44 protein-coding genes, 1 tRNA gene, 1 pseudogene and 1 riboswitch are annotated in these 41,854 nt (G+C 71.0%); of the genes and pseudogenes, 19 read left to right on the forward strand and 27 right to left on the reverse strand.

Translation table 11 applies throughout. From position 1 onward, the window contains the following. Positions 1–22: 22 nt before the first annotated feature. Entirely contained in the window at positions 23–1,390 is a 1,368-nt protein-coding gene (locus KBY32_RS22830; protein WP_374224981.1) for a DUF445 domain-containing protein, read from the reverse strand. Positions 1,391–1,620: 230 nt separating this feature from the next. Here KBY32_RS22830 and KBY32_RS22835 point away from each other — a divergent pair, with 230 nt between their 5' ends. Beyond that, positions 1,621–2,958 (forward strand): SGNH/GDSL hydrolase family protein, encoded by a 1,338-nt coding sequence (locus tag KBY32_RS22835; protein ID WP_210981403.1) that lies wholly within the window; start codon positions 1,621–1,623, stop codon positions 2,956–2,958. A gap of 89 nt (positions 2,959–3,047) precedes the next feature. On the opposite strand, the gene KBY32_RS22840 is transcribed toward KBY32_RS22835, so the two are convergent. From KBY32_RS22840 to KBY32_RS22855, 4 genes are read right to left on the reverse strand one after another with little or no spacing between them, the layout of a single operon-like run. Then, positions 3,048–3,743: a DUF1707 domain-containing protein gene (locus KBY32_RS22840; RefSeq protein ID WP_055623379.1), complete on the reverse strand. Its 696-nt coding sequence runs from the start codon at positions 3,741–3,743 to the stop codon at positions 3,048–3,050. 33 nt (positions 3,744–3,776) lie between these two features. Beyond that, complete coding sequence (locus KBY32_RS22845) at positions 3,777–4,784, reverse strand: ATP-binding cassette domain-containing protein (protein ID WP_210981404.1); 1,008 nt, start codon at positions 4,782–4,784, stop codon at positions 3,777–3,779. A 9-nt stretch (positions 4,785–4,793) separates the two neighbouring features. Then, complete coding sequence (locus KBY32_RS22850) at positions 4,794–5,615, reverse strand: ABC transporter permease (protein ID WP_210981405.1); 822 nt, start codon at positions 5,613–5,615, stop codon at positions 4,794–4,796. Continuing rightward, on the reverse strand, positions 5,608–6,408 hold the full coding sequence (locus tag KBY32_RS22855; RefSeq protein ID WP_308293777.1) for an ABC-2 family transporter protein: 801 nt from the start codon (positions 6,406–6,408) through the stop codon (positions 5,608–5,610). The genes KBY32_RS22850 and KBY32_RS22855 overlap by 8 nt, the downstream gene beginning before the upstream one ends. 232 nt (positions 6,409–6,640) lie before the next feature. On the opposite strand from KBY32_RS22855, the gene KBY32_RS22860 reads away from it, so the two are divergent. Then, on the forward strand, positions 6,641–8,998 hold the full coding sequence (locus tag KBY32_RS22860; protein WP_210981406.1) for a transglycosylase domain-containing protein: 2,358 nt from the start codon (positions 6,641–6,643) through the stop codon (positions 8,996–8,998). 14 nt (positions 8,999–9,012) lie between these two features. Here KBY32_RS22860 and KBY32_RS22865 read toward each other — a convergent pair whose 3' ends face one another. From KBY32_RS22865 to KBY32_RS22875, 3 genes are all read right to left on the reverse strand, one after another. Continuing rightward, complete coding sequence (locus KBY32_RS22865) at positions 9,013–9,333, reverse strand: multidrug efflux SMR transporter (RefSeq protein WP_079033763.1); 321 nt, start codon at positions 9,331–9,333, stop codon at positions 9,013–9,015. Positions 9,334–9,370: 37 nt separating this feature from the next. Next, positions 9,371–9,440: riboswitch (guanidine-III (ykkC-III) riboswitch) on the reverse strand. Positions 9,441–9,494: 54 nt separating this feature from the next. Continuing rightward, positions 9,495–9,851, reverse strand: coding sequence for a co-chaperone GroES (locus tag KBY32_RS22870; protein ID WP_029381647.1), 357 nt, complete (start codon positions 9,849–9,851; stop codon positions 9,495–9,497). 51 nt (positions 9,852–9,902) lie between these two features. Continuing rightward, positions 9,903–10,232, reverse strand: a complete 330-nt coding sequence (locus KBY32_RS22875) for a DUF3618 domain-containing protein (RefSeq protein WP_055623375.1) — start codon at positions 10,230–10,232, stop codon at positions 9,903–9,905. Positions 10,233–10,326: 94 nt separating this feature from the next. On the opposite strand from KBY32_RS22875, the gene bcp reads away from it, so the two are divergent. From bcp to KBY32_RS22895, 4 genes and pseudogenes are all read left to right on the forward strand, one after another. Beyond that, positions 10,327–10,794: a thioredoxin-dependent thiol peroxidase gene (bcp, locus tag KBY32_RS22880; RefSeq protein ID WP_210981407.1), complete on the forward strand. Its 468-nt coding sequence runs from the start codon at positions 10,327–10,329 to the stop codon at positions 10,792–10,794. 155 nt (positions 10,795–10,949) lie between these two features. Continuing rightward, a pseudogene (locus tag KBY32_RS22885) lies at positions 10,950–11,450 on the forward strand (HNH endonuclease); the annotation flags it as partial. Continuing rightward, positions 11,447–12,154 carry an HNH endonuclease gene (locus tag KBY32_RS22890; protein ID WP_210981409.1) on the forward strand — a complete coding sequence of 236 codons (708 nt, stop codon included), beginning with the start codon at positions 11,447–11,449 and terminating at the stop codon, positions 12,152–12,154. The pseudogene KBY32_RS22885 and the gene KBY32_RS22890, both read left to right, overlap by 4 nt. Further along, a tRNA-Leu gene (locus tag KBY32_RS22895) sits at positions 12,120–12,202 on the forward strand. Before KBY32_RS22890 ends, KBY32_RS22895 begins: the two co-directional genes overlap by 35 nt. A 50-nt stretch (positions 12,203–12,252) precedes the next feature. Here KBY32_RS22895 and rdgB read toward each other — a convergent pair. From rdgB to KBY32_RS22915, 4 genes are all read right to left on the reverse strand, one after another. Further along, complete coding sequence (gene rdgB / locus KBY32_RS22900; protein ID WP_055623372.1) at positions 12,253–12,855, reverse strand: RdgB/HAM1 family non-canonical purine NTP pyrophosphatase; 603 nt, start codon at positions 12,853–12,855, stop codon at positions 12,253–12,255. A 34-nt stretch (positions 12,856–12,889) separates the two neighbouring features. Further along, on the reverse strand, positions 12,890–13,294 hold the full coding sequence (locus tag KBY32_RS22905) for a hypothetical protein (RefSeq protein ID WP_055623371.1): 405 nt from the start codon (positions 13,292–13,294) through the stop codon (positions 12,890–12,892). Positions 13,295–13,439: 145 nt separating this feature from the next. Next, the gene (rph, locus tag KBY32_RS22910; RefSeq protein ID WP_108707091.1) at positions 13,440–14,186 is read right to left on the reverse strand and encodes a ribonuclease PH; all 747 of its coding nucleotides are present in this window, start codon (positions 14,184–14,186) and stop codon (positions 13,440–13,442) included. Positions 14,187–14,272: 86 nt separating this feature from the next. After that, positions 14,273–14,506, reverse strand: coding sequence for a glucose PTS transporter subunit EIIB (locus KBY32_RS22915; protein ID WP_030610403.1), 234 nt, complete (start codon positions 14,504–14,506; stop codon positions 14,273–14,275). 177 nt (positions 14,507–14,683) lie between these two features. Here KBY32_RS22915 and KBY32_RS22920 point away from each other — a divergent pair, with 177 nt between their 5' ends. Beyond that, positions 14,684–15,973 carry a PTS transporter subunit EIIC gene (locus tag KBY32_RS22920; protein ID WP_210981410.1) on the forward strand — a complete coding sequence of 430 codons (1,290 nt, stop codon included), beginning with the start codon at positions 14,684–14,686 and terminating at the stop codon, positions 15,971–15,973. A gap of 163 nt (positions 15,974–16,136) precedes the next feature. After that, the gene (locus KBY32_RS22925) at positions 16,137–17,390 is read left to right on the forward strand and encodes a PTS transporter subunit EIIC (protein WP_210981411.1); all 1,254 of its coding nucleotides are present in this window, start codon (positions 16,137–16,139) and stop codon (positions 17,388–17,390) included. A 62-nt stretch (positions 17,391–17,452) separates the two neighbouring features. Here KBY32_RS22925 and KBY32_RS22930 read toward each other — a convergent pair whose 3' ends face one another. Beyond that, positions 17,453–18,205 carry an MBL fold metallo-hydrolase gene (locus KBY32_RS22930; RefSeq protein ID WP_210981412.1) on the reverse strand — a complete coding sequence of 251 codons (753 nt, stop codon included), beginning with the start codon at positions 18,203–18,205 and terminating at the stop codon, positions 17,453–17,455. Between the two features lie 307 nt (positions 18,206–18,512). On the opposite strand from KBY32_RS22930, the gene KBY32_RS22935 reads away from it, so the two are divergent. After that, positions 18,513–18,947: a type II toxin-antitoxin system PemK/MazF family toxin gene (locus tag KBY32_RS22935; protein ID WP_210981413.1), complete on the forward strand. Its 435-nt coding sequence runs from the start codon at positions 18,513–18,515 to the stop codon at positions 18,945–18,947. Positions 18,948–18,959: 12 nt separating this feature from the next. Here the strand turns inward: KBY32_RS22935 and KBY32_RS22940 are convergent, their stop codons facing one another. From KBY32_RS22940 to clpS, 7 genes are all read right to left on the reverse strand, one after another. After that, positions 18,960–19,910, reverse strand: coding sequence for a PLP-dependent cysteine synthase family protein (locus tag KBY32_RS22940; protein ID WP_115508480.1), 951 nt, complete (start codon positions 19,908–19,910; stop codon positions 18,960–18,962). Positions 19,911–19,915: 5 nt separating this feature from the next. Next, on the reverse strand, positions 19,916–20,194 hold the full coding sequence (locus tag KBY32_RS22945) for a MoaD/ThiS family protein (RefSeq protein ID WP_055623364.1): 279 nt from the start codon (positions 20,192–20,194) through the stop codon (positions 19,916–19,918). A 115-nt stretch (positions 20,195–20,309) separates the two neighbouring features. Then, a complete protein-coding gene (locus KBY32_RS35995) occupies positions 20,310–20,405 on the reverse strand; it encodes a putative leader peptide (RefSeq protein ID WP_309544746.1) in 96 nt (31 codons plus the stop codon). A 134-nt stretch (positions 20,406–20,539) separates the two neighbouring features. Further along, a complete protein-coding gene (locus KBY32_RS22950) occupies positions 20,540–20,962 on the reverse strand; it encodes a Mov34/MPN/PAD-1 family protein (RefSeq protein WP_055623363.1) in 423 nt (140 codons plus the stop codon). Between the two features lie 159 nt (positions 20,963–21,121). Continuing rightward, a complete protein-coding gene (locus tag KBY32_RS22955; protein ID WP_055623362.1) occupies positions 21,122–22,561 on the reverse strand; it encodes an amino acid permease in 1,440 nt (479 codons plus the stop codon). 364 nt (positions 22,562–22,925) lie between these two features. After that, positions 22,926–23,534 (reverse strand): DUF2017 domain-containing protein, encoded by a 609-nt coding sequence (locus KBY32_RS22960; RefSeq protein WP_210981414.1) that lies wholly within the window; start codon positions 23,532–23,534, stop codon positions 22,926–22,928. A gap of 12 nt (positions 23,535–23,546) precedes the next feature. Next, positions 23,547–23,864 carry an ATP-dependent Clp protease adapter ClpS gene (gene clpS, locus KBY32_RS22965; RefSeq protein ID WP_055623360.1) on the reverse strand — a complete coding sequence of 106 codons (318 nt, stop codon included), beginning with the start codon at positions 23,862–23,864 and terminating at the stop codon, positions 23,547–23,549. 91 nt (positions 23,865–23,955) lie between these two features. On the opposite strand from clpS, the gene KBY32_RS22970 reads away from it, so the two are divergent. Continuing rightward, positions 23,956–25,314, forward strand: a complete 1,359-nt coding sequence (locus tag KBY32_RS22970; RefSeq protein ID WP_210981415.1) for a nicotinate phosphoribosyltransferase — start codon at positions 23,956–23,958, stop codon at positions 25,312–25,314. 141 nt (positions 25,315–25,455) lie between these two features. After that, complete coding sequence (locus KBY32_RS22975) at positions 25,456–26,046, forward strand: isochorismatase family protein (protein ID WP_108707101.1); 591 nt, start codon at positions 25,456–25,458, stop codon at positions 26,044–26,046. Positions 26,047–26,059: 13 nt separating this feature from the next. Here KBY32_RS22975 and KBY32_RS22980 read toward each other — a convergent pair whose 3' ends face one another. Together KBY32_RS22980 and KBY32_RS22985 are read right to left on the reverse strand one after the other, a co-directional pair. Beyond that, positions 26,060–26,419: a hypothetical protein gene (locus KBY32_RS22980; protein ID WP_055623358.1), complete on the reverse strand. Its 360-nt coding sequence runs from the start codon at positions 26,417–26,419 to the stop codon at positions 26,060–26,062. Positions 26,420–26,540: 121 nt separating this feature from the next. Next, on the reverse strand, positions 26,541–28,886 hold the full coding sequence (locus KBY32_RS22985) for an immune inhibitor A domain-containing protein (RefSeq protein ID WP_210981416.1): 2,346 nt from the start codon (positions 28,884–28,886) through the stop codon (positions 26,541–26,543). A gap of 389 nt (positions 28,887–29,275) precedes the next feature. Here KBY32_RS22985 and KBY32_RS22990 point away from each other — a divergent pair, with 389 nt between their 5' ends. Then, a complete protein-coding gene (locus tag KBY32_RS22990; protein ID WP_107096811.1) occupies positions 29,276–29,533 on the forward strand; it encodes a hypothetical protein in 258 nt (85 codons plus the stop codon). A gap of 7 nt (positions 29,534–29,540) precedes the next feature. On the opposite strand, the gene KBY32_RS22995 is transcribed toward KBY32_RS22990, so the two are convergent. Together KBY32_RS22995 and KBY32_RS23000 are read right to left on the reverse strand one after the other, a co-directional pair. Further along, positions 29,541–30,260, reverse strand: coding sequence for an RDD family protein (locus KBY32_RS22995; RefSeq protein WP_210981417.1), 720 nt, complete (start codon positions 30,258–30,260; stop codon positions 29,541–29,543). Between the two features lie 89 nt (positions 30,261–30,349). Further along, the gene (locus tag KBY32_RS23000; RefSeq protein ID WP_210981418.1) at positions 30,350–31,822 is read right to left on the reverse strand and encodes an RDD family protein; all 1,473 of its coding nucleotides are present in this window, start codon (positions 31,820–31,822) and stop codon (positions 30,350–30,352) included. A 271-nt stretch (positions 31,823–32,093) separates the two neighbouring features. Here KBY32_RS23000 and KBY32_RS23005 point away from each other — a divergent pair, with 271 nt between their 5' ends. Next, complete coding sequence (locus tag KBY32_RS23005; protein ID WP_055624579.1) at positions 32,094–32,507, forward strand: SsgA family sporulation/cell division regulator; 414 nt, start codon at positions 32,094–32,096, stop codon at positions 32,505–32,507. Positions 32,508–32,520: 13 nt separating this feature from the next. Here KBY32_RS23005 and KBY32_RS23010 read toward each other — a convergent pair whose 3' ends face one another. Then, a complete protein-coding gene (locus tag KBY32_RS23010; RefSeq protein ID WP_247689831.1) occupies positions 32,521–33,921 on the reverse strand; it encodes an FAD-binding oxidoreductase in 1,401 nt (466 codons plus the stop codon). Positions 33,922–34,030: 109 nt separating this feature from the next. Between KBY32_RS23010 and KBY32_RS23015 the strand changes: the two genes are divergently transcribed. After that, on the forward strand, positions 34,031–35,467 hold the full coding sequence (locus KBY32_RS23015; RefSeq protein WP_210981420.1) for a tetratricopeptide repeat protein: 1,437 nt from the start codon (positions 34,031–34,033) through the stop codon (positions 35,465–35,467). A 26-nt stretch (positions 35,468–35,493) separates the two neighbouring features. Here the strand turns inward: KBY32_RS23015 and hppD are convergent, their stop codons facing one another. Continuing rightward, complete coding sequence (gene hppD / locus KBY32_RS23020) at positions 35,494–36,639, reverse strand: 4-hydroxyphenylpyruvate dioxygenase (protein ID WP_210981421.1); 1,146 nt, start codon at positions 36,637–36,639, stop codon at positions 35,494–35,496. 125 nt (positions 36,640–36,764) lie between these two features. Here hppD and KBY32_RS23025 point away from each other — a divergent pair, with 125 nt between their 5' ends. Genes KBY32_RS23025 through KBY32_RS23045 form a run of 5 tightly spaced genes read left to right on the forward strand, consistent with a single transcriptional unit; the run spans position 36,765 to position 40,967 of the window. Beyond that, complete coding sequence (locus tag KBY32_RS23025; protein WP_055624583.1) at positions 36,765–37,244, forward strand: Lrp/AsnC family transcriptional regulator; 480 nt, start codon at positions 36,765–36,767, stop codon at positions 37,242–37,244. A 28-nt stretch (positions 37,245–37,272) separates the two neighbouring features. Continuing rightward, the gene (locus KBY32_RS23030) at positions 37,273–37,920 is read left to right on the forward strand and encodes an ABC transporter permease (protein WP_055624584.1); all 648 of its coding nucleotides are present in this window, start codon (positions 37,273–37,275) and stop codon (positions 37,918–37,920) included. Further along, positions 37,913–39,151 (forward strand): betaine/proline/choline family ABC transporter ATP-binding protein, encoded by a 1,239-nt coding sequence (locus KBY32_RS23035; RefSeq protein ID WP_210981422.1) that lies wholly within the window; start codon positions 37,913–37,915, stop codon positions 39,149–39,151. The genes KBY32_RS23030 and KBY32_RS23035 overlap by 8 nt, the downstream gene beginning before the upstream one ends. After that, entirely contained in the window at positions 39,148–39,975 is an 828-nt protein-coding gene (locus tag KBY32_RS23040) for an ABC transporter permease (protein WP_055624586.1), read from the forward strand. Before KBY32_RS23035 ends, KBY32_RS23040 begins: the two co-directional genes overlap by 4 nt. A 32-nt stretch (positions 39,976–40,007) precedes the next feature. Further along, positions 40,008–40,967: a glycine betaine ABC transporter substrate-binding protein gene (locus KBY32_RS23045; protein ID WP_210981423.1), complete on the forward strand. Its 960-nt coding sequence runs from the start codon at positions 40,008–40,010 to the stop codon at positions 40,965–40,967. A 64-nt stretch (positions 40,968–41,031) separates the two neighbouring features. On the opposite strand, the gene KBY32_RS23050 is transcribed toward KBY32_RS23045, so the two are convergent. Next, a complete protein-coding gene (locus KBY32_RS23050) occupies positions 41,032–41,823 on the reverse strand; it encodes a S16 family serine protease (RefSeq protein WP_210981424.1) in 792 nt (263 codons plus the stop codon). Between the last annotated feature and the right edge of the window lie 31 nt (positions 41,824–41,854).

The following is a 41,854-nucleotide window of genomic DNA, read 5'->3' on the forward strand; positions in this document are numbered from 1 at the left end:
GCTACGCGCCCAGCCCCGGCGGTTACGCTCCCAGCCCCCGCGCCACCGTGTAGATCACCAGTCCGGCCAGCGAGCCGACCACGGTGCCGTTGATCCGGATGAACTGCAGATCGCGGCCGATGTGCGCCTCGATCTTGCGGGTGGTGTGCTCGGCGTCCCAGCCCGCCACGGTGTCCGTGATCAGGGAGGTGATCTCCGCCCGGTACGTCGTCACGACGTGCACGGCGGCGTCCTCCACCCAGCGGTCCACCTTGTTCTGCATGGACGGCTCGGCGGCCATCCGGGCGCCCAGGGACAGCAGGGAGGACCGCACGCGCAGCCGCAGCTCGCTGCGCTCGTCCTCGGCGGCGGACACGATCATGGCGCGTACGGCGGTCCAGGCGGAGGCGATCAGGTCCTGCACCTCGCCGCGGGCCAGCACCTCGCCCTTGAGCCGTTCGACCCGGGCCCGGGTCTCGGTGTCGGACTGCAGGTCGGAGGCGAAGTCGATGAGGAACCGGTCGAGTGCGCCACGCGCCGGGTGCGAGGGCATGTCGCGCATCTCGACGCAGAAGCGGACCAGTTCCTTGTAGACGCGCTCACCGACCTTGCGGTCGACGAACCTCGGCGTCCAGCCGGGCGCGCCGCCCTGCACGGCCCCCATGACGTCGTCGCCGTGCAGCACGAGCCAGTCGTGGGCCTTGGCCACGATCAGGTCGACGGCCCGCCGGTGGCCGCCCTCGGCGACGATTCCCTCCAGCATCTTGCCGACGCCGGGCGCGATCTCGCGGGCGTCGGCGCGGCGCGTGATGGCCTCGCCGACGACGGCCTGCACATCGGAGTCCCGCATGACCGTCAGGGCGCCGCGCAGCGCGGTCGCCAGCTCGGCGGTGACCCGGTCGGCGTGGTCCGGTTCGGCGAGCCAGGCGCCGAGCCTGCTGCCGATGCCGACGGCGCGCAGCCGCTGCCGTACGACGTCCTCGGAGAGGAAGTTCTCCCCCACGAACTCGCCCAGCGACACGCCGAGCTGGTCCTTCTTGTTCGGGATGATCGCGGTGTGCGGGATGGGCAGGCCCAGCGGATGCCGGAAGAGGGCGGTGACGGCGAACCAGTCCGCGAGCGCGCCGACCATGCCGGCCTCCGCGGCGGCGGCGAGGTAGTCGGCCCAGGCGCCGGCGCCGTGGTGGGAGGCGACCTCGGCGAGGACGTACACCAGCGCCACGAACAGCAGCAGGCCGGTCGCGGTGAGCTTCATCCGCCGTACGCCGCGCCGCTTCTCCTCGTCGGCGGCGGTGAACGTGCTCATGGTGCGGGCGGCCCCCGCGGGCACGTCCCGGTTACCGGGCGGCTGCGGCCGGGCATGCTCCCCTACGCCACGCGTCGCCGATTCCTCCGGATTCGTACGTTCCATTCCGCTCCGCCCGTCCGTGATCCCCCGCACACATTGTCCCTTCCCGACCTACTCCTGGAACGAATCAGGAGTTCCCGGCGTCTGTGCCTTGGGGGGAGAGCGATGACGACTCCGGAGGACTCCGGGCGGCCCAATGGGGGGTCTGTGCAACTCCCTTCCGCCTTATGACGCATCATGAGGTGATCACATCGGAGCCTCGGGCTCCCATCCGTCCGAGGAGAACGCACCGCATGACCAGGCGTAACGGTTATGCCTTGCTCGCCGCGATCGTCGCACTGATCGTCACCCTGTCCGTCGCCCTGTACGTCGGCGTCACCGCCGACCAGGGCGGCACCACCGGCAAGACCGCCCCGGCACAGCGCGGCGCCGGGCGTGGCCCCGCAGCCCCCGCCTCCACCGGCCTGTGGGTGGGCGCCTGGTCGGCGTCCCCGGTCGGCGCCGAGCCGGGCACGGAGGTCGAGGGCCTGGTGGGCCGTTCCCTGCGCAACGTCGTGCACGTCGACGTCGGAGGTACGAGTGCCCGCATCACGCTGTCCAATCTCTACGGCCAGTCCGCGCTGACGATCACGCACGCCTCGATGGCCGTCGCCGCCGGCACCGGCACCGCGGCCGCCGTCGCGGACACCATGCGCCGGCTGACCTTCGGCGGCAGCACCACCGTCGTCGTACCGCCCGGGCAGCAGGTGCTCAGCGACGCCGTGCGCATCGCGATCCCCGCCGACTCCGACGTGCTGGTGACCACGTACTCGCCGACCCCGTCCGGCCCGGTGACCTGGCATCCGCACGCACGCCAGACCAGCTACGTCGCCGAGGGCGACCTCGCCGAGGACACCACCGGCGCCGCGTACACCGGCCAGGTCACCTCCTGGCGGTACCTGACCGCGCTGGACGTCCTCAGCAACGAGTCGGACGGCACCGTCGTCGTCTTCGGCGACTCCCTCACCGACGGCATCACGTCCACGCTGAACGCCAACCGCCGCTGGACGGACGTCCTCGCCCGCCGGCTGCGCACCGCGATCGCGGCCGGCCAGGAACTGCCGCGCTACAGCGTCGTCAACCAGGGCATCAGCGGCAACCAGGTCCTCGCCAGCGGCACCGGCCGCCCCGCCGACAACCAGGCGGGCCTCGGCCGCTACCACCGGGACGTGCTGTCCCGCACCGGCGTCAAGGTCGTCGTCATCGACCTCGGCGTCAACGACATCCTGCGCAACCCCGGCGTCGCCGACCCCGAGAGCATCCTCGACGGGCTGCGCACCCTGGTCCGGCAGGGCCACGCCCGCGGCCTGAAGGTCGTCGGCGCGACCCTGATGCCCTTCCAGGGGCACCGCGGCTACACCGACGCCCGTGAGCAGGTGCGGCAGCAGATCAACGCGCAGATCCGCGCGGGGCGCGTCTTCGACGCGGTCGTCGACTTCGACGCGGCGGTGCGCGACCCGTACAACCCGCGCCGGCTGCGCGCCGACTACGACTCGGGCGACCATCTGCACCCCAGCGACCGCGGCTACGAGCGGATGGCGGAGAGCTTCGACCTCGGCCTGCTGAAGGGCGCGGCCCCCGCCGAGCTCTAGGGTCTTTCGTTTGGATCAGGCCGGATCAGGGAGCCCGGCATGATCCAAACGAGAGGCCCTAGGGGGACTCCTCGCGGCCCCGGCGAGCTCTAGGGGGACTCCTCGCGGCGCCCGGCCTTGCGCTCCAGCTTCTCGCGGCGGCGCTCCTCGCGCAGTTCCTGCTTCTGGGCGCGGGTCAGCTTGCGCTCCACGCCGACCCCGCCCCAGAACGCGAACCCGGACACGATCACCCGGGGCCCGCCGGGATCGCCGAGCACGCCGTTCTCCCGGTGGTCGAAGCCGCCCATGACGCCGACGCCGCGCACCACGACCTCCACGCCGGGCGGCACGATCACCTGCACCCCGCCCATGACGGCCACGCAGTTGATCCGGATCTCGCGGTCCGCGAAGTCCGCGTCGCGCAGGTCGATCTCCCCGCCGCCCCAGAACGCCACGCAGTTGAGCCGCTTCGGCGCCGTCCACCGCCCCTTGCGCTGGAACCCGGACAGCACGGCGACCGCCCACGACGGGGAGTCGTCACCGCCGACGATCCGCCCCGGCCACGGCTCGTCCACCGTCGCCGGCCGCTTCACCATGTCGACCCGCGGCCCGGGTGCCGCGCCCGCCGGCAGATCCCGGGTCAGCGGCTCCAACTCGCCGTAGGTGCGGGCCCGGTAGGTGGCGTCCAGCCGTTCCTCGAACTCCTCCATGTCGAGCCGCCCCTCCGCGAGGGCGTCCCGCAGGACCTCGGCGACCCGTTCACGGTCGCGGTCGGAGGCGCGCAGCTCCGGGGCGTTGTCGGTCATGACAGCAGCGTACGAGCAACTCCCGCCCGGGGGCTACGAGATGACCCGTCCGGCGTCCTCGACCGGCGGCCCGGGCGGGTCGGCCGGGGTCCGCAGCATCCGCGCGATCACGGCCTCGATGTCCGGCTCCCGCACCGACAGATCCACCAGCGGGTAGTCGGCGGCGATCCGCGCCACCAGCACCGCCGCCGACTCGGACGCCGGGAACGCCAGCCACTGCCGGGGCCCGTCCACCTTCACCACCCGGGCCGGCGCCGCCTCGATCGGCGGCAGCTCACGCTCCAGGTCGACCACCAGCGTCCGTTCGCTCTCCCCGACCTCGTGCAGCCCGGCGAGCGCCCCGTCGTAGACCAGCCGCCCGTGGTCGATGACCATGACCCGGGAGCACAGCTGCTCGATGTCCTGCAGGTCGTGCGTGGTCAGCAGCACCGTCGTGCCCCGCTCGGCGTTCAGCTCCCGCAGGAAGGTCCGCACCCGCGCCTTCGACATCACGTCCAGACCGATCGTCGGCTCGTCCAGGTACAGCACCTCCGGGTCGTGCAGCAGCGCCGCCGCGATGTCCCCGCGCATCCGCTGCCCGAGGGACAGCTGCCGCACCGGCACGTCCAGCAGCTCCTCCAGGCCCAGCAGATCGACGAGCCGGTCCAGGTTCTCCCGATAGCGGGCGTCCGGGATCCGGTACATGCGGTGCATCAGCCGGTACGAGTCGATCAGCGGCAGGTCCCACCACAGCGTGGTGCGCTGCCCGAACACCACCCCGATCCGGTGCGCCAGCCGGGTCCGCTCACGGGACGGGTCGATCCCGGCCACCCGCAGCCGGCCGCCGCTCGGCGTCAGGATCCCGGTCAGCATCTTGATCGTCGTCGACTTCCCGGCGCCGTTCGGCCCGATGTACCCCACCATCTCGCCGCGCGCCACCCGGAAGGAGATCGAGTCGACCGCCCGCACCCGGCGCCGCTCCCGCTTCAGAAAACCCGTCCTGCGGCGGACGTCGAAGACCTTCTCGACCCCGTCGACCTCGATGAACGCCTCGTCCGCCATGCCCGCTCCTCAGCTACCCGTGCTCTGGTACGCCCGCAGCCCCGCCCGCCACGCCAGCCCCGCCCCCGCGCAGCACACCGCCGCGACCAGCGGCGACACGTACGCCGTCCAGCCGGGCAGCGCCACCGGGTACGGCCGCCCCAGCACATGCGCGGCCGGCACCCAGTTGACGAAGGCCAGCGGCAGCGTGAACGTGACGCCTCGCACCAGGTCCTTGCCGAACACCGACGGCGGATACTGCAGCAGCGTCGTCCCGCCGTACGTGAACGCGTTCTGCACCTCGGCCGCGTCCTGCGCGACGATCTGGAACGCCGCGCCCGCCACGAACACCGCGCCGAAGATCACCGCGCCGCTCACCACCATCACCGGCACCAGCAGCACCTTCGCCGCCGTCCACTCCACGTCCACCGCCGACAGCGCCCAGCCCAGCACCGCCAGACCCTGGGTGATCCGGCCCAGCCGGCGCAGCGCGAAACGGTCCGCGCCGACCTGCGCGAGCACCGGCACCGGACGCACCAGCAGCACGTCGAACGACCCGTCCCGCATCCGGGCGCCCAGCACGTCCATCGAGCCCAGCACCAGATCCGCCATCCCGAACGCCGTCACCGACAGCCCGTACAGGAACGCCACCTCTGGCAGCGTCCAGCCGCCCAACGTGTCGACCTGCGAGAACATCAGCAGGATCCCGACGAAGTCCAGCCCTGTCAGCAGCAGATTACCCACCACCGTGACCAGGAAGGACGTCCGGTACGTCATGCTGGACCGCACCCACATCCCGGCGATCAGCCCGTAGGCCCGCAGCCCCTCCCGCACCGCGCCACGCTCAGCCACCCTGCACCACCACCCGACGTGTCGCCGCCGACTGCAGCGCCCGCCCCGCCGCCAGCAGCACCACCGCCCAGCCCGCCTGGAAGGCCAGCGCCCCCGGCACCGACGTCTCCCCCATCAGCACATCCGCCGGCATCTGCAGCTGCGCCGCCCACGGCAGCACCCGCACCACCTCGCCGAACGCCCCCGGGAACGCGTTCAGCGGCAGCACCATGCCCGAGAAGAAGATGCCCGCGATCATCAGGGCCTGGTTGACCCCCGTGCCGTCCATCAGCCAGAACACGCTCAGCGCCACCAGATAGCGGATCGCGAAACTCACCACCCCGGCCAGCAGCAGCGCCCCCGTGAACGCCGCCCACCGGGCCACGTCCGTGGGCAGGGCCATCGGGAAGAACAGCGCCCCGAACAGGAACGGCACCACCCCCCGGCCCAGCAGCTGGAACGCCGCCCGCCCCAGATCCCCGGCCAGCCACCACAGCTGCAGATCCGCCGGCCGGTACAGATCGACCGCGATCTCCCCGGTGCGGATCCGCTCCATCAGCTCCTTCTCCGCACCCCCGCCCTGGATCGCCAGCGTCGCGAACAGACACTGCCCCAGCCAGACGTAGGTGACGGCCTGCGCCTGGTCGTAGCCGCCGAGCCCCGGCCGCTCCTCCCACAGCGCCAGATAGGTGAAGACGAGGATCACGCCGAAGACGGTGTTGGTGAACACCCCGGCCGCCGTGGCCAGCCGATAGGTCGCGTACCGCCGGAACCCACCGGCCGCGACGGCCAGATACAACCGCCCCGCGCCCACGTCCACCGCCCCCTCGCCCGCACCGGCACCGAAGCGCAGGAGCCTAATGGCCGCGCGGCACGGCCTGCCAGCCGATTTCCGGGGCACCCTGAGGCGAGAGCCCGCTCACTTTCCCCCAACACGCGCGCCTTTCCGGGAACGGAACACCCGGCGCGAGAGTCTTCAATGGGGGCGCAGCAGGCGTACGAGGGCGTACGGGAAGTACGACGTGAATCAGGAGTCCGAGCACGACATGAGCGAAGAGCCGCAGCCACAGCCGCAGCAGCCGGCCGGGAAGCAGAAGAGACCCCCGCGCACGGGCTGGCGACGCATCGTCCCGACCTGGCGCATGGTCCTCGGCACCTTCGTCATCGGCGTGTTCCTGCTCGCCGGCCTGTTCTTCCTCGGCTACTCCCTGGTCAAGATCCCGCCCGCCAACGCGCTCGCCACCAAGCAGGCCAACGTCTACCTGTACGCCGACGGCTCCGTGATCGCCCGCGACGGCGAGGTCAACCGGGAGAACGTCACCCTCGCCCAGATGTCCAAGCCCGCCCAGCACGCCATCCTGGCCGCCGAGGACCGCGACTTCTACACCGAGTCCGCCGTCGACCCCAAGGCCATGCTGCGCGCCGCCTGGAACACCGCCACCGGCAAGGGCAAGCAGTCCGGCTCCACGATCACCCAGCAGTACGTCAAGAACTACTACCTGCGCCAGGAGCAGACCGTCACCCGCAAGGTGAAGGAGTTCTTCATCGCGATCAAGCTCGACCGCGAGAAGAGCAAGGACGACATCCTCGAGGGCTACCTCAACACCAGCTTCTTCGGCCGCAACGCCTACGGCATCCAGGCCGCCGCCCAGGCCTACTACGGCATGGACGCCAAGGACCTCGACGCCGCCCACGCCGCATATCTGGCCGCCCTGGTCAACGCCCCCAGCGAGTACGACGTCGTCGCCCACCCGGAGAACAGGGCCGGCGCCGTCGCCCGCTGGAACTACGTCCTCGACGGCATGGTCACCAAGGGCTGGCTCAGCGCCTCCGAACGCGCCGGGCTGACGTTCCCGATGCCGAAGGAGTCCGCGACCTCCACCGGACTGTCCGGACAGCGCGGCTACATCGTGCGGACCGTCCAGGACTATCTGATCCGCAACCGGATGGTCGACAAGGAGGACCTCGAGTTCGGCGGCTACCGCATCACCACCACACTCGAGAAGAAGCGGCAGAACGCCTTCGTCGACGCCGTGAACGACAAGCTGATGTCCAGGCTGGACAAGAGGGACCGCAAGGTCGACAACTACGTCCGCGCGGGCGGCGCGTCCGTCGACCCGAAGACCGGCAAGGTCGTCGCGATGTACAACGGCGTCGACTACGTCAAGCAGTACACCCCGAACGCCACCCGCCGGGACTTCCAGGTCGGCTCCACCTTCAAGCCGTTCGTGTTCACCGCCGCCGTCGAGAACGAGTCGACCACCCGCGACGGCCGCCCCATCACCCCCAACACCATCTACGACGGCACCAACCGGCGCCCCGTGCAGGGCTGGCAGGGCAAGTACTACGCCCCCGCCAACGAGGACGACGTCTCCTACGGCGACATCTCCGTGCGCTCCGCCACCAACAAGTCCGTCAACGCCGTGTACGCCCAGATGGCCGTCGACGTCGGCCCCCAGAAGGTCAAGGACACCGCGGTCGAGCTCGGCCTGCCCTCGGCCACCCCCGACCTCGAGCCCTACCCCTCGATCGCGCTCGGCACCGCCACCGCCAGCGTCCTGGACATGGCGGAGGCCTACGCGACCCTCGCCAACCACGGCAAGCGCGGCACGTACACGATGATCGAGAAGGTCACCAAGGACGGCGCCGAGGTCGTCGAACTCCCCCAGCGCAAGCCCTCCCAGGTCGTCAGCCGCGAGGCCGCCGACACCACGACCTCGGTCCTGCAGAGCGTCGTCGACAGCGGCACCGCGACCGCCGCCCAGGCCGCCGGCCGGCCCGCCGCGGGCAAGACCGGCACCGCCGAGGAGGACACCGCGGCCTGGTTCGCCGGCTACACCCCCGACCTCGCCACCGTCGTCGCCGTCATGGGCCAGGACCCCGTCACCGCCAAGCACAAGTCGCTGTACGGCGTCATGGGCCTCGACCGCATCAACGGCGGCGGCGCGCCCACCGAGATCTGGGCGCAGTACACCAAGGCCGCCCTGAAGGGGAAGCCGGTCACCGACTTCGACCTGGAGCTCCAGGAGAACGCCGAGGTCCCCCAGTACCCCACCGCCGACCCGACGCAGGGCGACGAGGACGAAGGCGACGAGGACGAAGGCCCCTCCGGGGAACCGACCTCCGGCACCGAGGGCCAGACCGGCGGCGAGACACCGGGCGGCCCCGACGGCGGCACCAGCACCGGCCAGGACGGCGGCACGGACACCGGCGGCACGACCGACGGAGGCACCACGGACGGCGGCCAGGACGGCGGCACATCCGACGGCGGTACGACCGACGGCGGCACCGGCGGACCGGGCGGCGCCGACGCCGGCACCACCACCGGCCAGGACGGCGGCACGAACACCGGCGGGCCGGGGACGACGGGCACGACGGCGGGCTTCCCGACCCGAAGGCCGTAGCCCCGGTTCCGTCCTCAGTGGCCGCTGGTCGCCTTCAGCCCCACCACGGCGACCAGCAGCAGACAGACGAAGAAGATCCGCGCCGCGGTGACCGGCTCCCCCAGCACCCCCATGCCGACCACCGCGGCACCGGCCGCGCCGATCCCGACCCACACTCCGTAGGCCGTCCCGATGGGCAGCGAACGGGCGGCGTACGACAGCAGCAGCATGCTCGCGACGATGCCCGCGCCCGTGAACAGGCTGGGGACGAGCCGCGTGAAACCGTCGGTGTACTTCATGCCCACCGACCAGGCGACCTCGAGCAGACCGGCGACGACGAGCAGCACCCAGGCCATGACGGAAACCTCCGAGACGTGACGACGACGTGGAACGGGTGCGTCGTCTTTGCCTGCATCCCGGTACGGCGCGTCTCGTCGGGCACCCCCCACGCTAGCAAGCCCACGCCCACGGAAAGGGGGCCGGTGACGATGGTCACCGGCCCCCTTCTTCCGTCATCTCACAGATAGAGCCCCGTGGAGTCCTCCGACCCCTCGAACCGGTCGGCGGCCACCGCGTGCAGATCACGCTCGCGCATCAGCACGTACGCGACACCGCGCACCTCCACCTCGGCCCGGTCCTCCGGGTCGAACAGGACCCGGTCGCCGGGCTCCACGGTCCGTACGTTCTGCCCCACCGCGACGACCTCGGCCCAGGCCAGCCGACGGCCCACGGCGGCCGTCGCGGGGATCAGGATGCCGCCACCGGAACGCCGCTCGCCCTCGCTGGTGTCCTGCCGCACGAGTACGCGGTCGTGGAGCATCCGGATGGGCAGCTTGTCGTGTTGGGTGCTGTGCTCGTTTCTGTTGGCGCTCACGTCTCGAACCTACCTGCCTGTGCCGCCGGTGCACGCCGCCGGGTCGGGCCCTCAGCCCTTGCGGCGCCGGGTGCCGAGGGCCAGCAGCCCGACCAGTCCGACCGCGACGAGCGCGACCGGCACGATGCGCTCCAGACGGGGCGCGCCCTCCTCGTCGGTGAACTTGGCCCTGACGTCGCTCACGGCCCGGTTGACGCCCACGTAGGCCCGTCCGAGCGTGTGGTCGATGTTCGCCACGACCTTGGCCTTGGCGTCGCCCACGATCGTCTTCGGGTGCACCCGCACCCCGATCTCATCGAGCGTCTCCGCCAGCACAGCGCGGCGGGCCTTGATGTCCGCCTCGATCTGTGCCGGGGTCCTGGTGTCCGACGTCTCCGCCACCGTACGGCCTCCGAAGTGAACTGATGATGTTTCCGGACAGTCTGTCAGCTCTACGGCGAACCGCACCGTCAGGCTCCCCGGTTACGCTGGTCCGATGAGCGAGCGACTCCAGCCGGGGGACGTGGCCCCCGCCTTCACCCTTCCCGACGCCGACGGCAACGAGGTGTCCCTTGCGGACCACAAGGGCCGCAAGGTCATCGTCTACTTCTACCCCGCCGCCCTGACGCCCGGCTGCACCAAGCAGGCCTGCGACTTCACGGACAACCTGGAGCTGCTGGCCGGCGCCGGTTACGACGTCATCGGGGTATCCCCCGACAAGCCGGAGAAACTCGCCAAGTTCCGCGACAAGGAGTCCCTGAAGGTCACGCTGGTCGCCGACCCGGACAAGAAGGTCCTGGAGGCGTACGGCGCCTTCGGCGAGAAGAAGCTGTACGGCAAGACGGTGGTCGGCGTCATCCGCTCGACGGTCGTCGTCGACGAGGAGGGCAAGGTCGAACGCGCCCTCTACAACGTCAAGGCCACCGGCCACGTCGCCAAGATCATCAAGGATCTGGGCATCTGACGCCTGCGGGCGCGCCCCGACGGCTCCCACCCGGCCACCCCGGTGGGAGCCGCTCCGCTTTCCGTGCGTGACTCCCCCCGGGATCGACTCGTTGATCCGTACGAGCCGCGAACGGGCGGTCGAGTACGGGGAGGGGCGCGATGGGGGCGGGCATGGAGCGTGGGGGCGTGAAGTGGACGCGAGACGTGCTCCAGGAGGCGGTCACGGCCTCGACGAACATGTCCCAGGTCCTCCGCCACCTCGGCCTGGACGTGGTCGGCGGCCACCACACCCACATCAGCCGCCGGATCAAGACGTACGGCATCGACACGTCGCACTTCACTCCGGTCGTCCGCACCGAGCGGCAACGCGACAACCGGCGGCGCAGGACGGCCGACGAGATCCTCACCGTGCTCACATCGGGGCCGGCCTCACGTGTCCCGGGGGCTCGCCTCAAGCGCGCGATGCGGGAGAAGGGCGTGGCGGAGCGGTGCGCGCTGTGCGGTGCCGAGGGCGTGTGGCTCGGCGAGCCCCTGCCGCTCGAGGTCGACCACATTGACGGCGACTGGCGCAACAACCGGCTGGAGAACCTGCGCCTCCTGTGCCCCAACTGTCATTCGACGACCGACCGTTACCGCGGACGTGGGACACTGCGCGCCCGGGAGCGGGCCTCATGAGCGCGGGCACCCGGTACGACCGGGAGCGGCTGGCGGAAGCCGCCCGCCGGTGCGGCGACATCGACGAGGTCATCGTCTTCCTGGGGACGCGGCCATACGCCAATCTGCGCCGCTACCTACTGGCGCGTTTCGCCCGCTTCGGCATCGACGTCTCGCATTTCCGGCCCAGCGGCAGACGTCCGCGGCCCTCGCGCGAGGAGCTGAGCGCGGCGGTCGCGGAGTCGTCGTCGCTCGCGGAGGTCCTACGGCGCCTCGGGCGCACGGTCAACGGCACCCAGAGCGCCCGGCTGCGCGGCTGGCTGGCCGAGGAGGGGATCGGCACCGCGCACTTCCTGGGGCAGGCCCATCAACGCGGCAGGCCGGCCCTGAACGCCAAGAGCCCGCAGGAAGTGCTGGTCCGGCACGACCGCGCCAACCGGACCGAGGCGACCCGCCTGCGCCGGGCGCTCCTGGCGACCGGCGTCCCGGAGCGGTGTGCGCGGTGCGGCGTGGGCCCCGAGTGGCTCGGCAAGCCCATGACACTGGAGGTCGACCACATCAGTGGGGACTGGCGGGACGACCGGCGGGAGAATCTGCGGCTGCTGTGTCCCAACTGCCACGCGCTCACGGGGACCTGGTGCAGGGGAGGCGCAAGACGGGGGGCGGCTGCCGGTACGATGACAGGCACCCGCGGCGGTGGTGCAATGGTGACACAGCAGGTTTAGGTCCTGTGGCCCTTAGCGGGCTTGAGGGTTCGAATCCCTTCCGCCGCACTTGAACGGCCTGCGTTTCGAAGATCGAAGCGCAGGCCGTCGTCGTACGGTCAACCCAGCAGTTCGCGGACCACCGGGGCCAGGGCGCGGAATGCCTTGCCTCGGTGGCTGATGGCGTTCTTCTCGGCGGGGGTCAGTTCCGCGCAGGTGCGGGTGTCGCCGTCGGGCTGGAGGATCGGGTCGTAGCCGAAGCCGTTGGTGCCGGACGGGCGGTGACGCAGGGTGCCGTCGAGCCGGCCCTCGACGACGCGTTCGGTGCCGTCGGGGAGGGCGAGGGCGGCGGCGCAGGCGAAGTGGGCGGCGCGGTGCGGGTCGTCGATGTCGCCGAGCTGGGCGAGGAGCAGGTCGAGGTTGGCCTGGTCGTCGCCGTGCTTGCCGGCCCAGCGGGCGGAGAAGATGCCGGGGGCGCCGCCGAGGACGTCGACGCAGAGGCCGGAGTCGTCGGCGACGGCGGGCAGGCCGGTCGCCTGGGCGAGGGCGTGGGCTTTGAGGAGGGCGTTCTCGGCGAAGGTGACGCCGGTTTCCTTGACGTCGGGGATCTCGGGGTAGGCGTCCGCGCCGACGAGTTCGTGGTGGAGTCCTGCGTCGGCGAGGATGGCCCGGAGTTCGGAGATCTTTCCGGCGTTGCGGGTGGCGAGGATCAGGCGGGTCATGGCCCCCAGTATGGCCGCCTGCCGTGGGCGCCGGTCAGGGCGTGCAGACCTTGGTGAGTTCGCCGGCGGCGTCGGTGACGGGGCTGATGTCGGGGGTCTCGTCGCCGTTCTTGACGGCGTCGCGGACGTTGGTGACGGCCTTCTGGAGGTCGTCGACGGCCTTGTTCACGTCGGCGTCGTCGGTCTGGTCGCCGATCTCGTCGAGGTTCTTGTCGATGGAGGTGAGCGATTCCTCGAGCTGGGTGGGGTCGTCGCTCGCGTTCTCCACGGCCTGCTGGAGTTCGGTGACGCTGTCGGCGATGGCGTCGGCGGTCTTGACGCAGTCCATCGCCTTGCTGACGGCGTCGCAGCCGGTGGTGAGCCCGGTGGTGAGGGCCAGTGCCGCGACGGCTGCGGCGGCTGTGGCGATGCGGCTCCGGCGGCGTCGGCTCGTGGCCATGGTGGTCGTTCCCCTCCCTGCGCGGGCCTCGCGGGCCCCCGTGCACTGGCCGGGCGCACAGCGGTGTGCCGTACGCCCGTACCCGTAGTGACGCCGGGGAGGGCGGTGCGGTTGCCCGGGCCGGCCCGGTGTCTTGGTTTGTTCTTTACTGTTCGAGGACGGCGTCGAGGGCCTTGCGCTGGAGGTCGGCGAGTTCGGTGCAGCCGGCGACGGCGAGGTCGAGCAGGGTGTCGAGTTCGGCGCGGGCGAAGGGTTCGGCCTCGGCGGTGCCCTGGACCTCGACGAAGCGGCCGTCGCCGGTGCAGACGACGTTCATGTCGGTGTCGGCCTTGACGTCTTCCTCGTAGCGCAGGTCGAGGAGGGGGACGCCGTCGACGATGCCGACGGAGACGGCGCTGACGGTGCCGGTGAGGGGCTTGCGGGCCGGCTTGATGAGCTTGCGGCCCTGGGCCCAGCCGATGGCGTCGGCGAGGGCGACGTAGGCGCCGGTGATGGCGGCGGTGCGGGTGCCGCCGTCGGCCTGGAGGACGTCGCAGTCGAGGACGACGGTGTTCTCGCCGAGGGCCTTGTAGTCGATGACGGCGCGCAGGGACCGGCCGATGAGGCGGCTGATCTCGTGGGTGCGGCCGCCGATCCTGCCGCGGACGGATTCGCGGTCGCCGCGGGTGTTGGTGGCGCGGGGCAGCATGGCGTACTCCGCGGTGACCCAGCCTTCGCCGCTGCCCTTGCGCCAGCGCGGGACGCCTTCGGTGAAGGAGGCGGTGCACAGCACCTTGGTGTCGCCGAAGGAGACGAGGACGGAGCCTTCTGCGTGCTTGCTCCAGGCGCGTTCGATGGTGACCGGGCGGAGCTGGTCGGGGGTGCGGCCGTCGATGCGGGGCTGTGAGGACATGGCCCGAGCCTAGCGGGACGGGCGAAGGGCCCTTCCCACGCGGGGAGGGCCCTTCAGGGGGTGAAGCCGGGGACGATGCCCGCGCTTCACATCATGTCTTCGATCTCCGCGGCGATCGGGTCGGCGTCGGTGCCGATGACGACCTGGATGGCGGTGCCCATCTTGACGACGCCGTGGGCGCCCGCGGCCTTGAGGGCGGCCTCGTCGACGAGCGAGGCGTCGCTGACCTCGGTGCGGAGACGGGTGATGCAGCCCTCGATCTCCTCGATGTTGTCGATGCCGCCGAGCCCGGCGACGATCTTCTCAGCCTTGCTGGCCATGTTGCCTCTCCCTGATCCGAACCGCTTGGTCGCAGTAACCCACAGTTGGCCCATCTTCGCGAGCGGTCGTGCCGTCTGTGTCGAAGGATGGCCTTCACGACAGCGGAACCGTCCGTCGACTGGTCTACACCACCAGGGGGACGCCCGACAAACCGCCCACGGACGACAGGGGTTCGGATGACTGCCGACAGTACGGTCAGCCCCGGCCGGGCCCGTTGGAACAGGCTGTTCCAGGGGCTGCAGAAGATGGGGCGCAGCCTTCAGCTGCCGATCGCCGTGCTGCCGGCCGCGGGCATCCTGAACCGGCTGGGGCAGCCGGATGTGTTCGGGGACGACGGTCTGGGGTGGACCGATGTCTCACGGGTGATGGTGGGTGCGGGCAGCGCGCTGCTCGACGGTTCGCTGGGGCTGCCGCTGCTGTTCTGTGTGGGCGTGGCCATCGGCATGGCGAAGAAGTCGGACGGGTCGACGGCGCTGGCGGCGGTGGCGGGGTTCCTCGTCTACTACACGGTGCTGCGGCAGTTCCCGGAGGACTGTCCGGAGGGGTCGAAGGCGGTCCCGAACGTGGGCTGTCAGTTGCAGGACGGCTCGGTGACGGTCTTCGAGTTCCAGAATCCCGGGGTGTTCGGCGGGATCGTGATGGGGCTGCTTTCGGCGTTCTTCTGGGCGCGGTTCCACCGGACGAAGCTGGTGGACTGGCTGGGCTTCTTCAACGGCCGCCGGCTGGTGCCGATCATCATGGCGTTCGTGGCGATCGTGTTCGCGGCGCTGTGTCTGTGGGTGTGGCCGCCGATCGGTGACGCGCTGGAGAGCTTCAGCGACTGGATGACGGGGCTGGGGGCGTGGGGTGCGGGTGTCTTCGGTATCGCGAACCGTGCGCTGCTGGTGGTGGGGCTGCACCAGTTCCTGAACGTGCCCATCTGGTTCCAGTTCGGCACGTTCACGACGCCGGACGGCCGGGTGGTGCACGGCGACATCAACATGTTCCTGGCGGGCGACCCGGACGCCGGCCAGTTCACCTCGGGGTTCTTCCCGATCATGATGTTCGCGCTGCCGGCGGCGGCGCTGGCCATCACGCACTGCGCCCGGCCGCAGCGCCGCAAGGAGGTCGGCGGTCTGATGCTGTCGGTGGCGCTGACGTCGTTCGTCACCGGGATCACCGAGCCGATCGAGTACTCGTTCCTGTTCGTGGCGCCGCTGCTGTACGCGGTGCACGCGCTGCTGACGGGTGTGTCGATGGCGGTGACGTGGGGGCTGGGGGTGCACGACGGGTTCAGCTTCTCGGCGGGGCTGATCGACTACGTCATCAACTGGAATCTGGCGACGAGGCCGTGGGCGATCATCCCGATCGGGTTGTGCTTCGCCGTCGTCTACTACGCGATCTTCCGGTTCGCGATCACCAGGTTCGACCTGAAGACGCCGGGCCGGGAGGCGGAGGAGGAGGTGGAGGACGTCACCAAGGTCTGAGGCGCCGGACGAAGGCCACGGGGGGTCTCCGCAAAGCTCCGAACAAGGCCGCATAACGGTCCGGGCAACGCTCGGGAATCGCGGGTTCCTTATCGCACCTTCATCGTGTACAACAGGTCTACACCACTGAGTGGTGTAGACCACCACCCGATGGAGGAAGTCTATGAGCACCGCCACCTCGCCAACGGCGGCCCCCACGAAGAAGTGGGGATCAGGCCTGATCCAGGGCCTTCAGAAGGTCGGCCGCAGCCTTCAGCTGCCGATCGCCGTGCTGCCGGCCGCCGGTCTGCTGCTCCGCTTCGGCCAGCCCGACGTGTTCGGCAAGGACGGACTCGGCTGGGACAAGGTCGCCGCCGTGTTCGCCACCGCGGGCGGTGCGATCTTCGACAACCTCCCGATGCTGTTCTGCATCGGCGTCGCGATCGGCTTCGCGAAGAAGGCCGACGGCTCCACCGCGCTGGCCGCCCTGGTCGGCTTCCTGGTCTACAGCAATGTGCTGAAGGCGTTCCCCGTCACCGAGGCGAAGGTCCAGGACGGCGCGGACATAGCCGCGACGTACAACAACCCCGGTGTCCTCGGCGGCATCATCATGGGTCTGCTGGCCGCCGTGCTGTGGCAGCGCTACCACCGCAAGAAGCTGGTGGACTGGCTGGGCTTCTTCAACGGCCGCCGGCTCGTCCCGATCATCATGGCCTTCGTCGGCACCGCGATGGGTGTCTTCTTCGGCCTGGTCTGGGAGCCGATCGGTGAGGTCATCTCCGACTTCGGCGAGTGGATGACCGGTCTCGGCGCCGTCGGCGCGGGTCTGTTCGGTCTGATCAACCGCGCGCTGATCCCGGTCGGCATGCACCAGTTCGTGAACACCGTCTCCTGGTTCCAGCTCGGCGACTTCACGAACGCCGCCGGTGAGGTCGTCCACGGTGACCTGAACCGCTTCTTCGCCGGTGACCCGACCGCCGGTCAGTTCATGTCCGGCTTCTTCCCGATCATGATGTTCGGTCTGCCGGCCGCCGCCATCGCCATCGCGCACAGCGCCCGCCCCGAGCGCCGCAAGGCCGTGATGGGCATGATGATCTCGCTGGCGCTGACCTCCTTCGTGACCGGTGTGACCGAGCCGATCGAGTTCGCGTTCATGTTCATCGCGCCGGTGCTGTACGTGATCCACGCGGTGCTCACCGCCCTGTCGATGGCGATCACCTGGGCGCTCGGTGTCCACGCGGGCTTCACCTTCTCCGCGGGCTTCATCGACTACGCGCTCAACTGGAACCTGGCGACCAAGCCCTGGCTGATCATCCCGATCGGCCTCGTCTTCGCCGCGATCTACTACTCCGTCTTCCGCTTCGCCATCACGAAGTGGAACCTCCCCACCCCGGGCCGCGAGCCCGAGGAGGAGATCGAGGACCTCACCAAGGCGTGACCCCGACGGCATGACGAAGGCCCCGGAACCACGATGGTTCCGGGGCCTTCGCCGTACGGTCCTCAGATCTCGTACGTCCGGCCGGGCGCCGCCAGCGACACCGGGCCGTCGTAGACCTCGCGGGCGTCGGCGAGGTTGACCTCGGGGTTCGTCCACGGCGGGATGTGGGTGAGGACCAGGTGCCGGGCGCCCGCACGGGCCGCCGACTGCCCCGCCTCGCGACCGTTGAGGTGCAGGTCGGGGATGTTCTCCTTGCCGTGCGTGAAAGCGGCCTCGCACAGGAACAGGTCGGCGTCGCGGGCGAGTTCGTCCAGGGCGGTGCTGATGCCGGTGTCACCGGAGTAGGTCAGCACCCGGCCGCCGTGCTCGATCCGGATGCCGTACGCCTCCACCGGGTGGGCCACGCGTTCGGTGTGCACGGTGAACGGGCCGATGTCGAAGGTGGACGGCTTGACCGTGTGGAAGTCGAAGACCTCGCTCATCGACGACGCGGTGGGGGTGTCGGCGTACGCGGTGGTCAGCCGGTGCTCGGTGCCCTCGGGGCCGTAGACCGGGATGGGCTCGCAGCGCCCGCCGTCGTGCCGGTAGTAGCGCGCCACGAAGTACGCGCACATGTCGATGCAGTGGTCGGCGTGCAGATGGCTGAGGTAGATCGCGTCGAGGTCGTAGAGACCGCAGTGGCGCTGCAGCTCGCCCAGGGCGCCGTTGCCCATGTCGAGAAGCAGCCGGAAGCCGTCGGCCTCGACGAGGTAGCTCGAGCAGGCCGATTCCGCGGACGGGAACGACCCCGAGCAGCCGACGACGGTGAGCTTCATGAGCCAGAAACCTCCGCTGGCGGGAAATCCGGAAGATCGGGGATGGGGGCGTCGGGGGTCGTGCGGTTCGTCGAGCGTAAGGCGCAAAACCTCCGGTCGCTCCTCCGCACAGCTCTGTTGTGGGCGAACTCACCTGACAGACGCTGCCATCCGGGTTACAGCACGCGCAGCCGTTCGATCAAGGTCCAGCCGGGGTGCGTGTCCATGTCCATGGAGCACCTCCCGGGGCTGCACCAACCGCCCCCGTCTCTCCCCCTCCGGTGTCCGGACCCGGCGGTAGGTGCGTGGCGCCGGTACCTTCGGGTGTATGGACATGTCATGGTGGCCGGCGCTCGGCGCGGTCGTGCTGCTCGCGCTGGTCGCCGCGCTCGTCGACGGCTGGGGACGGGGGCGCAGGCCGCGGCGGGCGCGGACGGGGCGGGCGGCGGGGCCGTTGCCGGAGCCGGCGGAGATCTGGTGGGCGAACGTGCCCTACGAGGACCGGCCCGGTGCCAAGGACCGGCCGTGTCTGGTGCTGGCGGTGCGCGGGCAGCGGGTCACGGTCGCGAAGATCACCAGCAGGAACCGCGCCGGGCGCGGCGGTGTCATCGCGTTGCCGCCCGGGTCGGTCGGGGACGCGGGCGGCCGGGCGAGCTATCTGGAGACGGGTGAGCTGCGGGTCGTCCCGGTGCGGGACTTCCGGCGGCGGGTCGGGGTGATGGACCCGGCCGTGTGGGACCAGGTCCGTCACCTGTCGAAGTGACCCGCGGGGCGGTCAGGCCCAGAGCTGGCCCTGGAGGGTTTCGATGGCTTCCTCCGTCGTCGCGGCCGTGTAGACGCCCGTCGACAGGTACTTCCAGCCGCCGTCGGCGACGACGAACACGATGTCGGCGCTCTCCCCCGCCTTCAGCGCCTTCCTGCCGACGCCGATCGCGGCGTGCAGCGCGGCGCCGGTGGAGACGCCCGCGAAGATGCCCTCCTGCTGGAGGAGTTCCCGGGTGCGGGTGACCGCGTCGGCGGAGCCGACCGAGAAGCGGGTGGTCAGCACGGAGGCGTCGTACAGCTCGGGGACGAAGCCCTCGTCGAGGTTGCGCAGGCCGTAGACCAGGTCGTCGTAGCGCGGCTCGGCGGCGACGATCTTCACGTCCGGCTGGTGCTCGCGCAGATAGCGGCCGACGCCCATGAGCGTGCCCGTGGTGCCGAGGCCCGCGACGAAGTGCGTGATCGAGGGGAGGTCGGCGAGGATCTCCGGGCCGGTCGTCGCGTAGTGCGCGCCCGCGTTGTCCGGGTTGCCGTACTGGTAGAGCATCACCCAGTCGGGGTGCTCGGCGGAGAGCTCCTTGGCGACCCGTACGGCCGTGTTGGAGCCGCCCGCGGCCGGGGACGGGATGATCTCCGCGCCCCACATGCCGAGCAGCTCCCGGCGCTCCTGGGAGGTGTTCTCCGGCATCACGCAGACCATGCGGTAGCCCTTGAGCTTCGCGGCCATGGCGAGGGAGATGCCGGTGTTGCCGGACGTCGGCTCGAGGATCGTGCAGCCCGGGGTGAGCCGGCCGTCCTTCTCCGCCTGCTCGATCATGTGCAGGGCGGGGCGGTCCTTGATGGAGCCGGTGGGGTTGCGGTCCTCCAGCTTGGCCCAGATCCGGACGTCGTCGGACGGCGACAGCCGCGGCAGGCGCACCAGGGGGGTGTTGCCGACCGCGGCGAGGGGGGAGTCGTACCGCATCCCGATCAGGCCATACCGCCGGCCACGGCCGGCAGGATCGTGACGTTGTCGCCGTCGCTGAGCTTGGTGTTGATGCCGTCGAGGAAGCGGACGTCCTCGTCGTTCAGGTAGACGTTGACGAAGCGGCGCAGCTGCTCGCCCTCCACGATGCGGGCCTGGATGCCCGTGTGGCGGGTCTCGAGGTCGGCGAACAGCTCGGCGAGGGTCTCGCCGTTGCCCTCCACCGCCTTCTGACCGTCGGTGTAGGTGCGGAGGATGGTGGGGATGCGGACCTCGATGGCCATGGGTCGGGGCTCCTGTCGGGAGTAGTCGGTCGGGGGCGCGCGGCAGCGCAGGGACAGCCGTGGGTGCGTGAGTGCGGCGCCGCGGCGCACGGCCGTACGGCGGCAGGGTGTCGCGTCAACAGATGGCGCTGGCGAGCCTGCACAGGTCGACGTGCAGCCGCGCCACGAGCAGCATGCCCGGCGTCTTCCCGCTCACGTCGTGGAGAACCATGGGGTCATCGTATCGATTCCCGGTCCGGGTCCTGGAATGTGATCCCATATCGCGGACGGCCGCGGGCCGCGTGGTGAGACCGGGCCGTCCGGGCGGCCCCGCCGGGGGCCTGTCGGACGGCATCCGGGGCCGGGTCAGTAGGACTCGACGATCTTGACCTCCTCCTCCGTGACCTCGCCCTCGAGGATGCGGAAGGAGCGGAACTGGAAGTCGCCGAGGCCGTCGGTGTCGGCCGTGGAGACGAGGACGTAGTGGGCGCCGGGCTCGTTCGCGTAGGAGATGTCGGTGCGCGAGGGGTAGGCCTCGGTGGCGGTGTGCGAGTGGTAGACGATCACCGGCTCCTCGTCGCGGTCGTCCATGTCGCGGTAGAGCTTGAGCAGGTCGCCGGAGTCGAACTCGTAGAACGTGGGGGACATCGCCGCGTTCAGCATCGGGATGAAGCGTTCGGGGCGGTCCGAGCCGGCCGGGCCCGCGACGACTCCGCAGGCCTCGTCCGGGTGGTCCTTGCGGGCGTGGGCGACGATCTGGTCGACGAGTGCCTGGGTGATGGTCAGCATGCGGCCAGGATAAGCAGAGGGGCCGCCCCGTACCGAGGGATGGTACGGAGCGGCCCACATGCCGGACGTGCGGTCACGTCCCGGGGGGCGTGGACGTCCTGAGCGGCTGCCGCGCGGGGCACCACGAGTGCTCCTCGCGGCCGGACGTCCGCGCCGGGATCAGCCCACCTTCTCGAGCTCCGGCTCCTCGCCGCCACGGGTGGCGATGGCGGGGTTGCGGCTCTTGAGGAAGGCCCAGCCGATGCCGAGGGCGGCGGCCCAGCCGGCGGCGACGTACAGGCAGACGCGCGCGTCCTTGTCGTACGCGATCATGCAGGTCACGCCGATGAGGAAGAGCAGCGCGACCCAGCTGAACAGGGCGCCGCCGGGGGCCGGGAAGGACGAGGCGCGCAGCCGGCCCGCGTCGACGGCGGCGCGGTAGCGGATGTGGCTGACGAGGATCATCATCCAGGTCCAGATGCCGGCCGCGGTGGCGACGGAGGTGACGTAGAGGAACGCCTTCTCCGGGACGACGTAGTTCAGGACGACGCCGATGCCCATGAGCGCCACGGAGACGGTGATGCCGACGGCGGGCGTCTTGCGGCGGTTGAGCCTGCCGAACGCCTGCGGGGCCTCGCTGTTGGACGCCAGGTCGCGCAGCATGCGGCCGGTGGAGTACATGCCGGAGTTGCAGGACGACAGGGCCGCGGTGAGGACGACGAAGTTGACGATGCCCGCGGCGAGCGGGATGCCGATCTTGCCGAAGGCGTGCACGAAGGGGCTCTCGCCGGCGGAGAACTCGGTCCACTTGACGACGGAGAGGATGACCAGCAGGGCGCCGACGTAGAAGACGATGATGCGCCAGGGCAGCGTGTTGATGGCCTTGGGCAGGGTCTTCTCGGGGTTCTCGGACTCGCCCGCGGTGACGCCGACCAGTTCGACGGCGAGGTAGGCGAACATGACGCCCTGGAGCGTCATCAGGCTGGAGCCGATGCCGTTGGGGAAGAACCCGCCGTGCGACCAGAGGTTGGAGGCGGCGGCGGTGTCACCGGCGTCCGAGAAGCCCAGGGTGAGCACACCGAGGCCGATGACGATCATGCCGATGATGGCGGTGACCTTCACCATCGAGAACCAGAACTCGACCTCGCCGAAGATCTTGACGGAGATCAGGTTGACGCCGAAGAGCACCACGAGGAACACCAGGGCGCTGACCCACTGCGGGATCTCCGGGAACCAGAAGTGGACGTAGATCGCGGCGGCCGTCAGCTCGGCCATGCCGGTGACCACCCACATGAGCCAGTACGTCCAGCCCGTGACGAAGCCGAAGAACGGGCCGAGGAACTCCCGGGCGTACTCGGCGAAGGAGCCGGAGACGGGCCGGTACAGGAGCAGCTCGCCCAGGGCCCGCATGATGAAGAAGATGACGACGCCCGCGAGGGCGTACATGAGGATGATGCTGGGCCCGGCCTTCGCGATGTTCGCGCCGGCACCCATGAACAGGCCGACGCCGATGGCGCCGCCGATCGCGATCATCTGGACCTGACGGCTGCCGAGGCCGCGCTCGTACCCCTCTTCGGGGGCACCCGTGGCGTTCGCGTCAGTGACCTTCGCAGAGGTCATGTGTTGTGCGCCTTTCTCCATGCCGACCCGAGGCCTTTCGTCGGCCGCGGATCGGGTCTCGATCCCCCCGGATTGCTGGAGCTGTGCCCGGCCGGCGATCCGCCGGCCCTGTGGCGCACCCGGCCGAACATTCGGGTGGTGTTCGGCGGGCGGTCGTGAAGATTTATCACGGCGGCAACACTGATCGGCGGGGGCGCGTGTGGCGCATCCCACAGGGAGAACCGGACAAAATCACCGCCGCCCCGCATAGCGGGTGGCGGCGGTGACGGGATCGTTATCCGGATTTGAGCGTCCGCTGAGCGAACACAGAACCATCACATATCGGCACGCAATGGTCGCGAAAGCCGGGTGGAGCAGGCGATGTTCAGGGCATCAGGGTGGCGACCAGGGTCTCCTGGAGGCCGCCGAGCCAGAGATAGGCCATCACCATCGGCTTGCGGGAGTCCTCGTCCGGGAGGCGGTACAGCAGATCGGTGTCGTCCTCGTCGGTGATCTCCAGCCGGGACCCGATGGCGAGCCGGAGGTCGTTGAGGGCGCCGAGCCACCGCTGCGACTCCTCGGTGGACAGCTTGAGCACCGCGCCGCCCTCACCGGCGCTCTCGGCGCTGAGCGCGTCCAGGGTGCGGACCACCGCGAGGGCGTTCTCGCGTTTGCCGGCGCGCAGGTCGTTCTCCGTGTAGCGGCGGAACTCGGCGGAGTACGCCTTCTGCTCCTCGGCCTCCTGGGCCTGCGGGGCGCCCTCGGGGTCGCCGTACGCGTCCGGGAACAGGCGCTTGAGGACGGGGTCGGAGGGCGGCTCGCTGGGGCCCTCGGCGAACAGCTCGGCGAGCGGGTCGTCGGAGGCGTCGCCGGCCGGGCCGGGTCCGATGAGTTCCAGGAGCTGGACGGCCAGCGACCGGATGATGGAGATCTCGACTTCGTCGAGGACGACGGCGGCGCCGCCGCCGGGGACGGGTTCGAAGGTTCCTGGCATGGAGACGATTCGCTACTTCCGGTCCTGCTGGAGGGTGGCCCACAGGCCGTAGCCGTGCATGGCCTGCACGTCGCGTTCCATCTCCTCGCGGCTTCCGCTGGAGACGACCGCCCGGCCCTTGTGGTGGACGTCGAGCATGAGCTTGGTGGCCTTGTCCTTGCTGTACCCGAAGTACGTCTGGAAGACGTACGTCACGTAGCTCATGAGGTTGACCGGGTCGTTGTGCACGATCGTGACCCAGGGGACGTCGGGCTCGGGGACGGCGAACACTTCCTCCGCCGACTCGGTGCGTTCGATCTCTAGGGGAGCGGGTGACGTCACAGTGCCCATGCTGCCACCGCAGGGGGGTGGTCGCACAAATCCCCGGCCCGCCCCGCCCCCAAATCGTCAGAGTGACGAAATGGGGGTACGATGCATGGCCATGGGAACAGCGGACCTCAAGCTGCCGGTGGACGTTCCGTCGACGGCGCTCTTCACGGACCAGTACGAGCTGACGATGCTGCAGGCCGCCCTGAAGGCGGGCACCGCGGACCGGCGCAGCGTGTTCGAGGTCTTCACCCGGCGGCTGCCGCACGGCCGGCGCTACGGCGTGGCGGCCGGCACCGGACGCGTCCTGGACGCGGTGGAGAACTTCCGCTTCGACGAGGACGTCCTCGGCTTCCTGCGCGAGCGGGGCATCGTCGACGAGCCGACGCTGGAGCGGCTCGCGGACTACCGCTTCACCGGCGACATCTGGGGCTATCCGGAGGGCGAGGTCTACTTCCCCGGCTCGCCGATCCTGCGGGTGGAGGGCACCTTCGCCGAGTGCGTGCTGCTGGAGACGGTGATCCTCTCCATCCTCAACCACGACTCCGCGATCGCCGCGGCCGCCTCCCGGATGTCGGCGGCCGCCGGAGACCGCCCGCTGATCGAGATGGGGGCCCGCCGCACCCACGAGCTGGCCGCGGTCGCCGCCTCCCGGGCCGCCTACATCGGCGGCTTCACCTCCACCTCCGACCTGGCCGCCGGCTTCCGGTACGGCATCCCCACCGTCGGCACCAGCGCTCACGCCTTCACCCTGCTGCACGACCACGAGCGGGACGCCTTCCGGGCGCAGATCGACTCCATGGGCCGCGGCACCACGCTGCTGGTCGACACCTACGACGTCGCCGAGGCGGTCCGTACGGCCGTGGAGGTCGCCGGGCCCGAGCTGGGCGCCGTCCGTATCGACTCGGGCGACCTGCTGCTGGTCGCGCACCGGGTCCGGCACCAGCTGGACGAGCTGGGCGCGACCGGCACCCGGATCCTGGTCACCTCCGACCTCGACGAGTACGCCATCGCCTCGCTGGCGGCGGCGCCCGTGGACGCGTACGGCGTCGGCACCCAGCTGGTGACCGGGTCGGGGCACCCGACGGCCTCCATGGTCTACAAGCTGGTCGCCCGCGCCGGGTCCGCCGACGCCGGGGCGCCGCTGGTGCCGGTGGCGAAGCGGTCGACCGGCGGGAAGACCTCCGTGGGCGGGCGCAAGTGGGCGGCGCGCCGGCTCGACGCCGACGGGGTCGCGGAGGCCGAGGTGATCGGCACCGGGCCGGTGCCCGCCGAGCTCGCCGACCGGCAGCTGCTGGTGCCGCTCGTGAAGGGCGGGGAGGTCGTGGGCCGGGAGCCGCTGGAAGCCGTCCGGGACCGGCACGCGGCGGCCCGCGCGAACCTGCCACTGTCCGCGATGCAGCTCTCCCGAGGGGAACCCGTCATTCCGACGGAGTACGTCACCGGGCGCCCGGGTAGCCAGACGGGGGCGTGAAACGGGCGCGCCCGCAGTGCCCACCCCATGCCCCCTCCCGCACCGCACACGAAGTCTCTAGGCTCGGAGGTTCACGGCCGGGCCCCGCACGCACCGCTCCACCGTCCCGACCTCAGCGTCCATAACCGAAGGACACCGACCATGCGCCGCGCCTTGATCGTCGTAGACGTGCAGAACGACTTCTGCGAGGGAGGCAGCCTCGCGGTGGCCGGCGGCGCCGACGTGGCCGCCGCCATCACGGAGCTCATCGGTCAGGCCGCCGGGTCCGGGTACCAGCACGTCGTGGCCACGCGCGACCACCACATCGCGCCGGGCGGGCACTTCTCGGCCCACCCCGACTTCGTCCGGTCCTGGCCGGCGCACTGCGTGGCGGGCACCGAGGGCGTGGGCTTCCACCCGAACTTCGCGCCCGCGGTCGCCTCCGGCGCGATCGACGCCGTCTTCGACAAGGGGGCGTACGCCGCGGCGTACAGCGGGTTCGAGGGCGCCGACGAGAACGGCGTACGGCTCGCGGACTGGCTGCGGGCCCGGGAGGTCACCGAGGTGGACGTCGTGGGCATCGCGACCGACCACTGTGTGCGGGCCACCGCGCTGGACGCGGCGCGCGAGGGGTTCCGTACGCAGGTGCTGCTCGACCTGACCGCCGGGGTGTCCGCCGAGACCACGGAGCGGGCCCTGGAGGAGCTACGCGAGGCCGGCGTGGAGCTGACCGGCAAGCCCGTCGTGGCGTAGCCCGAGGCACCTGTCAGGCCGGGGCGGCGGGCCGGCGCTTCAGGGCGCGGATCGGGTGCCAGAGCTCCTGGGCCGGTCCGGGGACGAGCTGCGGTACGGCGGGGACGACGTCCGGGCAGGGCGCGGTGCGCCATATCAGGCCGTCGGGGTGGTGCAGGACGGCCGTGATCTCGTCCGGCGTCGGCGGGGCGGCGTTCCCCCGCAGGTAGACGGCGCGCATGCCCAGGTTGCGGAGCCTGGTCAGGGCTCGGGCGCGGTTGCGGGCGTGCACCAGGACACGGACGCTGCCCGTGCCGTCGGCGGTGGGTCTGGGCAGGTTCAGCGCCACCACCACGCTGCCGGTCGGCAGCTTGCAGAAACCTCCTGCGGCCATACGGTCACACCCCCGTGCGAGTCGGTGTCAATAACGGAAGCACAGGGTGCACCTAAACACGAGCGGCGGCAACCCGCCAGGGGGTTGCCGCCGATCATGCTCTGACCTGCAGTTTTACTCTTTACTTCGCCGCGGGGCCCACTTCGAGCTCGATCGTGGAGCCGTCCTTGGCCTCCTTGACGATCTTGATCTTGGTGTTGGTGTCAGTGATCTTGACGCCCGCGGAGGGGTTCGACGCGTCGTAGTAGGTGTTGGTGCGGTCGTTGAAGACCCCCACACCCGGACGCGACGGGATCTTCGCGGCGACGTCCGCGTTGTGCAGCGTCATGCCGTCCGTGCGGAAGGTGCTGAACGGGGAGTCGTAGGCCTGGATGCGGTTGCGCATCAGCGTGCCGTTCGTCCACTTCAGCTGGGTCGGGTGCGAGTCGACCGGCAGGATCAGACCGGCACCCGGGTGCTGGCTGGTGTTGTTGTCCAGCTGCGAGGTGTCCCACTTCCAGATGAGCAGACCATTCTGGTAGGCGTAGTGCTCCACCCAGTCCGGACGGGTCGTCGAGAAGCCGAAGTTGTACGGGCCCGTCTTCAGCGTCTTGTCGTACGACACGTACTGGCGGTTCTCGGCGATGTAGTACTGGGCGTAGTCGTCCGTGATGGACGCGCCGATGCGCGAGAAGCCCTTCTTCGCCCAGGCGTCGTCGGCGGTCTCGGCGTCGTCCGAGAACACCGCCGCACCGTCGGCGGTCACCGTGATGCTGTCGGCCGCGAAGCCCTTCTGGGCCACGCCGCCGTCCGTCTGGTAGCGGAAGCGCAGGTCGATCTTCTTGCCCGCGTAGGCGTCGAGCGGGAAGACCAGCTTCTTCCAGGCGCCGGAGGTGCCGTCGATCGCCGGCTTGCCGCTGGCGTCCTTGCCGAGGGCCGTGCCGTCGGCGGTGCCGTCGACAGCGGTCCAGTTGGCGCCGCCGTCGGTGGACACCTCGGTGTAGAGGTAGTCGTAACCGGCCTCGATGTCCCACCAGCCGTCGAGCGTCAGGGAGGCGGCCGTCTTGCCGGTCAGGTCGACCGAACGGCTCAGCGTGTTGGAGAGGCTGTCGCCGCTCCCGCTCCACCACTGGTTCTCGCCCTGCGCGGGCTGGACGATCTCGGTGGTGACCTTCTTCTTGGGCAGCTCGACCACGAGGGCCTGCTTGTGCTTCGTGTTGTACTCGGCGACGCCCAGCTTGTGCCACGAGTTGGTGGCGGCCTTGGCCGTGTCGTACTTCAGCCAGCCCAGCTGGAGCTTGTCCCAGGCGGTCATGTCGCCGGGCAGGTCACCGATCTCCTTCTTGCCGGTGCCCAGCCAGGAACCGGAGGACATCAGCGTCCAGAACCCGGTGGAGTTCTCGCCGCCCTGCGTGTCGTAGTGGTCCGGCAGACCGAGGTCGTGGCCGTACTCGTGGGCGTAGACGCCGAGTCCGCCGTTCTCCGGCTGGACCGTGTAGTCGCCGACCCAGATGCCGGTGGAGCCGATCTGCGCGCCGCCCAGCTTGTTGTCGGCCGGGCCGGTGGCGCCGGCGTCCGTGCCGAACGCGTACCAGCGGTGGGCCCAGATGGCGTCCGTGCCCTGGGCGCCGCCGCCCGCGGACTCGTCCTCACCGGCGTGCACGACCTGGAAGTGGTCGATGTAGCCGTCCGGCTCGTTGAAGTCGCCGTCACCGTCGAAGTCGTAGCGGTCCCACTGGTCGTACTCCGCGACGTCGGCCTTGATCTGCGCGTCGGTGCGGCCGGCCGCCTTCTGCTGCGCGACCCAGGCGTTCAGGCCGTCGCTGACGATGTTCCAGACGCTGGAGCAGTTCGTGTCGCCGCAGGCGTTGTTGCCGTAACGGGCCTCGTTGTAGGGCACCTTGACCCAGTCCGAGACCTCGCCGTCGACCGAGTAGCGGCCCGAGGACTGCTTCTCGTAGTACTTCTTCACCGACTCGGTGTTCTTGCCGGTGCCGAAGTACATGTCCTGGAAGTGCTTGCGGTCGTAGTCCGCCTTCCAGGCCGTCGAGTTGTCCTTCTTCGGGTCCGGCTTGGCTATCTGGTTGTGCAGCGGGCCCGGCGTGCCGCCGAACTCGCTGATCTGGTCACCGAACTCGACCAGGATCGTGAAGATCTTGTCGGTCTTCTCGCGGCCCAGCTCGACGTACTTGCTGTCGCCCTTCTTGCTCTTGAGCTCGACGACCTTCGAGCCGTCGCGGCTCTTGACCTTGGTCTTGCCGGAGATGACCTGGTTGAGGGCTTCCTGCCGCTGCGCCTCGACCGTCTTGCTCAGGGGGCCTTCGAGGTCGTGGTCGGCGTGCTGCCGGTCCGCCGGGTCACGGCGGTCCACGGAGGCCGGTGCGCCTTCGTCGGCCTGAGCCACCGCGAAGGTCGAGAACGTCGCCGCGGCAGTCGCGAGCGCGACGGCGGTCGCCGCCGTACGGAACGTCCAGGGTCTACTGGTCACTTGAGATCCTCCCCCGCGTTCGGGCGCGCGGAAGGAGGGTCCTGGTCAACATAGGATCCGCGCGCGCGTGATCAACGCGTGTAGTCAAGTGACGTCATTTGACTAGAGGTTAGGAAGAAAAAACAGACCTTGACTTGGACAGGTCAATTGCACTATGCGGAGTCGCTGTCCACTTACCGAACGGCGTCCGGGCGGCGGGCGCGCGCCGCCGTCCACAGGGTGGACACGATGAATCCGTGCGCCCCCCGTGCACCGGCACTGTTGGTCAGGTCACGCTTACCGAACGTTCCTCTCGGGCATGGACGCGGTTAGAGTCGGATGGCGGAACGCCCGGACGTCGGCGCAAAGCCAGGCCGAATCCCCCGTGCACCCCCGATTCCGAGGACACGATGACCATGCCTCGTCCGACTGCCGCACAGCTCACCTACGGCTCGTGCACCGTGGTCTTCTCGACGCTCGCCATGCTGCTGCTGTCACAGACCAGCTCGGGCGCCGGGATCGCGGTCATCGCCTTCGCCGCTCTGCTGCTCGGACTGCTGGTCGCCATGACGGTGCCCGTGCCGCGCGGGACCCGTGTGGTGACGGTGGGCCGGACCGCCGCGGCCGAGCGCGAGAAGACCGAGGAGCCCGCGCTCAGCAAGTCCTGACCCGCCCTCACGTCCCCGTGCTGACGACCACGGTCTTCGCCGCCTTGTCGTGCAGGCCCTGCTTGTAGGGCCGGTCGAAGAAGCTCCAGCCGCCGGCGATCGCGGTCCAGATGCAGGCGCAGCAGAAGGCGAACGGGATCCACAGCACCAGCGAGCGGATCAGCGTGGTCTGCACCGAGGGCGTGGCCCCGTTGTCCAGGTTGGCGACCCGCAGGTGCAGCAGCCTCTTGCCGAGCGTCTGGCCGGTCCGGGAGATCATCACCGTGTCGTAGCCGACGAACAGCACGGCGGCGACCAGTGACTGGGCGAAGGACTTGCCGTACTGCACCTTGTCGGTGTCGACGTCGTACTCGGTGATCCCGAAGCCCCAGGTGATCAGCCAGACGACGACCGCCACCAGGATCAGGTCGATGAGGCGGGCCAGTGTGCGCTTGCCGCTGTCGGCGAGCGGCGGCATCCCGGCCAGCGGGTCGGTGGGCCCGCCGCCGCCCCCGTACGGGTCACCGCCGTAGGGACCGCCGCCGTACGGACCTCCTCCCCCGTAGGGGCCTCCGCCGCCGGGCGGAGGCGGGGGCGGCGCGCCGTAGGGGCCGCCGCCCTCACCACCGGGTGGCGGGGGCGGGGGCTGACCGCCGGAAGGACCGCCCGTGTCGCCGGGCGGGGGCTGCTTCCTGAACGGGTCGTCGTCCGGGGGCGGCTGCTGGCCGGGGGGCGGTTCGCTGCTCATGGCCCGAGTCGACCGCGAACCGCGCGACCGCGCATCCGGCGCGGGGCCGTCCGGAGTACGGAATCATCCGGGCCGAACGGCCGACGCGCCTATCCGGCGACGAACGTACGGGCCGCCTTGTCGTGCAGGCACTGGTGCCAGGGCCGGTCGAACAGGCACCACAGCACCCCGACCACGCCGATGACGAGGACGCCGGGCACGCTGTAGACGAGCCAGCGGCGCACGGCCGCGCCGTACTCCGGCGGCTCGTGGGCCTCGATGTCGCGGACCTCCAGGCCGAACAGCTTCTTGCCCAGTGTGCGGCCCCACTTGGCGGTGGGCAGGGCCTCGTAGAGCCCGCCCACCACCAACAGCACGGCCAGGATGATCCCGAGGTACACCGATGTCGTGCCGTCGAGCAGCCAGACGGTGACCGTGCGGCCGGAGAGCTTGGCGGCCTCGATCTTGCCGTCGATGTGGTCGAGCGCCTTGGTGCCGAGCGGCACGGCGGCCACCGCCGTGATGGCGGCGAGCACGATCGTGTCCACCAGCCGGGCGGCCAGCCGCTTGCCGAGACCGGCGGGCCGGGCGGCGGCCTGCCGGAGGGCGGCGGCCGCGAACGGGTCCTCCCGCACGGGCTTCCAGGGGGCGACCGGCCTGCCGTCGGCGGGGGCGGCGGCCGGGGCCGGGGCGGCCGGGCGGGCGTCGGCGCCCGGTTCGGCGAGCCGGTGCACCTGCTGCGCCCAGGAGGACTGACCGCCGCCGGGACCCGGCGCGAGCGGCGCCCCGGACGCGGCGGGCGGGGGCTGCGGTCCGCCCGACTGCTGGGGGATGCCCGCGGCGGCCTGCTGGGGGCCCGAGGGAGGCGCGGCGGCGGGCTGGGCGGCGGACGGGGCAGCGGCGGACGGCTGGGCCGGTGACGGGGCTCCCGCGGCGCGTTCCGCGGCGGACTGGCCGGCGCTGAAGCCGGGGCCCTGCGGGGCGTTCGCCGCCGGGGGCGCGTCCGTGCCCGGCGCGGACGGCGAATTCTGCGCGCCCGCACGGGGGTTGACCGCGCGGATGGCCATGGTGCCGGGGTCGGGGGCGGCGGAGCGCGCTCCCCCGCCGTCCGTCACGGGGCGCCGCATCATGAACGTGTCGGGCGCGGCACCTGCTCCGGCGCCGGACTCCGCCTCGGGCTCGGCGGGCGCGGGGACGCGCGGGTCGGCGCCCTCCTGCTGGGCGCCCCAGGAGACCCGGCGGTCCTGGTCGCCGCCGAACCCGGTCTGCCGGGAGCGGTCGGCGCCCCAGGCGGAGGCGGGTTCGGGGCGGCTGCCGTGCTGGGCGTCGCCGGGTGCGGGCCGGGCGGGCGGCTCCTCGTCGAAGAAGTGCGGGCCGGTCTCCTCCACCGGGGCGGCGGGCGGATCGGCCGGCCGTGCGCCCGGCGGCGGAGCGAGCGGCTCGCCGTCGGTCGGGGCGGGACGGCTGGTGCCCGGCACCCAGGAGGCGCCGTTCCAGTACCGGACATATCCAGGAATGGACGGGTCCGGGTAATACCCTTCGCGGGGCCGGTCGTCACCGGGGGCCGGGGTTGGGGCGCTCATGTCCGTCGTCCGGTATCTGCTCGTGGGTCACTTCGGGGCCTCCACATCTATCAGACGGACGCACCCGCCACGGCCGGTCCCACGGGACCCGCCCCTTTCCGGGCAACCTCGTGCACGTACGTCACCGGTACGAAAGCGGGTGGGAGACCGGGGCCGGGGCCGGGCCGGAAAAAGTCCGCGCGAGTCGCGTAATGCCGTACGGGGTCGCCCCTCTCCACTCGTACGGGCCCGTCCGGGGAACCCGTACGTGTCACGAGAGAGGACCCCTGTCATGCGTCACACCGTCGTCGAGCGCGAACTGGAGCTGCGGCTCGTCCTGTCGCCCGAGCGCAGCGTCCCCGTCCCGGCCCGCCTCGGCTACCACAGCGACGACCCCTACGCCGTCCATGTCACCTTCCACATCACCTCCGAGCGGCCCGTGCACTGGACGTTCTCCCGCGATCTGCTGGTCGAGGGGGTGTTCCGGCCGTGCGGGCACGGGGATGTGCGGGTGTGGCCGACGAAGTCGGAGGGCCGCAGCGTGGTGCTGATGGCACTGAGCTCGCCGGACGGGGACGCACTGCTGGAGGCGCCGGCCGCGCCGGTGTCGGCGTGGCTGGAGCGGACGCTGCGGGTGGTGCCGCCGGGGACGGAGGGCGAGCAGCTGGGCATCGACGACGCGCTCGACGAGCTGCTCGCCCGGTGACGGGCCCGGCCGGTCAGAACAGCTTGCCGGGGTTGAGGAGGTCCAGCGGGTCGAAGACCCGCTTGATCCCGCGCTGCATCTCGATCCCCACGGGGCCGATCTCGCGTGCCATCCACTCCTTCTTCAGCACGCCCACGCCGTGTTCGCCCGTGATGGTGCCGCCGAGTTCCAGACCGAGCGCCATGATCTCGTCGAACGACTCACGGGCGCGCCGGGACTCGTCGGGGTCGGCGGCGTCGAAGCAGACGGTGGGGTGGGTGTTGCCGTCGCCCGCGTGGGCGACGACCCCGATGGTGAGCCGGTGCTTCCCGGCGATCCGCTCCACGCCCTCGATCAGGTCGCCGAGCCGGGAGCGCGGCACGCACACGTCGTCGATCATGGTGACGCCCCGTACGGCCTCCAGCGCGGTCAGGGACAACCGTCGTGCCTGGAGCAGGAGTTCGGACTCGGCGGCGTCGTCCGCCGGGACCACCTGGGTGGCGCCGGCCGCCTCGCACAGCGCGCCGACGGCGGCGAGGTCGGAGGCGGGGTCGGGGGTGTCGAAGGCGGCCAGCAGCAGGGCCTCGGTGGCCTCCGGAAGCCCCATCTTCGCCATGGAGTTGACCGCGGCGACGGTCGTACGGTCCATCAGTTCGAGGAGGGACGGGACATGGCCGCCCGCCATGATCCGGCACACGGCGTCGCAGGCCGCGGCGGCCGAGGCGAACTCGGCGGCCAGGACGAGCTGCTGGGGCGGCTTCGGGCGCAGCGCGAGCACCGCCCGCACGACGATGCCGAGCGAGCCCTCGGAGCCGACGAACAGCCGTGTCAGGTCGTAGCCCGCCACGCCCTTGGCGGTGCGGCGGCCGGTGCTCATCAGACGTCCGTCGGCGAGGACGACGTCGAGGCCGAGGACGTACTCGGCCGTCACCCCGTACTTCACACAGCACAGCCCGCCGGAGGCGGTGCCGATGTTGCCGCCGATGGTGCACATCTCCCAGCTGGAGGGGTCCGGCGGGTAGTAGAGGCCGTGCTCGCCGACCGCGCGGGACAGCGTGGCGTTGACGACTCCGGGTTCGACGACGGCGATCCGGTCGACGGGGTTGATCTCCAGGATGCGGTCCATCTTGGTCAGGGACAGCACGATGCAGCCGTCGGAGGCGTTGGCGCCGCCCGACAGGCCCGTGCGGGCGCCCTGCGGAACGACGGGGACGCGCAGCGCGGTGGCGGTGCGCATCACGTGCTGGACCTGTTCGACGCTGCGCGGGAGCACGACGACGGCGGGGGCGCCGGCCGGGCAGAAGCTGGCCATGTCGTGCGCGTAGGAGGCGGTGACGTCGGGGTCGGTGAGGACGGCGTCGGCGGGCAGACCGGCGAGCAGCCGCTCGGTGAGGTCACCCAGGGCCTGGTCGGGTGCGGCTTCGGTACGGCTCATGATCACAGCGTGACACCCGGGGCCATCGGTGTGAACCCCGCGCGCGGCACCCGTGCCGGGGCGGCTGTGATCGTCGTGTCCACGCCCCGTTTCGCGCACAGTGAGCGCCATGGAGAACGAGGCCGTGGACCAGGAACAGGACGCGACCGCCCGCCGCCGACTGCGGCGCCGGGTCCTCGTCGCGTCGGTGGCGGGGTGTGCCGTGCTCGGCGGGGCACTGGCGCTGCTGCCCTCCGGGCCGGGGCCGGCCCGGCCGCCCGCGCCGGCGCCGGGAGCGCGGGCGCTGACCGCGGTGACCTCGGGGGTGCCGGCCGCGCTGCCCGATCTGGCGGCGCTGATCGAACGGCGCGAGCGGCGGGTGCGCGACCGTCCGCGGGACGCCGTGTCGTGGGCGGTGCTGGGGTCCGCGTACGTCGAGCAGGGGCGCCGGACCGCGCGGCCGGCGTACTACCCGAAGGCGGAGAAGGCGCTGCGCGCCTCGCTGAAGGTCCGTGCCCGCAACGCCGGGGCGCTGGACGGCATGGCGGCCCTGGCGAACGCGCGACGGGACTTCGGGGCGGCGCTGACCTGGGCGGAGGCCGCGCTGAAGGCGGACCCGAAGCGCTGGACGGCGTATCCGCAGCTGATCGACGCGCACACCGGCCTCGGGCAGTACAAGGCGGCGGAGCGGGCCCTGGACCGGCTGCTGAAGCTGCGGTCGGGCCCGGCGGTGCGGGCGACGGCGGCGGCCGTGTACCGGGACCGGGGCCGGGACGAGGACGCGGCGGCGGCGCTGTCCGACGCGGCGGCGGGAGCGCGGACCCCGGCGGAGCGGGCGGCCTATCTGGAGCGGGCCGGTCAGCTGGCCTTCGAGCGCGGCGACACGGACGTGGCGCTGCGGCACTTCCGGGAGGCGGTGCGGCTCGACCCTGATCAGCGGGCGGCGCTGGCGGGGCAGGGCCGGGCGCTGGCCGCGCTGGGCCGCACGACGGAGGCGGTGACCGCCTACCGGGCGGCCCTCGCACGGCAGCCGTGTCCGGAGTACGCGCTGGAGCTGGGCGAGCTGTACGAGTCGCTGGGGCTCGGGCAGGCGGCGCGGGTGCAGTACGACCTGCTGCGGGAGCGGGCGGCGCGGGCCGCGGCGGCCGGGGTGGACGAGGAGCTGGTGCTGGGCCGTTTCGAGGCGGACCACGGGGACCCGGAGTCGGCGGTGGACCGGCTGCGGGAGGAGTGGCGGCGGCAGCCGGGGATCGCGGTCGCGGACGCGCTGGGCTGGGCGCTGCACCGGGCCGGGGACGGCGAGGAGGCCCTGAAGTTCGCCCGGCGGGCCACCGACCGGGCCAAGGGCGGCACCGTGCGCTCCGCGCTGTACAGCTATCACCTGGGCATGATCGAGCGGGAGCTGGGCCGGGAGGGCCCGGCGCGGCGGCACCTCCAGGAGGCGCTGCGGATCAGCCCGCGTTTCTCGCCGACGCTGGTGCCGCGCGCCCAGGAGGCGCTGCAGGAGCTCGGGGAGCCGTCGCTGGAGGACGTCCCGGACTTCGAGGACTGGTCCGCCGGGGAGTGAGCCCCCCCCGGCGGACCGGGCCGTCGTCAGAGGTTGCCGCGCTTGGCCTGCTCGCGCTCGATCGCCTCGAACAGGGCCTTGAAGTTGCCCTTGCCGAAGCCCATGGAGCCGTGGCGCTCGATCAGCTCGAAGAAGACGGTCGGACGGTCCTGGACCGGCTTGGTGAAGATCTGCAGCAGATAGCCGTCCTCGTCGCGGTCGACGAGGATCTTCAGCTCGCGCAGGGTCTCGACGGGCACGCGGGTCTCGCCCGCCCACTCGCCGAGGGTGTCGTAGTACGAGTCCGGGGTGTCCAGGAACCGGACGCCGGCGGCGCGCATCTGGCGGACGGTGTGCACGATGTCGTTGGTGTTCAGCGCGATGTGCTGGACACCGGCACCGCCGTAGAACTCCAGGTACTCGTCGATCTGGGACTTCTTCTTGGCGATGGCGGGCTCGTTGATCGGGAACTTGACCTTGAGCGTGCCGTCGGCCACGACCTTCGACATCAGCGCGCTGTACTCGGTCGCGATGTCGTCGCCCACGAACTCCTTCATGTTCGTGAAGCCCATGACCTTGTTGTAGAACTCGACCCACTCGTTCATCCGGCCGAGCTCGACGTTGCCGACGCAGTGGTCGATCGCCTGGAAGGACCGCTTGGCCGGCGGCTCGACCATCGGGTCGGCGGTGACGTAGCCGGGCAGGTACGGGCCGTCGTAGCCGGTGCGCTCGACCAGGGTGTGGCGGGTCTGGCCATAGGTGGCGATGGCGGCCAGCACGACCGTGCCGTGCTCGTCCTTCAGCTCGTACGGCTCGGCGACGGAGGTGGCGCCGTGCTCGATCGCGTAGGCGTACGCGGCACGGGCGTCCGGCACCTCGATGGCGAGGTCGATCACGCCGTCGCCGTGCGCGGCCACGTGGTCCTCGAGGAAGGCGCCCCACTCGGTGGACCGCTTGATCACGGAGGTGAACACGAAGCGGGCCGAGCCGCTCTCCAGCACGTACGAGGCGGTCTCGCGGCTGCCGTTCTCCGGTCCGGAGTACGCGACGAGCTGCATGCCGAAGGCGGTGGAGTAGTAGTGCGCCGCCTGCTTGGCGTTGCCCACGGCGAAGACGACCGCGTCCATTCCCTTGACCGGGAAGGGGTCGGCCTGCCGTGCGGTGTCGGGAGTGTGGTGTGTGGTCTGCGTCATAGGCGCAGCCTCACCCGGCACGGCAAGGTGCGCAATAGTTTCGTTTTCCGCTGGGCAATCTGTAGGACGCCCGGAGGGTTCACGCGGACTTTCTGTACAGGATGACCACCCCGGAAGGGGGCCGTATGGCGATCGACCGGCTGGACGGGCGGATCATCGCGCTGCTGGCGCGCGAGCCGCGGATCGGAGTGCTGGAGATGTCCCGGCGACTCGGGGTGGCGCGGGGCACCGCGCAGGCCCGCCTGGACCGTCTTCAGTCGAACGGAGTCATCCGCGGGTTCGGGCCCGAGGTCGATCCGGCGGCGCTCGGCTACCCGGTGACGGCGTTCGCCACGCTGCAGATCCGGCAGGGCCAAGGAGCCGACGTACGGGCCCACTTGGCGTCCGTGCCGGAGGTGCTGGAGCTGCACACCACGACCGGCACCGGGGACATGCTGTGCCGTCTGGTGGCGCGCTCGAACGCCGATCTTCAACGTGTGATCGACCGGGTCGTCGGTTTCGATGGGATCGTCCGGGCCTCCACCGCGATCGTCATGGAGAACCCTGTCCCGCTGCGGGTCATCCCGCTGGTGGAGCAGGCGGCGGAGGACCGGGAGAGCAGCTAGCCCGCGATCCGGTGGGGGTGAGTCAGCCGTGAGCTTCTGGGAGTACCTGGGCAACCGCCACCAGCAACTGCTCGCCGACGCCCTGCAGCACGCCAGCGCGGTCCTGCAGTGCATGGTGGTGGCGACCCTCATCGGCGTGCTGATCGGGGTGCTGACCTACCGCAGCGAGTGGGCCGGGAACCTGGCCACGCTGACCACCTCGGGCATCCTGACCATCCCGTCGCTCGCCATGATCGGCCTGCTCATCCCGATCGTGGGGCTGGGCGTGGCGCCCACGGTGATCGCCCTGACGCTGTACGGGCTGCTGCCGATCGTGCGCAACTGCGTGGTCGGTCTGCGCGGGGTCGACCCCGCCCTGGTGGACGCGGCCCGCGGGATCGGGATGTCCCGGCTCGCGCAGCTGCTGCGGGTGGAGCTGCCGCTGGCCTGGCCGCCCATCCTGACCGGCATCCGGGTCGCCACCCAGATGCTGATGGGCATCGCGGCGATCGCCGCGTACGCCTCCGGCCCCGGCCTCGGCAACGTGATCTTCCGCGGGCTCGCCTCGCTGGGCAGCGCCAACGCGCTCAACCAGGTGCTCGCGGGCACCCTCGGCATCATCATCCTCGCGCTGCTGTTCGACGCCGCGTACGTCGTCCTCGGACGGCTGACCATCCCCAGGGGGATCCGTGTCTGAGAGCGAGCACCACGGCGCCTCCATCGAGCTGGAGAACCTGACCAAGCGCTATCCGGGCAGCCCGCAGCCGGCCGTGGACAACGTGAACATGGAGATCAAGGCGGGCGAGGTGGTGATCTTCGTCGGCCCCTCCGGGTGCGGCAAGTCGACCACGCTGAAGATGATCAACCGGCTGATCGAGCCGACCGGCGGCCGGATCCGCATCGACGGCGAGGACGTCACCGACATGGACCCGGTGAAGCTGCGCCGCCGCCTCGGCTACGCCATCCAGTCCGCCGGGCTGTTCCCGCACATGACGGTCGCGCAGAACATCGGCCTGGTCCCGAAGATGATCGGCTGGTCCAAGGCCCGGATCGCCTCCCGGGTCGAGGAGCTGCTCGACCTGGTCGGGCTGGACCCCGGCGAGTTCCACGGCCGCTACCCCCGCCAGCTGTCCGGCGGGCAGCAGCAGCGGGTCGGCGTGGCCCGGGCGCTGGCCGCCGACCCGCCCGTGCTGCTGATGGACGAGCCGTTCGGCGCGGTCGACCCGATCACCCGGGACCACCTCCAGGACGAGCTGATCCGGCTCCAGCACGAACTGCACAAGACCATCGTCTTCGTCACCCACGACTTCGACGAGGCCATCAAGATCGGCGACCGGATCGCGGTGCTGCGCGAACGCTCCCACATCGCCCAGTTCGACACCCCGGAGGCGATCCTCACCAACCCGGCCGACGACTTCGTCTCCGGGTTCGTCGGCGCGGGCGCGGCGCTGAAGCGGCTCAACCTGACCCGTGTACGGGACGTGGAGATCACCGAGTACCCGACGGTGACCATCGACGACTCGCTCCAGGAGATCTTCAACCGGCTGCGCTCCAGCGGCACCAACGAGATCCTGCTGCTCGACAAGCGGCGCCGCCCCTACAAGTGGCTGCGGCGCGGCGATCTGATGCGGGCGCGCGGCTCGCTGGCCCGGGCCGGGACGCTGGTCAGCGACACCGTGACCCGGGACGCCACCCTGCGGGACGCCCTGGAGGCGGTCCTCACCGACAACACGGGGCGGGTGGCGGTGACCGGGCGGCGCGGCGAGTACGAGGGCGTCGTCGACATGGAGACGCTGATGAACTCCGTGCAGGAACTGCTGGAGGCCGACCGGCTGGAGGCGCTGGAGGCGCAGCACGAGCTGGAGGACTCGCGCAGCGGGGTCACCCACGCCGAGCAGGAGGGCGGCGCGGGAGGACAGAAGGCATGAGCACCCCGCAGTCTCCGGGCGCACCGGCCCGGGAGAGACCCACCCCGCCCGAGGACGACGAGACGCCTCCCCCGCCGCCGAAGCGGCCGCCGCGCAAGCTGAGCTGGCAGAAGCTCACCTTCGTGCCGGCGATGCTGGTGGTGCTGCTGCTCGCGACCTGGCTGTGGTTCCGGCAGGCCGACCTCGACCCGGTCTCCGAGAACGCCCTGTCGGACGGCCAGGTCTCCCAGGCCCTGTGGGAGCACATCGAACTCACGGTGATCTCCACGTTCTTCGTGCTGATCATCGCGATCCCGCTGGGCATCCTGCTCACCCGGCGGGCCTTCAGCAAGGCCGCCCCGGTGGCGCTGGCGTTCGCCAACATGGGGCAGGCGACCCCGGCGATCGGTCTGCTCGCCCTGCTGGTGATCTGGCTGGGCATCGGCCGCCGGGCCGCGCTGATCGGCATCATCATCTACGCCGTCCTGCCCGTGCTGTCGAACACGATCGCCGGTCTGAAGGCGAACGACCCGACGCTGCTGGAGGCGGCGCGTGGCATCGGGATGTCGTCGTCGGGCGTACTGACCCGGGTGGAGCTGCCGCTGGCGGTGCCGCTGATCCTGGCGGGCGTGCGCACGGCCCTCGTCCTCAACGTCGGTACGGCGACCCTCGCGGTGTTCGGCGGGGGCGGCGGGCTGGGCGTGCTGATCACGGCCGGGATCACCAACCAGCGGATGCCGGTGCTGGTGCTCGGCTCGATCCTCACCGTGTCGCTGGCGCTGCTGGTCGACTGGCTGGCGTCGCTGGCCGAGGTGCTGCTGCGGCCGAGGGGGCTGGACCTGTGAGGCGGGCTGGAGCCGTGAAGCAGGCTGGAGCTGTGAGGCGGCGGGCCGTACTGCTGACGGCGGCGCTGCTGGTGGCGGCGTCGGCCTGCGGGCTGACCAGCGGCTCCCCCATGGTCGACGACGTGAAGCCCGGCAGCATCGGGCGGGGCGAGTCGCTGGAGGGCGCCAAGCTGACGGTGACGTCGAAGTCGTTCACGGAGCAGCTGATCCTCGGCGCGATCATGGGCATCGCATTCCAGGCCGCCGGTGCCGAGGTGATCGACCGCACCGGCATCCAGGGCTCCATCGGCAGCCGGGAGGCCGTGGTCAAGGGGGAGGCGGACGCCGGGTACGAGTACACGGGCACGGCCTGGATCACGTACCTCGGGCACAGCGAACCGATCACCGACCCGCACGAGCAGTGGGAGGCGGTGAAGAAGGAGGACGCCCGCAACGGCGTGACCTGGCTGCCGCCGTCCCGGCTCGACAACACCTACGCGCTGGCCATGAACCAGGCCAACCACCGCAGATACCGCACCGACACCCTCTCCGACGTGGCCGAGCTGTCGCGGACCGATCCGTCCGCGGTGACGCTGTGCGTGGAGGTCGAGTTCGCCAACCGGGCCGACGGGCTGCGGGGGATGGAGAAGACGTACGGCATGGACGTGCCGTCCAGCAACATCACGCAGATGGACACCGGGATCATCTACACCCAGACGGCGAAGGGCAGTTGCACCTACGGCGAGGTCTTCACCACCGACGGCCGGATCAAGTCCATGAACCTGGTCGTGATGGACGACGACAAGCACTTCTTCCCCAACTACAACGCCGCGCCGATGATCCACACCAAGACGCTGCGGAAGTGGCCGGCCATCCCGGACGTGCTGAACCCGATCACCGAGAAGCTGGACAACACGGTGGCGCAGACCCTGAACGCGAAGGTCGACGTCGACGGGGAGGACCCGCACCAGGTCGCGCTGGACTGGATGAAGCAGGAGGGCTTCGTGAAGTGAGCCGTACGGCCGCGGGGCCTGGGGACGCGTGGCCTCAGCGGCACGGGCCGCAGCGGCACGGGCCTCAGCAGGCCGGGACGGTGCCCTCGCCGGTCCGGAGCGCGTCGAGCGCGTCGACCGCACCCTTCAGGGTCGTCACCGGGATGAGCCGCAGTCCCTTGGGGAGTTCCGCCTTCGCGTCGCCGCACTCGTCCTTCGGGACCAGGAACACCGTCGCGCCGTCCCGGCGGGCGGCCTGCGTCTTCAGGGAGACCCCGCCGACCGCGCCGACCTTGCCCGCGGGGTCGATGGTGCCGGTGCCGGCGATGGTGCGGCCGCCCGTGAGGTCGCCGCCGCTGCCGTCGCCTTCGAGCTTGTCGACGATGCCGAGCGAGAAGAGCAGACCCGCGCTGGGGCCGCCGACGTCCGCGAGCCTCAGGGTGACCTCGACATCCTTGTCGTCGAGGTCGAGGTAGTTCAGGGCGGCCTCGGTGGCGTCGTCCTGGGACTCCTTCATCTGCCGGGTGTTGAACCGCTCGATCTCCCGGACGCTCTGGCCGCTCGGGTACACCGAGTCGCGCGGCATGACCGCCTGGTCGGTGCGGAACCAGGCGTCGATCACATCGCCGAGCTGCACGGTGGTGTCGGGCGAGGTGGCCTCGATCGTGGTCATGCGCAGCTGGCCACTGGTCTTCCGGGTCGGCGCACCGGAGATCGTGATGACCGGCTCACCCCGGTTCTCACCGAGCACGTTCGCCGTCAGACCGGGCTGCGTCAGCGTGAACGGCAGAGGCGCGAAGGCCGCGGTGGCGAGCAACGCGACGACCGGCAGAGCACAGACGGCAAGGGCCCGGGGGCGCGTGAGGCGAGAGAGCACGAAGCAAATCTAACGTGGCGGGGTGGGGGGC

It is taken from the genome of Streptomyces sp. RK62 (assembly GCF_018070255.1).
In the GTDB taxonomy this organism is placed as follows: Bacteria; Actinomycetota; Actinomycetes; order Streptomycetales; family Streptomycetaceae; genus Streptomyces; species Streptomyces nigra.

Coding starts and splice junctions, on each gene's coding strand:
- KBY32_RS22830 (WP_374224981.1), bottom strand. CDS start 1,390: ATGGAACGTACGAATCCGGAGGAATCGGCGACGCGTGGCGTAGGGGAG.
- KBY32_RS22835 (WP_210981403.1), top strand. CDS start 1,621: ATGACCAGGCGTAACGGTTATGCCTTGCTCGCCGCGATCGTCGCACTG.
- KBY32_RS22840 (WP_055623379.1), bottom strand. CDS start 3,743: ATGACCGACAACGCCCCGGAGCTGCGCGCCTCCGACCGCGACCGTGAA.
- KBY32_RS22845 (WP_210981404.1), bottom strand. CDS start 4,784: ATGGCGGACGAGGCGTTCATCGAGGTCGACGGGGTCGAGAAGGTCTTC.
- KBY32_RS22860 (WP_210981406.1), top strand. CDS start 6,641: ATGAGCGAAGAGCCGCAGCCACAGCCGCAGCAGCCGGCCGGGAAGCAG.
- KBY32_RS22865 (WP_079033763.1), bottom strand. CDS start 9,333: ATGGCCTGGGTGCTGCTCGTCGTCGCCGGTCTGCTCGAGGTCGCCTGG.
- bcp (WP_210981407.1), top strand. CDS start 10,327: ATGAGCGAGCGACTCCAGCCGGGGGACGTGGCCCCCGCCTTCACCCTT.
- KBY32_RS22890 (WP_210981409.1), top strand. CDS start 11,447: ATGAGCGCGGGCACCCGGTACGACCGGGAGCGGCTGGCGGAAGCCGCC.
- rdgB (WP_055623372.1), bottom strand. CDS start 12,855: ATGACCCGCCTGATCCTCGCCACCCGCAACGCCGGAAAGATCTCCGAA.
- KBY32_RS22905 (WP_055623371.1), bottom strand. CDS start 13,294: ATGGCCACGAGCCGACGCCGCCGGAGCCGCATCGCCACAGCCGCCGCA.
- rph (WP_108707091.1), bottom strand. CDS start 14,186: ATGTCCTCACAGCCCCGCATCGACGGCCGCACCCCCGACCAGCTCCGC.
- KBY32_RS22915 (WP_030610403.1), bottom strand. CDS start 14,506: ATGGCCAGCAAGGCTGAGAAGATCGTCGCCGGGCTCGGCGGCATCGAC.
- KBY32_RS22920 (WP_210981410.1), top strand. CDS start 14,684: ATGACTGCCGACAGTACGGTCAGCCCCGGCCGGGCCCGTTGGAACAGG.
- KBY32_RS22925 (WP_210981411.1), top strand. CDS start 16,137: ATGAGCACCGCCACCTCGCCAACGGCGGCCCCCACGAAGAAGTGGGGA.
- KBY32_RS22930 (WP_210981412.1), bottom strand. CDS start 18,205: ATGAAGCTCACCGTCGTCGGCTGCTCGGGGTCGTTCCCGTCCGCGGAA.
- KBY32_RS22935 (WP_210981413.1), top strand. CDS start 18,513: ATGGACATGTCATGGTGGCCGGCGCTCGGCGCGGTCGTGCTGCTCGCG.
- KBY32_RS22940 (WP_115508480.1), bottom strand. CDS start 19,910: ATGCGGTACGACTCCCCCCTCGCCGCGGTCGGCAACACCCCCCTGGTG.
- KBY32_RS22945 (WP_055623364.1), bottom strand. CDS start 20,194: ATGGCCATCGAGGTCCGCATCCCCACCATCCTCCGCACCTACACCGAC.
- KBY32_RS35995 (WP_309544746.1), bottom strand. CDS start 20,405: ATGGTTCTCCACGACGTGAGCGGGAAGACGCCGGGCATGCTGCTCGTG.
- KBY32_RS22950 (WP_055623363.1), bottom strand. CDS start 20,962: ATGCTGACCATCACCCAGGCACTCGTCGACCAGATCGTCGCCCACGCC.
- KBY32_RS22955 (WP_055623362.1), bottom strand. CDS start 22,561: ATGACCTCTGCGAAGGTCACTGACGCGAACGCCACGGGTGCCCCCGAA.
- KBY32_RS22960 (WP_210981414.1), bottom strand. CDS start 23,534: ATGCCAGGAACCTTCGAACCCGTCCCCGGCGGCGGCGCCGCCGTCGTC.
- clpS (WP_055623360.1), bottom strand. CDS start 23,864: ATGGGCACTGTGACGTCACCCGCTCCCCTAGAGATCGAACGCACCGAG.
- KBY32_RS22970 (WP_210981415.1), top strand. CDS start 23,956: ATGGGAACAGCGGACCTCAAGCTGCCGGTGGACGTTCCGTCGACGGCG.
- KBY32_RS22975 (WP_108707101.1), top strand. CDS start 25,456: ATGCGCCGCGCCTTGATCGTCGTAGACGTGCAGAACGACTTCTGCGAG.
- KBY32_RS22980 (WP_055623358.1), bottom strand. CDS start 26,419: ATGGCCGCAGGAGGTTTCTGCAAGCTGCCGACCGGCAGCGTGGTGGTG.
- KBY32_RS22990 (WP_107096811.1), top strand. CDS start 29,276: ATGACCATGCCTCGTCCGACTGCCGCACAGCTCACCTACGGCTCGTGC.
- KBY32_RS22995 (WP_210981417.1), bottom strand. CDS start 30,260: ATGAGCAGCGAACCGCCCCCCGGCCAGCAGCCGCCCCCGGACGACGAC.
- KBY32_RS23000 (WP_210981418.1), bottom strand. CDS start 31,822: ATGAGCGCCCCAACCCCGGCCCCCGGTGACGACCGGCCCCGCGAAGGG.
- KBY32_RS23005 (WP_055624579.1), top strand. CDS start 32,094: ATGCGTCACACCGTCGTCGAGCGCGAACTGGAGCTGCGGCTCGTCCTG.
- KBY32_RS23010 (WP_247689831.1), bottom strand. CDS start 33,921: ATGAGCCGTACCGAAGCCGCACCCGACCAGGCCCTGGGTGACCTCACC.
- KBY32_RS23015 (WP_210981420.1), top strand. CDS start 34,031: ATGGAGAACGAGGCCGTGGACCAGGAACAGGACGCGACCGCCCGCCGC.
- hppD (WP_210981421.1), bottom strand. CDS start 36,639: ATGACGCAGACCACACACCACACTCCCGACACCGCACGGCAGGCCGAC.
- KBY32_RS23025 (WP_055624583.1), top strand. CDS start 36,765: ATGGCGATCGACCGGCTGGACGGGCGGATCATCGCGCTGCTGGCGCGC.
- KBY32_RS23040 (WP_055624586.1), top strand. CDS start 39,148: ATGAGCACCCCGCAGTCTCCGGGCGCACCGGCCCGGGAGAGACCCACC.